The sequence below is a fragment of the Pseudomonas sp. P106(2024) genome (assembly GCF_057480815.1).
On the sequence record NZ_JBLIYU010000007.1, the window covers coordinates 227,953 to 283,907 of the forward strand.

A 55,955-nucleotide genomic window follows, 5' to 3' on the forward strand; every position below is an offset into this window, starting at 1 on the left:
GTGGAGGGCGAAGAGTTCCTGGGCCATGGCCAGCGCATCGAGGCGGCCTTCGGCGGAGAGCTTTTTCAGTTGCACGCTGGGGGCGTGCAGGAGCTTGTTGGTCAGGCCCCGGGCCAGCTGCATCAGCACGTCCTCGGGATTGCCGCCATTGGCCAACAGGCGCTGGGCTTTTTGCAGTTCTTCGTCGCGCAGGCGCTCGCTCTGCTGGCGGTAGGCCTTGAGCACATCCACCGCCGCCAGCTCGCGCAGGCGCACCATGAAGTCGTCGGCACCGGCCGAGACCAGCTCTTCGGCGGCCTGGGCCGCGCCCTGGCGGCTCTTGAGGTTTTCCGCGACCACTTCGTGCAGGTCGTCGACGGTATAGAGGTAGACGTCGTCCAACTCGCCCACCTGCGGCTCGATGTCACGCGGCACGGCGATGTCGACCATGAAGATCGGCTTGTGCCGGCGCTGCTTCAGCGCGCTTTCCACCGCACCCTTGCCGAGAATCGGCAACTGGCTGGCGGTGGAACTGATGACGATGTCGCTGTTGGCCAGTTCCTGCGGGATGTCCGATAGCAGCACGGCATGGGCGCCGAACTGCTCGGCGAGAATGCTGGCGCGCTCGAGGGTGCGGTTGGCCACGACGATGCGACGCACGCCCTGCTCGTGCAGGTGACGGGCGACCAGGGTGATGGTCTCACCGGCGCCGATCAGCAGCGCCTGGCTGCGGCCCAGGTCGGAGAAGATCTGCCTGGCCAGACTGACCGCGGCGAACGCCACCGAGACCGGGTTTTCGCCGATGGCGGTGTCGGTGCGCACCTGCTTGGCGGCGCTGAAGGTGGCCTGGAACAGGCGCCCCAGCAGCGGCCCGACGGTGCCGGCCTCGCGGGCCACGGCGTAGGCTGACTTCATCTGGCCGAGGATCTGCGGTTCGCCGAGTACCAGCGAATCGAGGCCGGAGGCCACGCGCATCATGTGCCGGACCGCATCGTGCTCTTCATGGACGTAGGCGCTGGCACGCAGTTCGTCGAGGCTCAGCTGGTGGTAGTCGGCCAGCCATTGCAGCACGGCGTCGGCGGCGAGGTGGTCCTGCTCTATATAGAGTTCGCTGCGGTTGCAGGTGGACAGGATCGCCGCCTCGCGGCTAGCGGTCAGTCGGCAGAGCTGCTGCAGGGCGTCGACCAGCTGCTCGGGCGTAAACGCCACGCGCTCGCGTACGTCTACCGAGGCAGTCTTATGGTTGATACCAAGTGCAAGAAAGGCCATGCAAGGTCGCTGGTTGGGACGTGAAGCCGATAATTGTCCTACTTCGCAGGTTTTAGAACAACCACCGTTCGCTATTGTGGCGATGCGGCGTGCCTATCGCTCCACACCGCCACCCATCCCTGCCGTTGCCGTTGCCGTTGCCGATCTGGAGTCTAGCGCCATACCCAGCTAGCGACAGCTGCGCCAGTCCAGGCGCCGCCCGTACTTTCGCGACTTCAGGAGGCCGAACGCAGGCCTTGCGAAGGGAGGTGACGGGCATGGATGCCCATCAAGCGCTGCGCAAGAACTCCGCTCGGCCTACTGAAGTCGCAATTGGCGTTGCCTGAACTACCGCGCGCTCAGAAGCAAAAACAAGGGCAAGGGCAAGGGCAAGGGCAGGATGCCTTGGGCTGGTTGCGAACCACCGCCCCGGCGCATTGTCCCTATACTCCGAAGCACCGCTTCACACCACGACCTTCGCAGGTGGGTTTGCCATCGCGCTTGTGTCATCATGCTCCGACCGCCGGTTTAGCCTCTTTAATAAGCCTCTATGAACAAATCCTACGCATTGCTGCTTGCCCTCGCCCTGCTTCAAGGCTGCCAGAGCCTGGCCCCGAAGACGGACGCCCAGTCGCCCGCCACCGATGCCGGCAAGAGCGCGGAAAAGCCCGTGGTGTATGGATCGTTCAAGCAAGACACCCTGTACAGCCTGCTGGTGGCTGAGCTGGCCGGCCAGCGCAACCGCTTCGACATCGCCCTGGCCAACTACGTCGACCAGGCCGAAAAGACCCAGGACCCGGCCGTCTCCGAGCGTGCCTATCGCATCGCCGAATACCTCGGCGCCGACGAACCGGCCCTGGACTCCGCGCTAATCTGGGCCCGCAACGATCCGCAGAATCTCGACGCCCAGCGCGCCGCGGCCATCCAGCTGGCCCGCGCCGGACGCTACGACGAATCCATGACCTACATGGAAAAGGTACTGCAGGGCCAGGGCGACACCCATTTCGACTTCCTCGCCCTGGCGGCGGCCGAGACCGACCAGAACACCCGTGATGGCCTGATGCAGAGCTTCGACCGCCTGCTGGTGAAATACCCCGACAACGGCCAGCTGGTGTTCGGCAAGGCCCTGCTGCTCAATCAGGACGACAAGCCGCAACAAGCCCTCGACCTGCTCGAAGCCCACCCGCCGCAGAACGGCGAGATCGCCCCGGTGCTGCTGCGCGCCCGCCTGCTGCAGGCCCTGGACCGTGGCCCAGAGGCCCTGCCGCTGCTGCGTGGGGCGATCCGCGACAACCCCGAGGACAAGCGCCTGCGCCTGACCTACGCCCGCACCCTGGTCGAGCAGGACCGCATCGACGACGCCAAGGCCGAGTTCGAGAGCCTGCTGCAGCAGTACCCCGAAGACGACGAGATCCGCTACTCGCTGGCCCTGGTATGCCTGGAGACCAAGCACTGGGACGAAGCCGAGGGTTACCTGCAGGAACTGGTCGAACGTGACGCCAACGTCGACGCCGCCCACCTCAACCTGGGCCGCATCCGCGAAGAACGCAGCCAGCCGGCAGCCGCCCTGCGCGAATACGCCCTGGTCGGCCCCGGCCCGGACTACCTGCCAGCGCAACTGCGCCAGGCCGATATCCTCATCGCCAACGGTCGCAGCGCCGAAGCCTCGCGGATACTCGCCGAAGCCCGCGAAGCCCAGCCGGACTACGCCATCCAGCTGTACCTGATCGAAGCCGAAAGCTTGGGCAACAACGGCAAGGAGGCCCAGGCCGGACAAGTGCTGGAGCAAGCGATCAAGCGCTACCCGGACGACCTCAACCTGCTCTACACCCGCGCCATGCTCGCCGAGAAGCGCAACGACCTGGCGCAGATGGAGAAAGACCTGCGCGCCATCCTGGCCCGCGAGCCGGAAAACGCCATGGCCCTCAACGCCCTGGGCTACACCCTGGCCGACCGCACCACCCGCTACAGCGAGGCCAAGGCGCTGATCGACAAGGCGCACCAGCTCACCCCAGACGACCCCGCGGTGCTCGACAGCCTGGGCTGGGTGGCCTATCGCATGGGCAACCTCGAGGAAGCCGAACGCCAGCTGCGCCTGGCCTTCGAGCGCTTCCCCGACCACGAAGTCGCCGCCCACCTGGGCGAAGTCCTCTGGGCCAACGGCAAGCGCCGCGAAGCCCGCCAAGTCTGGGCCAAGGGCTTCGAAGCCCAGGCCGACAGCCCCATCCTGCGCAAGACCTTGCTGCGCCTGACCGGATCCGAGAGCCTTTAAACCATGTTCCTGCGTCATTGCATCACCTTCACCCTTATCGCCCTGCTCGCCGGCTGCGCCGGCTTCGGCAGCAAGGAAGCCGTACAGGGCCAGGGCAACCCGCAGCTGTGGCGCGAGCACAAACAGCAGCTCGGCAGCCTCGACGGCTGGCAGATCAATGGCAAGGTCGGCATCCGCGCCCCGCGCGACTCCGGCAGCGGCACGCTGTTCTGGCTGCAACGCCAGGACTACTACGACATCCGCCTGGCCGGCCCCCTGGGCCGCGGCGCGGCGCGCCTGACCGGGCGCCCCGGAGGCGTGGTGCTGGAAGTGGCCAACCAGGGCCGCTACGAGGCCGCCAACCCCGAGGCGCTGCTGGAGGAACAACTGGGCTGGCGCCTGCCGGTATCGCACCTGGTCTGGTGGGTACGCGGCCTGCCCGCCCCGGACAGCAAGAGCCAGCTGACTCTCGACGGCGACAGCCGCCTGGCCAGCCTTCACCAGGATGGCTGGCAGGTCGAGTACCTGAGCTATGTGGAGCAGAACGGCTACTGGCTGCCCGAACGGCTGAAGCTGCACGGCGAGAACATCGACGTGACCCTGGTGGTCAAGGACTGGCAGCCACGCCAGCTGGGGCATTGAACCTATGAACAAGCTGACCCTGCCCGCCCCGGCCAAGCTCAACCTCTGGCTGCACATCACCGGCCGCCGCGCCGACGGCTACCACGAGCTGGAAACCGTGTTCCAGTTCCTCGAGCACGGCGACGAGCTGAGCTTCGCCCTGCGCGAGGACAGCCAGATCCGCCTGCAGACTGAAATTGAAGGCGTGCCCCACGACAGCAACCTGATCGTCCGCGCCGCGCGCCTGCTGCAGGCACAGTCCGGCACGCCGCTCGGCGCTGACATCTGGCTACACAAGGTGTTGCCCATGGGCGGCGGCATCGGTGGCGGCAGCTCGGACGCTGCTACCACCCTGCTGGCGCTCGCGCACCTGTGGCAGCTGGACTGGGACGAAGACCGCCTGGCCAGCCTGGGCCTGTCGCTCGGCGCCGATGTGCCGGTGTTTGTCCGGGGCCATGCGGCCTTCGCCCAGGGTGTTGGCGAGCAACTGACCCCGGTCGACCCCGAGGAACCTTGGTATGTCGTGCTGGTGCCGCAAGTGTCTGTCAGCACAGCGGAAATTTTTTCGCATCCGGAGTTGACACGTGATTCCCTCCCCCTTAAGATGCGCCCCGTTCCCGAGGGAAACAGTCGAAATGACTGCCAACCGGTAGTAGAGCAACGGTATCCTGAAGTTCGCAATGCGCTGATTTCACTGGGTAAATTCACCGAAGCACGAATGACCGGCACTGGAAGTTGTGTGTTTGGGGCCTTCCCAAGCAAAGCCGAAGCTGATAAAGTTCTGGCCCTTCTTTCAGAGACCCAAACAGGGTTTGTGGCGAAAGGAAGCAATGTTTCGATGTTGCATCGCAAGCTGCAAGTTCTGATCAAGAAGTCGAGTTCATAAGAATTCGCAGCAACAGATACAGGGGCGTCGCCAAGCGGTAAGGCAGCAGGTTTTGATCCTGCCATGCGTTGGTTCGAATCCAGCCGCCCCTGCCATTTCTTATACTCATCCAGGTTACCCTCAGCCTTCAGGTACTGCGCGTGTCCAAGATGATGGTCTTCACGGGGAATGCCAACCCCGATCTGGCTCGGCGTGTTGTACGTCAGCTGCATATTCCACTGGGTGATGTTTCTGTCGGTAAATTCTCCGATGGCGAAATCAGTGCTGAAATCAATGAAAATGTCCGCGGTAAAGACGTCTTCATCATTCAGCCCACCTGTGCTCCAACCAACGACAATCTGATGGAACTGGTCGTGATGGCAGATGCCTTCCGCCGCTCCTCAGCGTCGCGAATCACCGCCGTGATTCCCTACTTCGGATACGCCCGCCAGGACCGCCGTCCGCGTTCGGCACGTGTAGCCATCAGCGCCAAAGTCGTCGCTGACATGCTCACTGTCGTGGGTATCGACCGTGTACTCACCGTCGACCTGCACGCTGACCAGATCCAGGGTTTCTTCGATATCCCCGTCGACAACATCTACGGCTCGCCCGTACTGGTCGACGACATCGAAGACCAGCGTTTCGAGAACCTGATGATCGTTTCCCCGGACATCGGTGGTGTGGTGCGTGCTCGCGCCGTCGCCAAGTCCCTGGGTGTCGATCTCGGGATCATCGACAAGCGCCGCGAAAAGGCTAACCACTCCGAGGTGATGCACATCATCGGCGACGTCGAAGGACGCACCTGCATCCTGGTAGACGACATGGTCGACACCGCCGGTACCCTGTGCCATGCGGCCAAGGCCCTGAAAGAACACGGTGCCGCCAAGGTCTACGCCTACTGCACGCACCCTGTCCTGTCGGGCCGCGCGATCGAGAACATCGAGAAGTCGGTACTGGACGAGCTGGTGGTGACCAACACCGTGCCGCTGTCCGCCGCTGCTCAAGCCTGTGACCGTATCCGCCAGCTGGATATCGCACCGGTTGTTGCTGAAGCGGTACGCCGCATCAGCAACGAAGAATCGATCAGCGCGATGTTCCGCTAAACGGATCACTCGCTGACGAAAAGCGCCCCGCCCCAACACTGGTTGTTGGGGCGGGGCTTTTTTGCCATCCCCGTCTGGCGCTGGTCGCAAACGCCTTTCGGGAGGCTAATTTGGAGAAACAAAATGACTGACTTCATCCTGAACGCCCAAGCGCGTACTGACCTGGGGAAAGGTGCGAGCCGCCGCCTGCGTCACTCCGCCAGCATCCCTGCCGTTGTCTACGGTGGCAATAAAGAAGCCCAATCCCTGACCATCGTGGCCAAGGAAATTGCCAAGCTGTTCGAAAACGAAGCTGCCTTCAGCCACGTGATCGAACTGAACGTCGACGGCGCCAAGCAGAACGTCGTGGTCAAGGCCATGCAGCGTCACCCGGCCAAAGGCTTCATCATGCACGCCGACTTCGTTCGCGTCGTTGCTGGCCAGAAGCTGACCGCCAAGGTTCCAGTTCACTTCGTCGGTGAAGAAGCCCCGATCAAGAAAGGCGGCGAGATCTCGCACGTCGTTTCCGAGATCGAAGTGTCCTGCGAAGCCAAGGATCTGCCTGAGTTCATCGAAGTCGACCTGTCCAAGGCCGAAGTCGGCACCATCATCCACCTGTCGGACCTGAAAGCTCCGAAAGGCGTAGAGTTCGTTGCTCTGGCCCACGGTGATGACAAAGCTGTTGCCAACGTCCACGCCCCGCGCGTTGCCGCTGAAGCTGCTGAAGGCGCTGCCGAGTAATCCACTCGCACGCCGGCGTTGATCGGGTTACAGTGCCGCGCGCACCGTAACCCACCAACTCCAAGGAAGAGCCCCTGACGTGACCGCCATCCAGTTGATCGTCGGCCTGGGTAACCCCGGCCCCGAATACGAACAGACCCGGCATAACGCAGGGGCTCTTTTCGTTGAACGCCTCGCCAGCGCCCAGCGCGTTTCGCTGTCCGCTGACAAAAAGTATTTCGGCCTGACGGCTAAGTTCAGCCATCAGGGCAACGATGTTCGCCTGTTGATCCCCACCACCTACATGAACCGTAGCGGCCAGTCCGTGGCGGCTCTGGCCAATTTCTTCCGCATCAAGCCGGAAGCGATCCTGGTGGCCCACGACGAACTCGACCTGCCTCCCGGCGTCGCCAAGCTCAAGAGAGGCGGCGGCCACGGTGGGCACAACGGCCTGCGCGACATCATCGCGCAGCTCGGCAACCAGAACGACTTCCACCGCCTGCGGCTCGGCATCGGCCACCCGGGCGACGCCAAACTGGTCTCCAACTTCGTCCTGGGCCGGGCGCCACGCGCCGAGCAGGAGAAGCTCGACGCCAGCATCGATTTTGCCCTCGGCGTGATGCCCGACGTGCTGGCCGGCGACTTCGCCAAGGCCATGCGCGAACTGCACAGCCAGAAGGCCTGACACTTTACGAAAGGGGAATTCCCATGGGTTTCAATTGCGGCATCGTCGGCCTGCCCAACGTCGGCAAGTCCACCCTGTTCAACGCCCTGACCAAGTCCGGCATCGCGGCGGAGAACTTCCCCTTCTGCACCATCGAGCCGAACAGCGGCATCGTGCCGATGCCCGACGCGCGCCTCAACGCGCTGGCCGAGATCGTCAAGCCGAACCGCATCCTGCCGACCACCATGGAGTTCGTCGACATCGCCGGCCTGGTCGCCGGTGCCTCCAAGGGTGAAGGCCTGGGCAACAAGTTCCTCGCCAACATCCGCGAGACCGACGCTATCGCCCACGTGGTGCGCTGCTTCGAAGACGAGAACGTGATCCACGTCTCCAACAGCGTCGACCCCAAGCGCGACATCGAGATCATCGACCTCGAGCTGATCTTCGCCGATCTCGACAGCTGCGAGAAGCAATTGCAGAAGGTCGCCCGCAACGCCAAGGGCGGCGACAAGGAAGCTCTGGCTCAGAAGGCCATCCTCGAGCAGCTCATCCCCCACTTCACCGAAGGCAAGCCTGCGCGCAGCCTGATGAAGAACATGAGCGCCGAAGACAAGGCGGTGATCCGCGGCTTCCACCTGCTGACCAGCAAGCCGGTCATGTACATCGCCAACGTCGCCGAAGACGGCTTCGACAACAACCCGCACCTGGATGTGGTCAAGGCCATTGCCGAGGAAGAAGGCGCGGTGGTGGTGCCGGTGTGCAACAAGATCGAAGCCGAGATCGCCGAGCTGGACGACGGTGAAGAGAAAGACATGTTCCTCGAGGCCCTGGGCCTGGAAGAGCCTGGCCTGAACCGCGTGATCCGCGCCGGTTACGAGTTGCTCAACCTGCAGACCTACTTCACCGCAGGCGTGCAGGAAGTGCGTGCCTGGACCGTACGCGTGGGCGCTACCGCCCCACAGGCGGCCGGCGTGATCCACACCGACTTCGAGAAAGGCTTCATCCGCGCCGAAGTGGTGGCCTACGACGACTTCATCCAGTTCAAGGGTGAGGGCGGCGCCAAGGAAGCCGGCAAATGGCGCCTTGAAGGCAAGGACTACATCGTCAAGGACGGTGACGTGATGCATTTCCGCTTCAACGTCTGATACCCCGCTCCTGAAAAAACCCGCTGCGGCGGGTTTTTTTTCGCCTACAGAAAAGCCCTACAACCCGCGCCCGTAAAGACCGACATGCATATCGGCAAATTTGCATGCCTAAATATTTCCCAAAATGCATTGACTGCATATGCATTGATGCATAGCCTATCCCTCGAGCCGGACAGCAACCGGTTGTGACACAGGCAGCGATGAACAGGCCTCGACTGTTCAGAGGGTTGGCAACTGGCCCGGGTGTGCAGCGTAAAGCACCACGATCAGTTTTCCGGCGGGCAGACGGCCGCGGTCGGAGTCATCAATTTGAAGCGCAGCCGCATGGCGTCACCAGTCGTGGCCAGCGGTTCGACAACGCATTACTGAAAAGCCTGCACGGCGGGCTTTTTGGAATGCCGAGCATCACTTCGGCGGTTCACCGAACTCTGTGGGAGCGGGCAATCCCCCCACGTACTCAACGATGAATTTCCCAGCCACCTCTCCCTGTACGGAGGCCTCCCCATGAACCAGTTGAAAGCACTCACCACCTACCTGCTCGAACGCAAGCTGGTGCCTGCCGGGCAACTGCACGCCTGGTCCCAGCAGCTGGACCTGCAACTGGCCTGGACGCAAACCGAACTGGGCCTGCACATGGGCAACCTGCGCTACCGCGCCCTGTTCGACTTCGACGACTTCAGCGGTCATCCCGGGCGCCTGATGGCACTCGCCGGCAGCTGGCTGGAAACCAACGACCCCGGGCGTCACCTGTTCGCCCTGCCGGCGCCGACCCTCGCAGTCAAGCAGAAGGTCCCGGGCAGCGACCTGCTCGATGTGTCGCTGGTCCTGGAGTTCGTCGAGCCCCTTTACCTGACCGAGGACGCGGCCGGCGAGATCGAGGTCTTCGGCAAGACCTGGTCATTCCAACCCTATGACCTGTGGGTCGCCGAGCAAGGCGGAGTCGCCCTGCAGGCCAGTCCCCTCCCCTGACCCATTACCCGGGCTGCGATGCCCGCCCCGCCCGCGACCTGATCGACAGGTCCTGGCACAACCCTTCAATCACCCCGCTAACGAGGCAACCTATGGCACTCGGTAAAATCAGCGTGAACAATCTCAACCTCGGCCAGGGTGCCGTGACCGAGATCGAGCGCTACTTCCTCTTCATCGGCCCCGCCGCCAAGAACGTCGGCAAGCTGTTGACCCTGAACACGGACAGCGACCTGGACAATGAGCTGGGCGTGGCCGCCAGCGACCTGAAGACCCAACTGATCGCTGCCCGGGCCAACGGCGGCGACCGCTGGGCCTGCCTGGCCGCGCCAATCGGCGCTGAGGGCGACTGGGCGAGCGCCCTGGAGTATGCCCAGCAACACGGCTACTCGGTCGAGGGCATCGTCATCACCAAGCCGGCGACCGCCGGCGCGGAACTGCTGGCCATGCACACCGCCGCCGAACAGCTGAACGCCCGCTACGGCCGGCGCTCGTTCGTCCTGGCCGCGTCCGCCGGCATCCTGCCGACCGTGACCTGGTCGGACTACCTGCTCGAGCAGAAGGCGCTCACCGGCGATGTCGCCGCGCCACGCGTCGTGGTAGTGCCGCAGCTGCACGGCAACGACCTGGGCGTGCTCGCCGGGCGCCTGGCAAACGCTGCCTGGAGCATCGCCGATACCCCGATGCGCGTCGCCAGTGGCCCTGTCCTGGGCCTGGGCGCGGTGCCCGCGGACAAGGACGGCGTGCCACTGCCATCGGCGGTGCGCAGCGAGCTGGACAAGGCACGCTTCTCCGTCTCGCAGACCTACCCGGACTACGAGGGCGTGTACTGGGGCGATGCCAACATGCTCGACACCGCCGCCAGCGACTTCCAGGTCCTGGAATACCTGCGCCTGGCCGACAAGGCAGCCCGCCAGGTCCGCCCGCTGCTGATCCGCCGCATCGGCGACCGCCGCCTGAACAACAGCCCCGCCAGCATGGCCGCCAACACCAGCGCGCTGATGGCGCCGCTGCGACGGATGGCCAAGGCGGTGAAATTCGCCGGCGAAGTGTTCCCCGGCGAAATCCAGCCGCCGCGCGACGGCGACCTGGTCATCGTCTGGAAAAGCCACACCCAGGTGGAAGTGTTCATCCGCATCCGCCCGCACAACTGCCCCAAGGACATCACCGCGAACATCGCGCTGGACCTTTCCCAGGACAACCAGGAGTAACCCATGGCCAAGATCAGTGGCTTGAACTTCGACATCAACGTGGGCGACCTGAAGATCCACGTTGAGAGCGCAACCCTCGACATCACCGACAACAGCGCCGTGGCGCACACCAAGGGCGTGCCGGACGGCTGGGTCGCCGGCGACGTGGCCGCCAGCGGCGAGCTGGAGGTGGATACCAGCAACTTCAACCTGATCATCGAAGCCGCCGCCAAGGCCGGCAGCTTCCGTCAGCTGGGAACCTTCGACCAGCTGTTCTATGCCAAGACCCCCACCGACGAGATCCGCGTCGAGGCCTTCGGCTGCCGCTTCAAGATCTCCAGCCTGCTCAACATCGACGCCAAGGGCGGCGAGAAGACCAAGCACAAGCTGCCGTTCGACGTCACCAGCCCGGACTTCATCCACGTCAACGGCGTGCCGTACCTGTCCTTCGCCGAGGTCGAGGGGCTGAGCTGACGGTGTGCCCATTCGACCGCGCCCAGGCCCTGGAACAGCTCAGGCGTGATCTGGCGATCGCCGCCGTCCGTGGCCGACGCGTGGCGACTGGGCCCAGCCTTACCCACTGCACGGACTGCGGCGACGAGATCGCCGAGGCGCGCCGCGCCCTGGGCGGCATGCGCCGCTGCATTCCCTGCCAACAGCTTCACGAGCGCGACCGCTGAACACAGCGCCCGCCACGTTCTTTTCCATTCCCGTATTCCAATGGAGTAGTACCCCCATGACCCAACGCACCGAAATCACCCTGGAAGTCGGCGACCTGTCCCTGGACTTCGCCATCGATCCGGCGCTGATGACCAAGTACATCAACGCCCTGACCCCCTCCAACAAGGTCGCCCCGGCCAACAACCTGCTGGTCACCGCCGTGAAGCCCGAGCATAAGGACCAGCTCAAGCCGCTGCTGGCCAACCCGATGACCGTGATCCAGCTGGCCGGTGCCCTGGTCGAGGAGTACGCCCCGACCGTGGAAGTCACCGTAAAAAAGCGCTCGGCCACGCAGAGCGACTGACCGAGGACGGCCTGGGCCAGCTGCTGGCCCTGGCCGAACGCTGGCTGCCCGGTGCCCCGTCCACGCCCGAGAACCTGGGCACGGCCAAGTGGCTGGAGGACGAGCACTGGCGGCGAATGGAAATCGCCATCGCCAACGGCATCGCCCGTGCATTCAATGGAGGCTGACATCCCATGAGCGCGAACAACGCAATCAGCCGGCTGGATTTCATCCTGTCGCTGACCGACAAAGTCACCGCGCCGCTGGCGAGGATGACCCAAGGGTTCAACAATCTGACCGAAAAAAGCCAGGCCGCCATCAAGCAGATCAGCGAGGGCACGCAGAAGCTGCAAAGCTCCGCCAGCGGCTTCGGCACCTTCCTTGAACCCGCCCTGGAAATGAACCGTGCCCTTGGGGATGTACGCTCGCTCGGCGTGGCCGAGGACGCCTTGGAGGCCCTGAACAAGAAAGCCCTGATGTTCTCCATCGCCTATGGTGAGAACGCCCGCGACTTCGTCGCCTCGGCGTACAAGATCGAGGGCGCGATCAAAGGTCTGTCCGGCTCCCAACTGGCCACGTTCACCTACGCCAGCAGCGTGCTGGCCAAGGCCACCAAGTCCGACCAGGGCGTGATGGCCGAGTATGTCGGCACGATGTACAACCTGCAGAAGCAGCAGGCCGACGCCATGGGCAAGGGCCAGTGGGTCAAGATCCTGGGCGGGCAGACCGCCCTGGCGGTCCAGCTGTTCCGCACCAGCGGCGAACAGATGAAGGATGGCTTCAAGGAGGCCGGCGCCCAGGCCTCCGCCGCCGGCATCGGTCTGGCCGAGCAGATGGCCGTGATCGGCAGCCTGTCCGGCAGCATGGACGGCAGCGCGGCCGGCGGGCTTTACAAGGCCTTCTTCGAGAACATCGAGGACGCCTCGGACAAGCTCGGCATGAAGTTCACCGACACCAATGGCAAGGTCCTGCCGATGCTGGACATCCTGGCCAAGCTGCAGGGCAAGTTCGGCGACCTGCGCGGTGCGGCGGCCAACGCCAAGATCACCGAGGCCTTCGGCGGTGAGGCGGCCCAGCTCATCGGCGCCCTGGCCCAGGACACCGACCGCCTGAAGAACGGCATCGACAAACTCGGCCAGGTACGCGGCCTGGAACAGGCCGAACAGATGGCCAAGGCCATGGTCGACCCCTGGCAGCAGTTCGGGGCCGCGGTAAAAGGACTGCGCATCGCCTTCGGCCAGGCGCTGATTCCCATTCTGCAACCGCTGATGACACGCCTGGTCGAGATCGCCCAGACCCTGGTCCGCTGGATCAAGCTGTTTCCCAACATCACCCAGGTGATCGCCATCGCCACCCTGGCGATCCTTGGCACCAGCGCCGCGCTGACCGCGCTTGCAGTCCTGAGCGGACTGGCCCGGATCGCCATGCTGGGGGCACAGGCCGCCTGGGCCCTGCTCAACATGACCGGTTTGAAGAGCATCTTCATGTTCCTCCGGCACGCCTTGGTGCTGTCGATCTTCCTGACAAGCCTGATCGCCATGTACGCCTGGATGGGGATCGTGAGGCTCGCCACCCTTGCCTGGCAAGGCGCACTCTGGCTGGTGAACGCCGCACTCCTGGCCAACCCGATCATCCTCATCATCGCGGGCATCATCGCGTTGGTCGCTGCCGTGGTCCTGGTCATTGCCTACTGGGACGAGCTCAAGGCCGCGTTCCTGGACAGTGCCGCCTTCCAGTGGGTCAGCGCACAGCTGGACGCACTGAGCAAGTGGTTCACCGACATGGGGGGCTGGACCGGCATGGCCAAGGCGGCCTGGGACGGCATCGTCAAGGTCTTCCGCAACTCGCTCGGATTGGTGATCGAGTGGTTGAACAAGATCCCGGGCGTCAACATCGAGACCTCCTTCGCCGATCTGCCGGAAGCACCCAAGGTGCCAGGACTTGCCAGTCAGGTCGCGCCGATCGGCGTGCTGCCCATGAGCAACACGCAACCACTGCTCAAGACCCTGATGCAGGTGCCACCTGCGGCCCCGCACACGGCGTCGATGGCACCCGCTGCCCTCGCCCCCAGCATGGCCAGCGCGCCGGTCGAGCAACTCGAGCAGCAGCGCCAGCGCATGACCCAGACCGCACTCAACCTCTCGCCGGCCAGCCCGACGAGCGTTCCCCAGGGAGGCCTGATGACCCAGATCCAGAACACCACCCAGGCGCAGGACCGGCGCATGCATGTCGAGAAGGTGGAGATCAACACCAGCAAGGCCATGAACCCGCTGGAGCTGGAACAGATGATGGCAATGGCGGTGGGCTGATGAGTGACTACATCGACCTGCTGATCCACGACAACGACCTGGTCCTGGACCCTTCCCACCAACCGAGGCTGATCGAGGACCGGGCCAGCATCGCCCAGGATATCGCCCACATGATCCGCGACAGCGGCCTGCTGGTGACCCTGGTGGCCGAGCGCAGCCGCCAGCGCCAGGCCGACTGCATCCTGCAACTGGAGCTGCTGGTGGAGGACGACGAGCGCCTGCTGCCGGGTACGGCCCGCGTCCTGGAAGAGCATCCGGGCCGCTACCTGGTCACGGCGAAAACCCTGAAATTCGGTGATATCGAGGTATACCTGTGAGCGACTTGGACTTTCGCAAGGTGCTGGCCGACGCCGGCATTCCCACCACTGAGGCGGCCCTGCACCAGGCCTGGGAGGCCGAAGTGGCCGCCCAGGGCAGCAAGCTCAGCAACACCAGCGCCTACTCGCCGTTCTGGCGCGTGGTGACGGCGCTGGTGACCAAGCCGGTGCTGTGGCTGGTCGGTTTCATCAGCGACACCGTGCTGCCCAACTTCTTCGTCAAGACGGCCAGCGGTGCCTGGCTGGACAGCCTGGCCTGGGCGGTGAACGTCGAGCGCAAGGGCGCGACCAAGGCCCAGGGCCAACTGTTGTTCACCCGTGAAAACAGCGCCGGCGAGCTGCTGATGCGCGCCGGCGTCGTGGTGCAATCCGCCGCGATCAACGGCCACGTCTACCAGCTGGTGACGGTCGAGGATGCGCTGTTCCCCGACGGCCGCCTGCAACAGTCGGTCAAGGTCCAGGCGCAGCAGGTCGGCAGCGGCTACAACCTGGCGCCCGGCTACTACGCCATCCTGCCCGAGCCGGTGCCGGGGATCGTCCAGGTGGTCAACGACGACGGCTGGATGACCTCGCCCGGGGCCGACCCCGAGCCCGACGACCAACTGCGCCTGCGCACCCGCAACCAGTTCAGCGCGGTCAACCAGTGGCACACCGACGCGGTCTACCGCGCCATGATCGCCGCCTTCCCGGGGGTGCGCCCCGATGGCGTGTACTTCCTCCACGATGCGCCACGTGGTCCGGGCAGCGCCAACGCCTACGTGCTGTTCGACGCCGACGTGCCGGCACAGGCGTACCTGGAGCAGATCAACGCCCACGTGCGCGACCAAGGCAACCACGGCCACGGCGACGACCTGCTGGTGATGGTCATGCCCGAGACCCGGCACGACATCGCGTTGACGGTCTGGCCGCGGGCGAACCTGACGGCGAAGCGGCGCGAAGAGTTGCAGCAGGGCATCACCCAGTTCATTCGCGCGGCGTTTCGCGAAAGCACGGCCAGCGACTATCACCCGACACTGACCTACCCACAGTCGCGGTTCTCCTTCAGCCGCCTGGCTGAGGAACTGCACCAGGCCTTCGCCGATATCGAGTCGCTGCATTTCGCCAACGAGGACATCGTCTCGCAACTGAGCATCGCACGCATCGCCAACCTGCGGGTGGACCTGGTATGAGCCCGTTGAAACTGCCGTTCTGGCTCGCCGGCACCGAACTGACCAAGCTCAAGGACGCTGCCCAGGCCTGGTGGGCCAGGGTGACCGAGTGGCTGCGCTGGCCGCTGCTGCAGATGGACGCCGAGACCTGCCACCTCACCGTGCTGGACCTGCTCGCCTGGCAGCGGGACATCACCCGCTTCAAGGACGAACCGGAACGCCTGTACCGGCTGCGGGTGAAGTTCGCCTTCATCAACGCGGTCGATGCCGGCAGCACCGCAGGGCTCAAGCGCATCCTGCGCCGGCTCGGCGTGGGCTATGTCGAGATTGACGAACGCCTGGCCAGCCGCGACTGGGACGTGGTCCTGCTGCGCCTTTCCGACTCGCAGTTGTCGGAGAACCCCGAGCTGCTGCGGGTACTGATCCAGCAGTACGGCCGGACCTGTCGCCGCTACGACTTCGTCAGCATCACCCCCGTCACCCTGCGCATTGCCGCAGCCCAATTCAACGACGACCAGCAGACGCTGGTCGCCACGCTTTAGGAGTCCGCCGTGGCCAGAATCACTTTCGCGGGCGAAAGCCTGATCGCCCAGAAGCAGGGGGCCAAAGAAGTCCTGCAGATCACCCGCTTCATCTACGCCCATGTGCCCGGGCTCGACCCGAACACGCCAATCGACCGCGCCGCGACCAAACCGCCGGCCAGCCAGATCGTGCACAGCTACGACATCCCGGCGGGCAACAGCGGCTACGTGAACCCCAACCAGGTCGTCTACAGCTCGATGCTGGGCAGCGACATCGGCGACTTCGACTGGAACTGGATGGGCCTGGAAAGCGCCGAGGGCGTGCTGTTCGCCGTGGCCTACCTGCCGTTGCAGCAGAAACGGCGCAATATCCCGCCGCTGCAGATCGGCAACAACGTCACCCGCAACATCCTGGTGGAGTACAGCGGAGCCCGGGAGCTGACCGGCATCACCATCGATGCCAGCACCTGGCAGCATGACTTTACCGTGCGCCTGAAAGGCATCGACGAGCGCGAGCGCCTGAGCAACCGCGACGTGTATGGGCGAGCGTGCTTCTTTGGTGATGGTTTGCAAGTAGAAAAGGTTGGCACCGACTATAAAGTCAAACCTGGACTGGCTTATATCGAAGGGATTCGGATTCACAGCCCTTCACCCGTAACTGTACCCGGCAGCACCGTACCGACCTCTATCTGGATAGACGTGGTGCTGGAACGGAAATTGAACGACGTTGTGGCGCGTTGTAGTTTCAGTAGTGGGGTTACAAAAGCTGACTACACCGACAACCTAGGCGCCCAGCATTACTGCATCGCTTTGGCGGAAGTGACAGCACAAGGCATTCATGACCGTCGTCCAGTTGAAGCGATCACCAGCTCATTGGTGGAACACTTCGCCAGCCGAACCTGGGTGAATAGCGGACTGGCCAAGAAAGCCAACACTGGTACCACGCTAAGTAGCTACGGCATTACCGATGCGCTCCCCAACCTGAACCCACTCCCTTTGGGAAGCTATGACCTACACGGAGCCGACTATGCGTTCGTCTCGGCCAAGGTCGAACCACACCTGTGTCAGAACTGCTATTGGAATGGCATCAACTGGTTGCGGCACGACATCAACAAGCCTGCCGTCGTACTGCTTGCAAGCGCTGGGAAAGTCTTGGTCAAACGGGTCGAAGCCGGGGCTAACCCCATTCTCTGGACAGCCACCTACGAGGTGAGAGATAGCAGTAACACCTACAGCTCAGCCGACATCGATCAATTGCTTGCAGCAGTCAATCAGGCCACGAGCAAAAAGGCTGACAAAGCAACGTCCCTGAGTGGATATGGCATCACTGACGCACTGCCCAATCTAAACCCGCTACCAGGCGGCAGCTATGACCTTCACGGTACCAATTATGCATTCGTGTCTGCCCAGCTCGAATCGCACTTGTGCCAAAACTGCTACTGGAATGGTACCCAGTGGATGCGGCACGACACCACACGCCCTGCGGTTGCACTTGTAGCGGGTAACGGTGGTTTGCGTGTACAGCATGTTCCACCTGGCCCAAATCCCATTGTCTTTACTTCCGCTGCGCAAGTGGTCGACACCGAAAGGCGAGCGACCACACAAAGCGCGGGGATCGCACCAATAGCCACGCTGGAACAGCTAGACGCTGGGGTAGACGACAGCTTGATCGTTCCCCCTCAAAAGCTACGGTGGGGCTTTTCCATCAGCCTATCGGCAAATGGCTACATAGCCTTTCCGCGGTGGTTGGGCGGGCTGGTCGTTCAATGGGGCAATGCCTACATCTCGGAGAACAACACGCAGTTCCTTTTCCCGATCGCCTTCCCCAACAACTGCTTCGTCCTGAATGTTGGGACAGGCGAGAACACGACTGGGGTGGCAGAGGTGATGAACATCAAGCCCGGTTCGCTCAGCAAAACCGGCTTCATCGGACTGGCCACCGCCACTTCGACCTACCCCTATATCGCGATCGGTCACTGAGGCCCCCTAATGAGCAACTTCTACTACTGCCCGTCGCTTCATACTTTCCTGGTGCAAGGTCTGCATCCCAGGATCCCAGCCGATTCAGTAAAGGTCAGCCATACCGACTATCTCAATCTCCTGGAAAAACAGTCGCAAGGCTTGCACATCATTTTCGACCCAAGCCTAAACAGACCGGTAGCACGTCCTGCATCAGGGGCACCAGAGCCAGAGCTACTGGATAACCTGTATCGACAAAAAGTAGCCGAGATCAACTCTGCCTGCGAAGCCACAATCACCGCAGGCTTTTGGTCCAGCGCCCTTGGAGAGCCTCATCAGTACCCCAGCAAGTTGGACGACCAACTGAACCTTACTGGGGTGATTCTTCAGGGCTTCGACAGTCGCTTCGGCTGCCGAGACAAGCAAGGCGTCAAGGAGCTGCGACTACACACCGCCAAACAGCTGCGTCAGGTCAGCGATGACTTCACCACGTACAAGCTCGAGCTATTGCAGCGATCCAACGTGCTTAAGCAGCAACTGGCACAGGCCCTGAGCAACGGTGATATTAACGCTATACAAGTTGTTACATGGGAGAGTCTGCAGCCATGAACTGGCCCCTCCTGACCCTGCGCTGGCCCACCGAGGCAACCCGCTGGATGGGCCAGCTGGACGCCGCCAAGGCCCTGGCCGGCAGCGAGCTGGCCAGTACCGCCCAGCGCCTGAACGGCCTGCAGGGCCTGGCGAGCACCAACCCCGGCCCGGTCGGCGCTGCGGCCAAGGGCGCGATCGAGGCCGGGCGCCAGGCCCTGGCCGAACAGCTGGGCGAAGTGCCCAGGTGCCTGGTGGTGACGCCGTTCCAGAGCGGTATCGGCCAGGGGCGTGGCTACCAGCGCTTCCTGTCCGCGCCGAACCTGCTGCAGCAGTTGGCCAACAAGCTGACCGACGCCACCGACAACGGCAGCCCCCAGGGTGAGCAGCACGCACTGTGCCTGCTGTTCCTGGGTACCCGCCACGATCAGCTGGCCGCCGGCCTGGCCCGCTTCAACGCCCTGATGCCGATCCCCGAACTGGTGCGCGCGCAACGCCGCGCCGAGCACCTGGCCCGGCTCGAAACCGAGAAATGGCAGATTCCCCAGGCCACCGCCCTGCCGCGCTGGGAGGCCTTGCCGCTGGAGCGCTGCACGGTGCTGAAGGCGGCCCAGCAATCGCTGGCCGGGCAGATCGCGGTGCTGGAAAGCTACGCCGCCGACAGCTCGCCCATGAGCGACCTGTCCGGGCTGGCGGCGCGCAAGGCCAACCAGCAGCAGGTCCGCGACCAGCGCCTGGCCGACCTGCGCGACCTGCTGGAAGGCGGCCAGGCCGACAGCTCGGTGCGCACCCGCCTGCTGGGCCCGGGCAACAACACGCAACTGCGCCGCATGCTGCTCGAAGGCGATGCCCCGGGGCATGAATGGGTGATGAGCGCCGGCGTGATCCTGGTCGGCTCGGCCAAGGGCCTGAGCTTCGTTCGTGAAATGGTGGGTTTATGACACTGCTACTGTTGGACGGCCAGCCCGTCGAAGGCAAGACCCTGAAAGTCACCGGCAACCTGCGCATCGAAGCCGAGGACCTGTCCGGCCAGACCAGCAACACCGACACCGCGCACAAGGGCTTCAAGCCCAAGACCCTCACGGTCACCCTGACCATCCCCTACGTCAACGGCGCCTGGCTGCGCAGCCTGATGCGCCTGGCCGAAGCCACCGAGAGCGGTGGCCAACTCAAGACCTACCGCATCGTCAACGACACGGCCGAAGCCTTCGGCATCCGCCAGGTCCGCTTCGCCGACAGCGTCAACGCCCGGGAAGACGACTCGCTGGCCTGCTGGCGGGTGCAGTTCGGCCTGGCCGAAAAGACCTCCAACCCGGAAAAGGTCGAAAAGCGTCGCGCCAAAAAACGCGTCAAGGCCCAGGCCGCTCCGGGGGCGGCGGTGGGCGCGAAAGAGGAGGAAGAGGAGAAGGACCCGGAGCTGACCAGCTTCGAGCGCCTGCTGAAAAAAGTGGATGACTGGCTGGGAGAGAAGTCATGAAGCTGCATCAGGTACTCAATGTCGGCGGCGAGCGATACGAGCTGGTCAGGGCGGACGTGCGCCTGGAACTGCGCAACCCGGGGCGGGCAACCTTCATCGTCCAGGCCGAGGCGCCCCTCAAGGGCCTGGTCACCCTCGACATCGGCTACAACGACAGCCCGCTGCAGCGGCACTTCATCGGCTACGTCGAGCGCTGCACCAGCGCCAACGCCAGGCAGCAATTGCTGTTCTGCCGGGAACTGGCGGCGATCCTGGCCAAGCCACTGCCGATGAACCTGCGCCACGTCGACCTGCGCGGCGTGCTCGACCAGATCGGCCAGCACACTGGCCTGCGCTTTCGCGTGCCCGAGCGGCCCTACGCCTCGGTGCGCGCGCCGTTCTTCTACAGCCTGGCCGCCGGCTTCCAGGCCATGGAAAGCCTGGCCCAGGTCTTCGACATCCCCGACTTCATCTGGCAGCAGCAGGGCAACGGCGAGGTGTACGTGGGCAGCTGGGCCGACAGCTACTTCGGCGCGCGCCCCGCGCTGCAACTGCCCATGGAGCTGTTCGACAACTACCAGGGCAACCAGAGCGCCAGCATTGCGGCCCTGCCAGGGCTGCGTCCGGGCGCACCAATCAACCACGGCGAGCGCGTGACCCATGTCGCGCTGGCCGACAGCCAGATGGCCATACGATGGAAGACGCAATCCGCCGCGCCGTAGCGCGCCAGTTCCCCGAAATCACCGGCGGCTATCACCTGCCGCGCTTCGGCCGCGTGGTCGCGGTGCCCGATGCGCCGGAGGCGCCCGGGCTGTGCGACGATTTCCGCCCGCGCTTCGGCGTCGATGTCCAGGTGCTGCTGCCGGACGGCGAGCCCGACCCGGCGCTGCCGGTGTTCACCAGCCTGCCGCTGCCGGCGCCCATGGGCGGCCAGGAACGCGGCATGTTCGGCTTCCCCGAGGAGGGCACCACCGTGGTGCTGTCGTTCGCCTACGGGCTGCCGCACAAGCCGTTCATCCAGCAGATCCTGCCCCACGGACTGAGCCTGCCCAAGGTGCCGAAGGGCGACCTGGTGTGGCAGCACAGCGAAGCCTGCCAGCAACGCGCCGACGCCGACGGCAACTGGCTGCGCCAGACCGATGGCCGGATCCGCGACAAGGCGATCGAGCGCGAGGTCGAGGCACTGGCCAACACCGAACAGTTCCAGAGCCATGCCCGGACGGTGGACGACCACTCCACCGAGACCGTCGGCGGGATCAAGAAGATCGAGGCCCTCGGCGCGCTCAAGCTGCTGTCCGGCGGCTCTGCCAGCCTGGCCGCTCTCGACGATCTGCACCAGGCCACCGGGCGCGACCTGAACCTGGCGGTGGGGCAGAAGCTCAACGCGGCGATCGGCGGCGACGTCCAGGAGCGGGTCGAGGGCCTGCGCGACAGCGTGGTGAAGATCAGCCAGCGCCTGCAGGCGCCGAAGACCTGGCTGGGCTCCGAGGCGGTGAACGTGCTGCAGGTGCTCTGCGACCTGCTCGACCTGGTTCAGGAAATGAACATCGAGCTGGCCGGGCATGTGCACGGGCCCACGCCACCACCTGGCAATGCAGCGGCCTTCAGCGGCGCGGCGGTGCGGGCCCAGGCCATGGGGCTCAAGTTGAAGCCGATCACGCTGTGATCTTCAGGGCATTTCGTACTCGCGGGGCCAGCCCGCTCCCACAGGTTCAGCCTTGAGCCTGTGGGAGCGGGCTGGCCCCGCGTTGCGTTTGGGCGGAAAAAGTTGAGTGTTCGCACGACTGACTGCCAGCAGACTTGGATTTAACCCACCGCGCAAGCAGCCCAGGCTGGACGCTTTTCCGTGAACAGGCCTACTCCATGACGCAGCAGACCCAACGCCCCAAGGCAGTCCCCACCGTACAGGTGAATACCGACGAAGTGATCGTCACCGAATGGCGCTTCGCCCCCGGCGCCGAGACCGGCCAGCATCGCCACGGCCTCGATTACGTGGTGGTGCCGATGACCGACGGCACCTTGTTGCTGGAAACCCCGGAGGGTGACAAACACGCCCCCCTGGTGGCAGGCCAGAGCTACTTCCGCAAAGCCGGCGTGGAACACAACGTGGTCAATGCCAGCGATCACGAGATCGTGTTCATCGAGACCGAGTTGAAATAACATGGCCTCACGCAGGCCGCTCCTACACCTGCGTGAACCGGGATAACCGAAGCACTGCCTCGAAACCCGATGGACCTGACCACTGCCGGTCAACCGTCGGGACAAATGGGTCCGGACCTTGGCCGGCCCGTTTATCGGAGGCAACACATGAGCCCGCGTATCTGGCTGCTGGCCCTGGCGACATTCGCCACGGGCATGGCGGAAAACATCACGGTCGGCATCCTGCCGGCCCTGGCCGATGGCCTGGACGTTCCGCTCGGCGTGGCCGGGCAACTGACCACCGTCTTCTCCCTGAGCTTCGCCCTCGTCGCGCCCTTCTCTCCCCTGCTCACCACACGCTTGCCGTTGCGTGGCCTGCTGTGCGCCACGTTGGCTTTGTTCGCCCTGTGCAACCTGCTCGCGGCCTGGGCGCCCGGTTACACCGCGCTGTTGATCGCCCGTATCGGCATGGCCACAACCAGCGCGATGACCTGCCTGACGTGCACACTGATGGCCACGCGCATGGCGCCCGAAGCCCTGCGCGGGCGCGCCATCGGGGTAATCTTCATGGGTATCTGCAGCTCGCTGATACTGGGTGTGCCGGCCGGCATGCTGCTGTGCGACGCCCTGGGCTGGCGCGGCGTGTTCCTCGGCCTTAGTGCCTTGACGGTAGCGGTGCTGCTGATGGCCTGGCGCGGGCTGCCGACGCTGCAGAGCACCGAACGCATCGCCCTTGCCAGCTACGTGCGCCACCTGCGCGATAGCCGCCTCACGGCCGCGCAGGGGGTATCGCTGTTGATGATCGCCGGGCACTTCACTGTATTCGCCTACCTCGCGCCTTACGCCCAGCAGGTCGCCCATGTACCGCCGCAATGGCTGGCAGCGGTGTTCGCGGCATTCGGCATTGCCGGTGTCTCGGGCGGCTATGTCGGTGGCTGGATGGCCGATCGGTTGGGTGTGGCCAAGGCCATCCTGCTGGCGCCTCTGTTGTACCTCGCCAGCCTGCTGATGCTACCGCTTAGCGCGGGCACGCCGTGGCTGTTCCTGCCGGCGATGATGCTCTGGGGCGGGCTGAGCTGGACCACCTCGCCAGTGGTGCAGAGCTACCTGGCCAGGCGCGGCGAGGATACCTTCCCGGCGGGCATGAGCCTGAACATGTCGGCCATGCACCTAGGCGTCGGATTGGGCTCGGCCATCGGTGGCGTGGTGATCACAGGCTCGGCACTGGAAGCCACGCCTTGGGCCGGGGCATTATTGACCGCTCTGGCAGCGGGGTTGGCGATCTGGTCCGCGACACCTGCGAATGGCATATTGAAACTGGCGCGGTAATCGCTCACCGCACCAGTGAAAGCGCTACTTGGCCAACTTGCTGTAGCTGGTCATCAGGTTGCGATAATCGGGGATGTGGTTGGAGAACAGCGTGCCCAGCCCCTCGATGTCATTGCGCCAGTCGCGGTGCAGCTCGCATGCCACGCCGAACCAGGTCATCAGTTGCGCGCCCGCGGCCTCCATGCGCCGCCAGGCCGAGTCGCGGGTCAACTCGTTGAAGGTGCCGGAGGCGTCGGTGACGACGAATACATCGAAACCCTCCTCCAGCGCCGACAGCGCCGGGAAGGCCACGCAAACCTCGGTGACCACCCCGGCGATGATCAGTTGCTTCTTGCCGGTGGCCTTCACCGCCTTGACGAAGTCTTCGTTGTCCCAGGCATTGATGTTGCCGGGGCGGGCAATGTAGGGCGCGTCGGGGAATTGCTCCTTGAGCTCGGGCACCAGAGGGCCGTTGGGGCCGGTTTCGAAGCTGGTGGTGAGGATGGTGGGCAGCTTGAAATACCTGGCGAGGTCGGAAAGCGCCAGCACGTTGTTCTTGAAGCGGTCGGGGTCGATATCTCGCACCAGCGACAGCAGGCCGGTCTGGTGGTCGACCAGCAGTACTGCGGCGTTGTTCTTGTCCAGGCGGTTGTAGTGGAAAGCCATGGCTGAACTCCTTGCTTCAAAGGTAGGGAGTTTCAGCGTAGGCAAACATGGCGTGCAGGGCCGACCGTCAGTCGCTTGAACTTCATTAAACCAAACGTGTCCCGTGGAGCCGCTCCTACGGAGGGTTCTCGCCAGCCATTGGTTCACGATTTCCTGAACTGATTATTTGCCCACAGCGATTTTTCCCACCGCCCACCGCCACCAGAATCGCTTCACCAACAATCACAATAAACCGTGAGGCCACTCCCGTGGACCAGACACTCCAGGTACGGCAGGCCGCCGCCGACCTCGTCGCCGCCTTCGCCAGCAACGATACCGCCCGCTACTTCGCCTGCTTCAGCGAAGATGCCACCTTTCTCTTCCACACCGTGCCGCAACCGCTGCTGTCACGCCGAGCCTACGAAGAACTCTGGGCCAGCTGGCAGGCGGACGGATTCGTCGTGCTCGGTTGCGAGTCGAGCAACGCGCAGGTGAGCCTGCAGGGCGACGTGGCGGTCTTCATGCACGATGTGGCCACGCGCCTGCGCGTCGCCGGCGAAACCTTAGACCTGAACGAGCGCGAGACCATCGTCTTTCGCCTGCACGGCGAACGCTGGCTGGCCTGTCACGAACACTTGTCGGTCATCTCGCCGGCCTGATTCCCTTTCAAGCGGCCCTGCCGCACTGCCATCGCACCCACAACAAGGCCGCCCGACGGCCGACAACATTCGCGCTGGAGCATCACCATGAGCCACTCGACCGGTATCGAGACCAATGGCGTCGAACAGATCCCCGACGATCAACGCGACGCCACCCCGCTGGACCTGTTCCGCCTGATCTTCGGCGGCGCCAACACCTTCGCCACCGCCGTGCTGGGCAGCTTCCCCGTGCTGTTCGGGCTGTCGTTCCAGGCCGGCGTCTGGGCGATTTTGCTCGGCGTCGGCGTGGGCGCGTTGATCCTTGCGCCGATGGGCCTGTTCGGCGCGCTCAACGGCACCAACAACGCGGTATCGTCCGGCGCCCACTTCGGCGTGCACGGGCGTATCGTCGGCTCGTTCCTGTCGCTGCTGACCGCCGTGGCGTTCTTCTCGCTGTCGGTGTGGAGCTCGGGCGATGCCCTGGTCGGCGGCGCCAAGCGCCTGGTCGGCCTGCCGGAAACCGACCTGACCCTGGGCCTGGCCTACGGCCTGTTCGCGGTGCTGGTGCTGGTGGTGTGCATCTTTGGTTTTCGTTTCATGCTTTGGGTCAACAAGATCGCGGTGTGGGCCTCGAGCCTGCTGTTCCTGCTGGGCATCTTCGCCTTCGCCGGGCCCTTCGACGCGGGCTACGCCGGCAGCGTCAACCTCGGCCAGGCCGGTTTCTGGGCGGCGTTCGTCGGCGCGGCGATCCTGGCCATGAGCAACCCGGTGTCGTTCGGCGCCTTCCTTGGCGACTGGTCGCGCTATATCCCGCGCGAGACCGCCAAGTCGCGCATCATGCTGGCAGTGATCCTCGCCCAGGCCGCCACGCTGATTCCGTTCCTGTTCGGCCTGTGCACCGCCACCCTGGTGGCCAGCCAGGCACCGGACTACATCGCCGCCAACAACTACGTCGGCGGCCTGCTGGCGATCTCGCCGGGCTGGTTCTTCCTGCCGGTGTGCCTGATCGCGGTGATCGGCGGCATGTCCACCGGCACCACGGCGCTGTACGGCACCGGCCTGGACATGTCCAGCGTGTTCCCGCGCCTGCTCAGCCGCGCCGCCGCCACCCTGCTGATCGGCGTGCTGGCCATCGGTTTCATCTTCGTCGGCCGCTTCACCTTCAACCTGGTGCAGAGCGTGTCGACCTTCGCCGTGCTGATCATCACCTGCACAAGCCCCTGGATGGTGATCATGATCCTCGGCCTGATCACCCGCCGCGGCTTCTACCACGCCGATGACCTGCAGGTGTTCACCCGCGGCCAGCAGGGCGGCCACTACTGGTTCGACCATGGCTGGAACTGGCGCGGCATGGGCGCGTGGATCCCCAGCGCTGTGGTCGGCCTGTGCTTCGTCAACCTGCCGGGGCAGTTCGTCGGCCCGCTGGGCGAGCTGGCCGGCGGCATCGACCTGAGCCTGCCGGTGACCCTCGGCATCGCCGCCGTGCTGTACCTGATCCTGCTCAACCTGTTCCCTGAACCCGCTGGCGTGTATGGCCCACAAGGCCCGCGCTGGGTGCGCTGCAAAAGCACACCCGTAAAGCCTGTGACCACCGCCGAAATGGCCTGACCGGAATCCGACCATGACCACACCTCACTACATCGACGGCCGCTGGGTCGAAGGCCTGGGCAGCGACTGCATCGTTGTCCACAACCCGTCCGACGGCCAGCCGTTCAGCGAACTGATGGCCGCCAGCAGCGCCCAGGTCGACCAGGCCGTGGCCGCCGCGCGTCGTGCCCTGGCGTCCTGGAAAACGGTCAGCGCCGCCGAGCGCGCCACCTACCTGCGCGGCTTCGCCGAACAGTTGGGCCAGCGCCGCGACGAGCTGATTGCCCTGCAGATGCGCAACAACGGCAAGCCGCGCCACGAGGCCGAGATCGACCTGGACGACGCCATCGCCACCTTCGCCTACTACGCAGACCTCGCCGAGCAACTGCCGGCGAAGAACCGTGACGTGCCCCTGGCCGCGCCCGGCTTCAGCGCCCGCACCCGCCTGGAGCCGGTGGGCGTGGTCGGCCTGATCGTGCCGTGGAACTTCCCGCTGGTGACCAGCGCCTGGAAGCTCGCCCCGGCCCTGGCGGCCGGCTGCACCGTGGTGCTCAAGCCTTCCGAAGTCACCCCGCTGATCGAGCAGGCCTACGGCCAGATCGCCGAGGTGCTGGGCCTGCCGGCCGGCGTGCTGAACATCGTGGGCGGCAAGGCCGAGACCGGCGCCGCCCTGAGCGGCCACAACGGCCTGGACAAGCTGTCGTTCACCGGCAGCAACGGCGTCGGCAGCCAAGTGATGCGCGCCGCCGCGGCCCAGTGTCGGCCGGTGACGCTGGAGCTGGGCGGCAAGTCGGCCATCGTGGTGTTCGACGATTGCGATGTCGACCAGGCGGTGGAGTGGATCGTCGCCGGCATCACCTGGAACGCCGGGCAGATGTGCTCGGCCACCTCGCGCCTGCTGGTGCAGGACGGCATCGCCGATGCCCTGTTGCCGCGCTTGCAGGCGGCGCTGGAGGCATTGCGCGTGGGCAACCCGCTGGCGGAAGAAGTGGACATGGGGCCGCTGACCAGCCAGGCGCAGTGGCTCAAGGTCGCCGGCTATTTCGCCACCGCCCGCGAAGAGGGCCTGACGTGCCTGGCCGGCGGCAAGGCGCTGGACCATGACGGCTGGTTCGTCAGCCCGACGCTGTACGTGGACGTACCAGTGAGCAGCCGCCTGTGGAGCGAGGAGATCTTCGGCCCGGTGCTCTGCGCACGACGCTTCGGCACCGAGGCCGAGGCCATCGCCCAGGCCAACGACAGCCGCTTCGGGCTAGTGGCCACTGTCTGCTCCGCCGACCTGGAACGCGCCGAGCGCGTGGCCGATGCGCTGGAGGTCGGGCATGTGTGGATCAACTCGGTGCAGGCGGTGTTCGTCGAGACCTCGTGGGGCGGGACCAAGGGCAGTGGGATTGGGCGAGAGCTTGGGCCTTGGGGGCTTTCGGGGTATCAGTCGGTGAAGCATGTGACGCGGTGTTTGGGGTGAGTAGCTGAGCCCTTTCACAGGGCGCGTGAGGCTGGCAGGTGTTCGACGGCAGCCTTGCAGCGCCTGCGAGATCGAGCGCCGCCCGCGCGACGCAAGGCCGCTCCCACATTTGTTGCAACGTACCGAACCTGTCAGGCCATGGTTGCCCGCCTTGGTGCCTGTCTTGAGACAGGTGAGGCGCCAGTGGTACCTACACTGAAACCGCGTCGTACCAGCAAGGCGGATCCGGTAATGGCACAGGTTTGACTGGCCCGAAACAGATGCAGGAGCGGCCTTGTGTCGCGAAAGGGCTGCGAAGCGGCCCCAGGGTCTGCGCCACAAGACAGATCGCCGGGGCCGCTTTGTGGCCCTTTCGCGGCACAAGGCCGATCCTACAAGAGCCGAGATAGCCTCACGCCGGCTCGTCGGCCGGTCGCCCATTCTCCTGCACCAACACCATGCTCTGCGGCGACGACAGGGCGATGCCCTCGTCACGCAAGCGCCCGAGGATGGTGAACAGCAGGTCGCTGCGCGTGCTCGACACCTGCCGCGGCGAGGCAACGTAACCGCTCACACCGATCACCATGCCACTGCTGGTCAGGTCCTTGAAGGTCACCGACGTGGCCGGCGCATCGAGGATCGACTCATGCTCCTTGTACGCCGCCAGCAACACCTCGCGCACCTTCGCCGGGTCAGTCTCCAGCGGCAGCGTCAAGGTAATGCCAACCACGCCCAAGGCATTGGCCATGGTCACGTTACGCACGTTCTGCGAGATGAACTGCGAGTTGGGCACGATCACCGTCGAGCGGTCGGACATCTGGATCTCGGTGGCGCGCACGTTGATCCGGCGAATGTCACCCTCGACACCGGCCAGGCTCACCCAGTCACCCACCTTCACCGGGCGCTCGGTAAGCAAAATCAGGCCGGAGATGAAGTTCTGCACGATCTGCTGCAGGCCGAAACCGATACCCACCGACAGCGCACTGACCACCCAGGTCAGGCTGGTCAGGTTGATGTGCAGGGTGGACATCACCAGCATGGCCAGGAACAGGAAGCCCAGGTAGCCGACCAGGGTCACCAGCGAGGCGCGCATGCCGGCGTCCATGTCGGTCTCCGGCAGCAGGCGCTCGCTCAGCCAGCGCTTGACCACGCGGATGGCGAACCAGCCACCGATGAAGATCGCCACGGCCAGGAAGATGTCCTGGGGCACGATGTTCAGGTTGCCCAGCACCTTGCCGCCGGTGCCGTCCCAGTCCGCCAGGCTCAGCAGTAGCTCGCCTGGGCTGGTGCCCGAAGGCATGAACACCAGCAGCGCGGCGGCGAACAGCAACAGCGTGCGGCCGATGCCCGCCAGCACCGTGCTGGCCTGGGCCTGGTGGCGTTGCTGCAGGCCAAGCGCCGAGGCCAGCGCCAGGCCACCGGGCTGACGGGGCGACAGCAGGGTTTCGCACAAGTCGCCGAACACCGTCACCAGCAGGTAGGCACAGACCACCACCACGCTGATCCACAGCAGCTTGGCGGTAAGGAAGTAGGCCAGCGTCAGGTAGCCGGCCAGCAAGGTCAGCAGGATCGCCAGCACCCACACCACGATCACGAACGGGATCAGCCCGGCCAGGCCCTTGGGCCGCTCCAGGTCATGCTGGCGACGGGCGCGGCGGTAGCGCAGCAGGGCCACGACAAACAGCAGTGACACCACCAGCGCGGTCAGGCCGTTGGTGGCCAGGGTCAGCGCCAGGCTGGTGCCGATCACGCTGTTGATGCGTTCCTGGGTGAGCAGCACCATCAGCGCCAGGGCCAGGACCTTGGGGAACCAGCCCAGTGCGCTGGCCACCTCGTCGGGGATCGGCGGCAGGCGCCAGGACGGACGCTGCAACATCAGCATGGCGCGGCCCAGGCCCGAGATGAAGGCGCTGAAGATCACCAGGGCGAGGATATGGTTGGTCAGGCTGGCGAGGTCCGTGCCCAGATCCGCGCTGCTCTCCAGGCCCCAGCGCAGCAACGACACCGAGCCGGAAATGGTGCCCAGGGTCGCCAGGCTGACACTCAGCGCCAGGGCGCTGCGGCGCAGGCGGCCTTCGGGCAGCCAGCGGATCATGGCGTCGGCCAGCAGGCGCTCCAATATCCGGCGCACCAGGGTCCAGACCAGTACCGCCGCGACCAGCGCGGTAATGAACAGCCAGCGGTGCTCGGCGCTGAAAGCGCTGGCCATGGCGTCCGACACCTCGCCCCGCAGGTCGCGCAGGCGCGCCACGTCGTCGTCGGTGGGGCGGATCAGGCTCGACCAGAACGCCGGGCTCAACGGGCTGGCGGCGCGGCTGGTGATCTGCGAGTTGAACAGGCTGCGGCGCAGGTTGACGATCTGTGTCGACAGGTCACGGGCCGACTGGGTCAGCGTGGTGGCGTCCTTCTGCTCGGCGACCAGCTTGTTCTTTTCGTCGTTAAGCTGCTTGCGCTGGCGGGTCAGGCTCTCGGCCTCCTCCTCCAGCGGCGGGCCAAGCACGTTGAGCTGGTCGTCCAGGCGCTGCACGTCGGCGGTGCGCTGGGTGGCCAGCACATCGGCCTGGCGCTGCACCTGCAGGGCCGACTGGCGCAACTGCGCGAGCAGGTCGTCGTTGGCGTTGCTGGTGACGCCCTGGCGGATCTGGTCGAGCCGTTCGCTCAACGCCTCCAGGCTGGCGTTCTCGTCCAGCACCTGCTGTTCGGCCACGGCCAGGCGCGATACCGGCGTGGCCGGCTGGGCCCATGCCGGCATGGCCAGGCACAACAGCAGGGCGAAAATCCCCGCATAGAATCGGTCAAGGCTGACACGCCTCATCGAAGGTTCCTCTACACAACTCGACAGGGCGTGGATTCTACGCGGTCTGGAGGCTCAGGAGAGTGCCGTCTCTCGGTCCAGCAGCTGGCGCTTGCGTTCGATGCCCCAACGGTAGCCGCTGAGGTCGCCGTCGCGGCGTACCACCCGGTGGCAGGGAATGGCCACGGCGATCGCGTTGGCCGCGCAGGCCTGGGCGACGGCCCGCACGGCCTTGGGCGCGCCGATGCGCTCGGCGATGTCGGTGTAGCTGACCGTGGTCCCCGCCGGCACCTCGCGCAGCGCCTGCCAGACCCGCTCCTGGAACGCCGTGCCCTGCACATCCAGAGGCAGCGCCAGACCCAGGGCCGGCGCCTCGACGAAGCCGATCACCTCGGCCACCAGCCGCTCGAAAGCGTCATCGCCGCCGATCAGCTGGGCCTTGGGAAATTTGTCCTGCAGGTCCTTGAGCAAGGGTTCGGGCTCGTCACCGAGCAGGATCGCGCAGATGCCCCGTTCGCTCTGGGCCACCAGGATCGCCCCAAGTGAGCATTGGGCCAGGGCGAAACGGATGGTCGCGCCCTGGCCGCCGGCACGGTATTCCCTGGGGCGCATGCCCAGGCGCTCGCCGGCGCTTTCGTAGAAGCGGCTGTTGGAGTTGTAGCCGGCGTCGAAGATGGCTTCGGTGACACTGCCGGCGGCGTCCAAGCGCTCGCGCAGGCGCTGGGCGCGGAAGGCCGAGGCGTAGGCCTTGGGGGTCAGGCCGGTCTCGGCCTTGAACAGGCGGTGCAGGTGGAACGGGCTGACGTTGAGCTTGCTGCCGAGCTGGTCGAGGTTGGGGGCGGTCTGGCTGGCCTCGATCAGGCGACAGGCGCGGGCCACCAGCTCGGTACGGCGGCTGCCCTGCCCGCCCTTGCAGCGCTTGCACGGGCGATAACCGGCGGCCTCGGCCTGGGCAGCGGCGCTGAAAAATTCGACGTTCTCGCGCTTGGCCAGGCGCGACTTGCAGGCGGGCTGGCAATACACGCCGGTGGTGCGCACGGCGTAGACAAAGTGGCCTGTGGCGGCCGTGTCGCGAGCCTGCACGGCGTGCCAGCGTTCGGCGTCGGTGGTGTAGGTGGTCGGGGCGGGCTTCATCAGGGGCCTCTCCTGGGAATCGATAACGTCAGCCTGGCAGGGTAATTGATGCGTGGAACTCCGATTCTTGCGGTGTTTTCACGGGGCCCACGACACTTCAAGCCCGCCACAGGTACCAGGCCGCCACGGTGCGATGAGGGCTCCACGCCCCGCCCAATGCCCGCATCTGCGCAGGCGTCGGCGCCTTGTCCAAGCCTTTCATGCGCCGATACCCCTCGCGCACGCCAAAATCATCCACCGGCAGGATATCCGATCGCTCCAGGCTGTAGATCAGCAGCATCTCCACGGTCCAGCGCCCGACCCCACGCAGCGCCACCAGACGCTCGACCAGCGCGGCGTCCGGCAGGCTCAGCGCCTCTTCCCGGCTGGGCACCACACCCTCCAATCGCGCCTGGGCGATCCCATGAACCGTGGCAATCTTGCTCGCGGAGAACCCACAGGCGCGCATCGCCTCAGGCGTCACCGCCAGCAGCTGTTCGGGCGCGGGAAACGCCCCATCCGGGAACAGCGCCAGCAACCGCCCGAGGATCGCCTCGGCCGCCCGTGCATGCAATTGCTGATAGGCGATGGCCCGCACCAGCGCCTCGTACGGCTCGCGCCCGGGCGTGGCACGGTGCAGGCAAGGCCCCACGGCGGCAATATGCCGCGCCCAGTCCGGGTCCTGCCCGGCCAGCCAGGCAGCGGCATCGTCAAAGGCCTGCGGGGATAGGTCTGCAAGGATCATCAAAGGCGTTCGCACAAGTCACGATCCCCTAGCCTAGCCCAACCGTTCATCGGTGAAACGCTCAATCTTGCTCATCGAGTCAGAGGCCTACCATTGATCCGCCCGCATTGCCCCGCATAGAATTGAGAATTATTAACAATCACATTATCCAGGCAGGCTCTCCAGACGATGCAGATCGAAGACACGCTGAAACCGGCCGAGGTCGATCTGCTCTATCAGGCACACCACCGCTGGCTACGCGGCTGGCTCGGCGCCCGGGTCGGCTGCCGGGAGCACGCCGCGGACCTGGCCCAGGACACCTTCGTGCGCCTGCTCAAGGCGCGCCAGGTTTCACCGCTCAAGGAGCCACGGGCCTACCTGAGCAGCATCGCCCGCGGCCTGATGATCGACCAGTTCCGTCGCCGCGCCCTGGAAAAAGCCTACCTCGAGAGCCTGGCCAACCTGCCCGAGCAAGAAGCCCCCAGCGAGGAACAGCGCCTGCTGATCCTCGACACCCTCGAACGCCTCGACCGCGCCCTGCAACGCCTCAAGCCACGGGTGCGCCAGGCGTTCCTGCTGGCACAGCTTGACGGCCTCACCCTCACCCAGGTCGCGCAGCGCCTGGACGTTTCCCGGGCCACCGTCGAGCGCGACCTGGCCAAGGCCTTGGGTGTCTGCTACCGGATCCGCTACGCCGATGCCTGACCAGAACCCGAGCCAGGCCCAGGTCGACCAAGCCATCGAATGGCTGGTGAAACTGCGCTACGACAGCCCCGGCCCACACACCGAACAGCAGTTCCAGCGCTGGCTGGCCAGCCACCCGCAGCATGCCCAGGCCTGGCAGCGGGTCAGTAGCCTCGGCGACGAACTGGCCAGCCTGCCCGCCGAGCTGAGCCGCCAGACCCTGGCCGGCAGCGAACGCCGCCGCATGAGCCGGCGCGACCACCTCAAGCTACTGTCGCTGCTCGCGCTCGGCGCCAGTGTCGGCTGGGCCGCGCGCGAGCCCCTGAGCCTGCCGGCGCTGATGGCCGACAGCCGCACCGCCACCGGCGAGCGTCGTGAGCTGCTGGGCAGCGACGGCAGCCTTATCCGCCTGAACACCGCCAGCGCCATCGACCTGCGCTACAGCGACGAGCAGCGCCAACTGACCCTGTTGCGCGGCGAGGTCAGCCTGGACGGCAACACCAACGACAACCGCCCGTTCACCATCGACACCCGCGTCGGCGCCCTGAGCACCCAGGGCGGTCAACTGCTGCTGCGGGAGAATGCCCAGGGCCTGCTGCTGGCCGTGCGCCGCGGCGAGGTGACGCTGTTCCCCGCTTCTGCCGCCGCCCATCGGGTCAAGCCCGGCGAAGTGCTGCAGGTGTTCGCCCAGGGCGACTTCCAGCCCGCCACCCTGCACGGTGACCCCTGGGGCTGGACCGATGGCGTACTCAGCGTGCAGCAGATGCCCCTGGGCGAGTTCACCGACGAACTGTCGCGCTACCGCCCCGGCCTGCTGCGCTGCGCGCCGGAAGTTGCCGGGCTCAAGGTTTCCGGCACCTTCCAGCTGGCCGACACCGACCAGATCCTGCTGCTGGTCGCCCGCAGCCTGCCGGTGCGCGTCGACTACCGCACGCGCTTCTGGGTGAGCATCGGCGCCGCCTGAAAACATCAAAAAAATAAATGAGGTGGAATCTCATTCTCGTCCGGCCTGAAGGAAACAAGCCCGAACAGTGGTCTGCCAACCTTCAGGAGCGCTTCATGATCCGCCCGTGTTCCCCCCGCAACGCCCCCCTGCGCCATGCCATCCGCGCCGCCGCCCTGGGCCTGGGCGTGGCCTGCGCCGGCCTGCCGCCGACCCTCGCCCTTGCCGCGCCCGCCAGCCAGAGCCAGCCGCGCGACTGGAACATCGCGGCCGGCCCGCTGGCCGCCGCGCTGGACCAGCTGGCGCGCCAGGGCGGGCTGAACCTGTCGTTCGACGCCGGCAGCCTGCGGGGCAAGGCCACCCAGGGCGTCCAAGGCCGGCATGACAGCGCCCAGGCCCTGCAGATCCTGCTGCGGGGCAGCGATGTGCAGGTCCAGCAGGAAAGCGACAAGAGCTTCCTGCTGCTCCCTGCCCTGGACGTCGGCGACGCCCTGCAACTGGGCGCCACCAGCATCTCCAGCAACCGCCTGGGCGAGACCACCGAGCACAGCGGCTCCTACACCACCGGTGCGGTGACCATCGGCAAGACCCCGCAAAGCATCCGCCACACCCCGCAGTCGGTGACCGTGGTCACCCGCCAGCGGATCGACGACCAGAACATCACCAACCTCACCAACCTGCTCGAGCAGACCCCCGGCGTGGTGGTCAACCTCACCGACAGCGAGCGGGTGCAGTACTTCTCGCGCGGCTACCAGATCGATGCCATCCAGTACGACGGCGCCAGCGTGGTGCAGAGCAGCGGCGGCGGCTCGTTCATCCAGAGCGACTCGGCGATCCTCGACCGCGCCGAGGTCCTGCGCGGCGCCACCGGCATGCTGCGCGGCGCCGGCAACCCCTCGGGCACCGTCAATCTGGTGCGCAAGCGGCCCACCTATGAGTTCCAGGGCGAAGGCAGCGTCACCCTCGGCACCTGGGACGCCCAGCGCTACGTCGCCGACCTCTCCGGGCCGTTGACCGAGACAGGCAACGTGCGTGGCCGGGTGATCGCGGTACACGACGAGAAGGACCACTTCCAGCAATCGCGCCAGGAGCGCAAGGACGTGCTGTACGGGGTGATGGCCTTCGACCTCGACGACAGCACCACCCTCACCACCGGCCTGGAATGGACCCAGCTCGACGCCACCGGTGCCTGGGGCAACCTGCCGGCCGACTACGACGGCTCGCCGCTGCCGTTCGGCCGCAGCACCTACCTGGGCGCCGACTGGAACCGCTGGAACCGCAGCAACCTGCAGACTTTCGCCGAGCTCGAACACCGTTTCGACAACGACTGGACGCTCAAGCTGATGGCCCAGCGCACCCACTTCGAGCTGGACGACAACGGCTTCAAGCAGACCTACTTCACCCGCGCCACCGGCACCGCCAACCCGACCCGCAACCCTTACCTGATGAGCTATCAGGTGACCGAAGGCGATGGCGGCGAGAGCCTGCAGAACAACCTCAGCGCCACCCTCAATGGCCCGTTCGATTTGCTCGGCCGCACCCACGAGCTGATGCTGGGCGTCGAGCGCATCCGCAACGACTCCTACGCCTCGGCCACCAACAACGTGCAATCGGGCGTGTTCGACATCCGCACCTGGGACCCGAAGACCAGCCTGTCCAACCCGCACATCGACATCACCGCCCACCCGGTGCGCACCCGCACCACCCAGGAAGGCGCCTACGCCACCTGGCGCATCTCCCTGGCCGACCCGCTGACCGCGATCATCGGCGCACGCGCCAACGGGTACGACTACGAGCAGGAGAACAACACCAAGGCCAGCGGCAAGTTCAGCGTCGACAACGAGATCGTGCCGTACGCCGCGCTGATCTACGACCTCAACGAGAACTTCAGCACCTACGCCAGCTACACCGAGATCTTCAACCCGCAGACCAACACCGATGCCGCCGGCTCCGTGCTCGAACCGGTCACCGGCGAAGCCTACGAGACGGGGATCAAGGGCGAGTTCTACGAGGGCCGGCTGAACACCTCGCTGGCGTTCTTCCGCATCTATCAGGTCGGCAACGCGCTGGACGACCTCAGTGGGCCGAACCCGTGCCTGCCCAACTACACCAGCGGGTATTGCAAGGTCGCCGCGGGCAAGAACCGCAGCCAGGGCTTCGAGCTGGAGATTTCCGGCGAAGTGCTGCCGGGCTGGAACGTGACCGGCGGCTACACCTACAACACCACCGAATACCTCAAGGACACCACCGGCAACAACGGCAACCCGATCCGCACCACCGACCCCAAGCGCATGCTGCGCCTGTTCACCAGCTATCGCCTGCCGGGCGAGCTGCAGGCCTGGACCGTGGGCGGCGGCGTGCAGGCGCAGAGCGACATCTACAACCGCAGCGGCAGCGCCGAGGCCTCGCAGTCGGGGTATGCGGTGTACAACGCGATGGTGAACTACCGCTTCAACGACAACTACTCGCTGCAGCTGAACGCCAACAACCTGTTCGACAAGCAGTACTACCGCCAGGTGGCGCCGACGCCGACCGGCTACTACTGGGGCGACCCGCGCAATGTGTCTGTCACCTTGCGCGGAACGTTCTGACCTGCCGCGTGATGGCTGGGGGTCAGTCCGCCACCGCCTGAAGCTTGCCCGCCCGGCGATAGGCCTGGCGGGCGAAGCACACGAACAGTCCCGCCATCAGCGCCAGCGCCATGGGCAGGCCATGGGGCGCCACATCCATCGCCGCGCCGCTGACCAGCGGCCCGACCAGGCTGCCGACACCCCACAGCAGGCCAACACTGGCGTTGGCCGTCACCAGGTCCTGCCCCCTGAAGCGCTGCCCGATCAGCACCAGCGCCAGTGTGTAGATGCCGCCCGCCACCGCCCCGAGCACCACCAGCAACGGCCACAGCAGCCAGGTCATCTGCAGCAGCCAGGGCAAGGCGATGCCGATGCTCATCGCCACCAGCCCGCACACCAGGTGCAGCCCGGTGCGCTCGACCCGGTCGGCAAGCCAGCCCAGCGGCAGCTGGAAGATCATGTCGCCGGCGAACACCACGGTCACCATCAGCGCCGCCACGCCCACGGCAAAGCCGTGACTGCTGGCATACACCGGCAGCAGCGACAGCACCACGGCATCGAAGAACGAGAAGAACAGCACCGCCACGCACAGCGCCGGGGCGACGCGGAAGAAGCCGGCCAGGCCGAAGCTCTTCTCGCCTTCGTCGCCATGCTCGACATGGTCATTGGGCACGGTGAACAGGATGCACAGCAGCGCCAGGCCGTAACAGACCGTGACCACGCCGGTCAGCCACGGACTGTCGGCGCCGAGCAGCGCCAGCAACGCCGGGCCGAGCACCTGGAAGCCGGTGAAGCTGGTGGCGTACAGGGCCATGATCTTGCCGCGGTTATGCTCCGGGCACAGTTCGTTGACCCACGACTCGCCGAGGATGATCGCGATGCCCATGCCGATGCCGAGCCCCAGGCGCAGCAGCGCCAGCCACAGCATCGAGTCGAAGGCCCATTCCAGCAGGGCGATGCTCAGGGTGCACAGGCTGAAGCTGAGCAGGTAGATGACCCGGCGGGTCAGGTGCCGGCAGCAGGCGTCGACCATGAACGCCGAAAGCATCATGCCCGCCGCCGGGATCGCCGAAATGATGCCGATCTCCAGCGTCCCCGCCCCCGCTTCGTGCAGGCGCAACGACACCAGCGGCAGGCTCGCCCCGAGGCTGAAACCGACCACCGACACGGCGAACAACAGGCCCGCCAGCAAACGCATGTTCATGTACCACTCCTTGCAAGCCGGCGCGCAGGGGCTCTGGCCCTGGCCGACTGGAAAATCCGCTGAAAGATGTTCGAACGCAGGCGCCCGCGATCACGCCGCAAAGGCGCGGGATGCAGGGGCGCGGATCAGTTCAGGGCAAGGTGTGGCGAGAAAGTGAAGGCGAACAGCACGCTGCGCCGACGCTTGAGCACCGTGTCGCTTGGCCACGCGCGGCGCGCTGTCGGGGCGACAGGCTGGCGGTGTGGGCGGAGACTACGGGTACGGCGCATTGCATCGACTACGCAGAGATTGAGGAGGCGGCACTCTAGGCCAGGGGAGACGAGGTCGTCAATTAGATCGTTTACACACCGGTCGACTTAAGTCCGACCATCACAAAGACGCTATGGCGGAACTGGCATTTCTACCAGTTGCTCCTGTCCCGCCCTGAAAGCATAGTTATGTGCATGCAATTCCTCCGAGGAAAAGCCTGTGACACAGATACTCAAAGCACGTTCTGCGACTAAGCTGCTAGTCACTGACAGGCTCGGATCAATCCTTCGGCAACACTCCGAACAAGGAGCACTAAATTTCATCTACACCCCGTTCGGATACGACCAACTCAAAAAACCCTTGACATCAGTACTTGGGTTCAACGCTCAGCCTCGAGATTGCTCACGTTGGTATCTACTCGGTAATGGATATCGCGCCTATAATCCGGCACTAATGGTATTCATGGGTGCCGACCAACATTCGCCGTTTGGCAAAGGTGGGCTCAATGGCTACGCATATTGCAATGGGGATCCAGTAAACCAGCAGGATCCAACTGGAGAGGCTGGGGCCCCAATAATGAAGTTTCAAATCACACCCGAAACTATTCGTTATATTCCTGAGCTTGAGCAACCGTTACAAATAGGGCCGGTAGCTCTGCAACCTGCCCACCTGCAGATAAATCCTCCCGAGCAATTACCAGCAAATCGACCTTTGGCTCAAAATCGTTCCTCTATCAATCATCGTCAACAAGAACTGGCCGTTGCTCCCGCAAACATAGAGGAAAGCAATAATTCAACTTTAGCGACGCAGAGGATGGTCCGAAGCCCTTCTCGAAGAGAGCGATTTATAGAAGTATTTCGCTCCGGGTTCAGGAGAGTGACTCAGCGTGTTATTCCGAGGTTGCGTCCGTCCGCACAGATACCGACCGCTCCCCCCCATTTAGCATCACACTCGGCAGCACGTATGCACGCCCTTTTGCGACAGGCTCGGTCAGGCAATAACCGCAACATTTCGTGGTCAACACAAGGCGTGAACGGAGGGGTACGTACAGAAAACTGACGGCACTGCAGTGTTCATCGTTCAAAATACTACCACCTCAATCGCTCCTGAAACGTGCCCCCACTGTACACAGTGGGGGAATACTGCTTCAGCGCTTGCCAGTAGATGGCAAAAACACCGCCAGCAGCCCAAACAACGGCAGGAACGAGCAAACCCCATACACATACTCGATCCCACGTAGATCAGCCACATACCCCAACAGCGCCGCGCCGATGCCGCCGAAGCCGAACATCAGCCCGAAGAAGATCCCGGCGATCATCCCGACATTGCCCGGCACCAGTTCCTGGGCATACACCACGATGGCCGAGAACGCCGACGCCAGGACGAAACCGATCACCACGCTGAGCACGGTGGTCCAGAACAGGTCGGCATACGGCAGCGCCAGGGTGAACGGCGCCACCCCGAGGATCGAGAACCAGATCACCGCCTTGCGCCCGATGCGATCACCGATCGGTCCGCCGAAGAAGGTGCCCGCCGCCACCGCGCCGAGGAACAGGAACAGGTGCAACTGCGAACTGGCTACCGACAGCTGGAACTTCTCGATCAGGTAGAAGGTGAAGTAGCTGGTGAAGCTGGACATATAGAAGTACTTGGAGAACACCAGCAGGCCCAGCACCACCAGCGCCAGGATCACCCGCTGGCGCGAGATGCCGTGGGTGGCCGGCACCGCCTTGCGCGCCTTGGCCTGGTTGAGGTGCTCCTTGTACCAGCGGCGCAGCATCAGGGTCACGGCGAAGAAGAACAGCCCGGCCAGGCCGAACCAGGCGACATGGGTCTGGCCGAAGGGAATCACGATCGCCGCCGCGAGCAGCGGGCCGAGGGCGGAGCCGGCATTGCCGCCGACCTGGAAGCTCGACTGGGCCAGGCCGAAGCGCCCGCCGGAGGCCAGCCGGGCGATGCGCGAGGTCTCGGGGTGAAAGGTCGACGAACCGATGCCGACCAGCGCCGAGGCCAGCAGGATCATCGGGAAGCTGCCGACGAAGGCCAGCATCACGATACCCACCAGGGTGCACAGGGTGCCTAGCGGCAACAGGTTCGGTGTAGGCCGCTTGTCGGTGAAAAAGCCCACCCACGGCTGCAATAACGAGGCAGTGATCTGGAAGGTCAGGGTGATCAGGCCGATCTGGGCGAAGCTCAGGTCGTAGTTGGCCTTGAGCATCGGGTAGATCGCCGGCAGCACCGACTGGATCAGGTCGTTGATCAGGTGCGCCAGGGCGCAGAAACCGATGATGCGCATCACCAGCGGCGAGGCCTGGTTGGCCGGGTTGCCGGCGCTGGAGGTCGTGGTACTGCTGATGGCCATGGGCTGGATGTCCGTCCGCGGATTGGGATCCGATTATCGTGAAACAAATAGATACGAAGCTACCTTTTTATTTCGGCGAGCCTTCCATCCGACACGTACTTGTAAATAATTCTCAATATATTTAGCATCCTTTCTCCTCTTCCCTGTAAATGCGGGGCGAAACCGCCCTCCCCCTGCGAGCAGACCGATCCCATGAGCCCGATGCCCGCCTTGCAGCCAACGCCCGACCCCGAGCGGGAAGCCCTGGACTGGTTCTCGCGCCTGCGCCAGCCCGGCTGCGACGAGCCCCTGCGCCAGGCATTCGCCAGTTGGTGCCAGGACCCGCTCAACGCAAGGGCTTATGCCCAGCTCGAAGCCTACTGGCAGCAATTGCAGGTGCCGGCGGCGCGCCCGCGCCCACGCATCGCCAAAGTCCGCCGCAGCCGGGCCGGGTTGTGCCTGGCGCTGCTGTTTCTGCTGCTGGTGGGCGCATTGGCCTGGCTCTACTGGCCCGTGATGCAGCGCCTGGGCAGCGAACTGCACACCGACAGCGGCGAGCGCCGCAGCGTGCGCCTGGCCGATGGCTCGACCCTGCACCTGGACAGCGCCAGCGCGATGAATGTCGACCTGCGTGGCCGCACCCGCCAGCTGCACCTGGTGCAGGGGCAGGTCTACCTGGAGGTGATGCTCGATGGCCGTGCCCTGGAGGTGCAGGTCGATGACACCCGGATCCAGGTGTTCGGCACCCGCCTGCAGATCGCCCGCCATGCCGACTACGACGAGCTGGTGGTGTTCGCCGGCAAGGCTGCGGTGTTGCAGGGTGGCGACCAGCGCCTGGTCAATGCCGGCGAGCGGGTGACGTTCAGCGCACGCCGCATCAATCCGGTCGAGAAGATCGACGCCAAATTGGCCGATGCCTGGCGCAACGGCCAGTTGAAGGCCAGGAACCTGCCGTTGAGCGAAGTGCTCGAACGCCTGGCCGATTACCGAGGCCAGCGTGTCTTGATGCTGAACGAGCAGGCCACCTACCAGCGGGTCAGCGGCGATTTCGACCTCGACCACCCGGCGCAGAGCCTCGAGCGCCTGGCTGCCGATCAGCAACTGCGCCTGCACAACCTGCTCGGCCACTGGCTGGTCGTGCGCTGAAGCGCCCTGCCCGGCTAAGTTTTTGAAAGGTTGGAAATTTTTTTTGAAAACGTTGTTGACAGGATCGCGATTCGAGCTAATAATGCGCGCCAAGTTGGCTACATAGCTCAGTTGGTTAGAGCATAGCATTCATAATGCTGGGGTCCGGGGTTCAAGTCCCTGTGTAGCCACCACCTTTTAAAAGGGCTTATCGAAAGATAAGCCCTTTTTCTTTGCCTGCGAAAAATCTACTTCACACCCGCCACCACCACGGCCAGCCCCAGCCCGATAAACGCCACGCCGATGACCCGATCGACCACCACCTGTCGCTCGATCATCGCCCGACGCAACAGGTGATTGGAGAAAAACACCGCCACCAGGCTGAACCACACCCAATGGGCGAACGACATGAACGCGCCATAGGCGAAGTCCAGTGCCAGTGGGCTGCCGGGCTGCACCACCTGGGTGTAGGCACTGATCACGAAGAGCATGGTCTTGGGGTTCAGCGCATTGGTCAGAAAGCCCGTGCGTAATGCACTGGCCACACTGGCCTCGCTGTGCGCCAGGCCTTCGAGGCTTATGCGCGTGGTGTTGGTCAGCGACTTGTAGCCCAGATACACCAGGTAGCCCGCCCCCACCACCTTCATGGCCAGGAACAGTGCCGGGCTCTGGCTGATGATCACGGCGATGCCGAACACGGTGTACAGCACATGCACCTGCACGCCCAGGGCAATGCCAACCGCCGCGGCGAGGCCGGCCTTGCGGCCCTGTGCATAACTGCTGCGGGTGACCATGGCGAAGTCGGCGCCGGGGCTGATGACGGCCAGGAGGGTGAAGAGGGCGACGGCGATGAGTTCGTTCACGAACAGGTATCCTCGATGAAAATTCACGGAAGATGGGATTATCCTGTTGCTTTGAACGAGTAAAAATCGATTTATAGTGAGGCTAATCTGCTAGTTTTCCTGACATATCCTCATCACATCCAACGGTGCCCGCGATAGCGCCGGAACAGGCCAGCACATGAAACTGCCTCCCCTCACCGCCTTTCGCTACTTCGACATCGCTGCCCGAACCGAAAGCTTCGTACGCGCCGCCGAGCACCTGCATGTGACCCACGGCGCCGTCAGCCGCCAGGTGCGCCTGCTCGAGGAAAACCTCGGCGTGGAGCTGTTCGAACGGCGCAACCGGGCGATCTTCCTCACCCGCGCCGGGCGCGACCTGCAGGCCACCACCCAGGCGATCTTCGAGCAGTTGGAAGGCGCCGTGCAGCGCCTGCACCAGCAAGCCCACGATAACGTACTGGTGGTGTCCTGCGAGCCGACCATCGCCATGCGCTGGCTGATCCCTCGCCTGCCGCGCTTCCATGCCCGGCACCCGGACCTGCAACTGCATTTGGTGGCCGCCGGCGGCCCGGTGGACTTCGCCCGCAGCGGCATCGACCTGGCCCTGCGCCGCGATGACTTCCACTGGGACCGCCAACTGCACAGCCTGAAGATCTGCGATGAATGGATCGGCCCGGTCGCCACGCCGGATCCCAAGGGCCAACGCCTGCTGCACAGCGCCACCCGCCCCGATGCCTGGGCCACTTGGCTGCGCCTGAGCGGCCAGGCTATCCGGCACACGGCGCGCAGCGACTTCGAGCACTTCTACCTGTCGATCCAGGCCGCCAGCGCGGGCATGGGGCTGGCCATCGCCTCGGCGCTGATGGTCCGCGACGAACTGGACAATGGCCAGCTACAGGCGCCGTACGGCTTCCTGCGCGACGGCTCCGGCTACTACCTGCTCAGCCCGCAGCCACTGGATGACGGCAGCAAGCGCCAGCGCTTCGCGCAGTGGGTCGGCGACGAGTGCCGGGCCTGCCTGGCTCACCTGGGCTTGCTGCAGAACGACGAGCCGGCCCCACCGTCACCGCCCCAGGTGCGATAGCCGGCCGTATCGATATGGATGCGCCCCGATGGGTAACGTCCAAGGCCCATGCTCCAGGCCTGGCCGTGCTGCTGCCAGAAGCGGCACAGCGGGCTCGGGTCGACCCCGCGCGGTAGCAGCAAGTCGACGGCGAAGGCGCGCATGTGCGCACTGCTCGGCGCGCCGCCGGCACAGGCATTGAGCCGGGGATCGCGGTAGGCCGACACCACTTCGAACTGACGCAGGATGCCCTGGCGGTCCAGGGTCTGGATCAAGGCCAGCGTCGAGCGCACCGCCGGCCAGTGGCTCGCCGGTGGCACCGCGAAGGGCGAGGCCTGGCACAGGCGCCAGTCCGAGGCCGAGCGCAGCAACTGATGGATCGGCACCACGCCATATAGCCGGGCCTCCACCAGCATTTCACGAAACTTGCGGTTCTCGTGATCCCCGGCCCATTGGGCGAACATCCACACATCGCGCTCATCGGCCTGGACCGCACCCAGCCCGATCAGCGCGCTAGCCAATAGCCATGTCCTGGCGCTTTTCATTGCCCCACCTCTTCATCCACCATGGGCGCGCCCGCCATCCCGGCGGCCACTGACAAGGAGTTAAGCATGCACAAGATTGCTGTATCGGGCCTGGCCGCCCTCACCTTCAGCGGCCTGGCCATGGCCGACGCGCAGATCGACCTGGGCGATGCCCAACGGGTCACCCGCTTGTTCGCCTACCCCAACAACTGCAACGTGATCTGCTACCGCGACTGGACACTCGAACAGACGGTCGAGCACTACCTCACCCAGAGCGTGCAACGCGATGGCTACGCCAACGCCAAGGTCACGGTGAACCGCGACAACGACAAGCTGCACGCCAGCATCACCGGCGTGCCGGCCAGCTACACCGCCCCCTTGCGCAAGCTGCTCGACAGCGGCGAACTGGCCTACCAGGGCGCCACCCGCCTCAACCAGAAAGGCGGCTGGGACTACAGCTGGTACCTGTTCCTGCCCCTGGGCATGGCCCTGGAAAACCGCCGCAGCGTCGAGTTGCTGCACTTCCCGCCGGACTACTCGCTGACCCGCTACCAGGACTACCTGAAGTCCAACACCACCGACCGCTGGGCGCAGCTGCTGACCTTCAACGGCGTCGAGGCCACCCAGACCCCGGCCTACCAGACCATCGTCGACATCGCCCCGATCGCCGCGCCGGCCAGCGCGGGCAAGGATCTGGAAGGGGTCTACAGCTACTTCAACGACTACCAGGTGCGGATGGTCAAGGAAGTGGCCCTCACCCACGACGGCAAGGCCGCCTTGCCGATGGTCGCCTTCGGCGCGCCGGTGCGTGCGTGGATCCAGCAGCAGTACGGGCCAAAGGTCAACGTGCTGGGGCTGGTCAGCATCGCACCGGAGCCGGACAGCGCCAAGGTACCGGTGCTCGGCGCCAACCATCCGAGCGCGATCTGGTACGCGGCCGATCCGAAAAGCTACGACGGCGATCAGGACAAGGCCGACGCCGCCGGCTTGAAGATGATGGGCCAGGACCTCTCCGCCGCCTGCTGGCAGGCCGGCATGGGGCGCAACCCGCAGGCCGACGCCCAGCTCACCCTGCAGGCCTGCACCAGCAAGTGGCAGGTGACCCAGAAGAAGCAGACCTGCGAGCTGTTCTACCGCACCATCCGCGACATGACGCCGGAACAGGCGGCGGCCAAGTGCAATACCGGGACGGTGACGCGCAGCTTGCGAGATCTGCGCAAGCCGATCGAAGTGGAACCCCCGCAGATCTGAGCCGACTGCTCACGCGATCCCTGCAGGAGCGGCCCTTTCACGGCACAAGGCTGCTCCCACAGGGGATAGTTCCCTGCGCGACAGCGCATCCTGAAGGGCTGGTTTATCCCCTACAGGGCATAGCGCTCAGTCTTCGAGCAACGTACAGGCCATCACCAGTGCGTCTTCCCGCCCACCCGCCACCGGGTAGTAGTCACGGCGCCGGCCAATCTCGTTGAACCCATAGCGCTCATACAGGCGATAGGCCGACTGGTTGCTGGCGCGCACTTCGAGGAAACACTCGCGGCCATTGAGCTGGTAGGCCCGCGCCATCAGGTGCTCGAGCAGGCGCAAGCCCAGCCCGCAGCCCTGGTTTTCCGGCTTGACGGTGATGTTGAGCAGGTGCGCCTCATCGATGATCACGTTGATCACGCCATGGCCGACCTGCTGCTGGCCAACGAACATCAGCCACACTTCGTAGGACTTCAGCGCATCCTGGAAGATGCCGCGGGTCCAGGGGTGGCTGAAGGCGGCATATTCGATCTTAAGCAGGGCATCCAGATCCGCCTCGGTTGCCGGGCGGAAACTGATCGAGTCACTCATTCAACGCTCTTCCAGCGCGCCATCAGCTGGCGCATGGCTTTCCAGACGTCCGCCTTGCGTTGCGGTTCGTCCATCAACAGTTCAAGGCCGGGCAAGGCCCAGGCGCTGCCGAGCAGGTCGACCTCGAGTTCTTGGTAGTAGGCTTGGGCATCGGCCTGGCCGGCGAAGCGGATGGCCGGCAGGCCGAGCAGCCACAGGCAGGTGCAGGGTGCCTCTTCCAGGCGCGCGGCGATGAAACCCTGGACGAAGTCGCGAGCGGCGTCCGGGCCCTGGTCCATGTTGCCGCGCATCAGCAACGGCCAGCGCACCGGCTCGCCGATGATCTGGGGCGCATCCGGCAGGCCGGCGGCGCGCAGCATGTCCTTGAGCAGCAGGTACGACGGATCGCGGCTCTGGAACGGCTGGCCGGTGGCCAGCTCCACCAGCAGCAGGCAACTGCCGGCGCGCAGCAATTGCAGGGCAAAGCGTGGTGGCGGTACCGGCGCCGGGCGTGGCGCGGGGGCCTCCTGCTCGGCCTCGACCGGCTTGGCGGCCGGTTTCGGCACGCTGCCCGGGCGCGGGATTTCGATCTTCGGCCGCTCGGCGCGCGCCTGGGGAGCCGCCGGGGTGGCGCTCGGCGCAGGCGTGGGGGCGGCTGGACGCACCTCGAAGTCGACGTCCTCAACCGGCGCCACCGGCAACAGCAGCTCCGGCCGCGACGGGGCGGCGAACGGCAGTTCGGCGCGCGGCAGCCAGTGCACCACTTGCATGGCGGACAGGTAGGCGCGGCGGCGGGACTCGATCAGCAAGGCGCGGGTATCCGGTGGACGAAATCAGGCGGGCATTCTAACGCCGTTGCCCAGGATGCGCCGCAACAGATTGTCAGCCAGCGCGGGCCAAGCCCGCTCCGACGGGGTGAATCCCCCTTTGAGCATCAGGGTTATCCCCATAACAGACCAAGGGGTGAAATCCTCCCCCTTGGATGCAGTACAATCGCACCTTTTATTTGGCAACGAGTCGACCCGCCAATGATCGAACCCAAGCGCGTCCTGCGCGCCCTAGCCGAACACTGGGCCCTGATCGAGCCGCTGTGCGAGCGCTTCGACCAGGGCACCCTGAGCCTGGTCGAGCTGCGCCAGCAGCTGGCCCGCCAGCAGGTGGAAAGCACCCCGCAGGACATCACCCAGCTGCTCGACGTGTGGATCCGCCTGGACATCCTGGTCCCGGTGGCCAAGAGCCCGAACCGATTCGAGCTCAACGCGCAGATCCACGACTTCCTCGCCTACCTGCGCCGCGAACACCGGCTGGGCCTGTGCCTGGAGATCGAGGCCTACCTGCGCCACCTGGAACGCCTGGCCGGGCATATCCAGGACGCCTTCGACAACCGCGACAGCGACGACCTGGCGCGCCAGTTGCGCCTGCTCGACATGCGCGTGCGCGACGTGCTGAAGAAGCTCGACAACGACGAGCAGGCGCTGGTGGCCGTGGCCGAGCGGGCCAAGACCAGCAACCGGCAGATCCCCCTGCGCCAGCGCTACGCCGAAGTACTGGCGACCTGGGACGAGTACGTCGAGCCGATGATCCAGCTGGTCAATGCCGACGGCGCCTTCGAGCAGGGCGTGCGCAAGGTCGAGACCGTGCTGCTGCGCCTTCTGGGCGAGCAGGCGCGCCTCGGCCACCTGGTCGACGACGACATGCTGCTGCGCACCCATGCGCGCATTCTCGAAATGCAGACCAGCGCCCAGCTGACCCTGCGTCACGCCCGCGAACTGCTGCTGCCGCTGCGTGAAGAAGCGCGCCGGCACAATGCCGTGACCCGTGGCGCTGCCCTGGCCTTGTCGGTGATCCGCAAGAAGGGTATCGACGCCGTGCCGCAGGCCGCCATGCCGCTGTTCACCCGTCCGCAGAGCACCTTCCTCGGCAGCGCCAGCCAGGTCGAGGCGTACGTCTACGCCCTGGCCCGCTTCGAGCCCAAGCCTGCGCGCTTCCCCAAGGCGCACAAGACGCAAAAGGGCCCGCTGCCCCGTGCCCCGCGCACGGTCAAAGAGATGCTCGAACGCTGCGAGGACGCCCTGCCGCTGCCGGACCTGATGGTCTGGCTGCTGGAGCAGGAGCCCGAGGGCGCCACCGACGAGTTGCTGTACTGGTTCTCGCGCCTGTCGCGCGAGAAGCGCTTCAGCCGCGAGCGCCTCGATCGCCAGCAATACCTTACCCGCGAACACCTGGTCAGCCTGCGCTCCTTCGCCCTGACCTCCAACCGCGACAACAAGCCGGCGACCCCGACCGAATCCACCGCGAGCCCCGTCCATGCATCTTGATCTTTCCGAACTGTCCCAGCTCGCGCCGATCTTCCGCGAGCTGTTCAAGGGCTTCCACATCAGCCGACGCGATCCGGAGCTGTACGCCCAGCTGTCGAACTTCCAGGACCAGTACCGCACCCTGTTCAAGGCCCTGGGCTTCGAACTGGTCTGCGACACCCGCGGCTTCTACTACTTCGTCCCCGAGCAGGCCGCCGCGCAGGTCAACAAGACCGCCCAGCGCCTGTCGCTGTTCACCTTCATCCTGGTCGAGCACCTGGCCGACCAGGGCCGCGACCCGATGGCCGTGCTCGACGGTGGCAGCATCGGCCGCGACGAACTGCCGTCGCTGCTCGACAAATACCGCGACCTGTTCCTGCAAGCCGAAGTGCAGACCGTCGACGAGCTCGAAGAAAAGATCATGCGCCGCATGACCCAATTGGGCTTCGCCTTCGAAGAGGGCGGCATCTACCGCTTCATGCCGCCGATGCACCGTTTCCTCGACGTGTGCCTGTCGGTCCAGCAGGACCGCGACCTGGCCGCCACCCTGCACAGCGACCTGCCGCTGCCGGTGCCCGTGCTGGTGGTGGAAGAAACCCCCGAGGAACTCAACCGCACCGACGACCCGCTCGACCTCACCCCGTTCGATGGCGAGGAAAGCGAAGAGGACGCCCTGGCCCGGGCGATCCGCGAAGAGCAACAGGAGATTGACGCATGAGCCAGGAACGCTACGGCATCCGCCGCTTCGCACTGCTCAACACCGCCGGCTACAGTCTCGGCCTGTTCCCCCTGGAACACCCGCTGTCGGTCTATGGCGCCAACAACCTGGGTAAATCGGCGTCGATCAACGCCCTGCAGTTCCCGATCCTGGCGCGCATGTCCGACATGAGCTTCGGCAAGTACAGCCTGGAACAGTCGCGCCGCTTCTACTTCGCCAGCGACACCAGCTACATCCTCACCGAGCTGAACCTGCCCCACGGCCCGCATGTGATCGGCGTGGTTGGCCGCGGCCCGGGCGGCGGCTTCGGCCACCAGTTCTTCGCCTACCAGGGCGAGCTGGACCTGGCCCACTACCAGAAAGACGACACCTGCCTGCGCCAGAAGGAGCTGTTCACCAACCTCGAGCGCCATGGCCTGAAAGCCTACGAGCTCAAGCCGGATGAACTGCGCCGGCTGCTGGTCGGCGGCCACACCTCGGTGCCGCTGGACCTGACCCTGATCCCGCTGCGCTCGACCAGCGAGCAGAGCCTTAAGACCTTCCGCGCACTGTTCATCAACCTGCTGCACATGCGCGAGATCACCGCCGCCAAGCTCAAGCAACTGTTCCTCGATGCCTTCGAGCACAGCTTGCGCTCGGGCAGCGTCGACTACATCGCCGCCTGCGAAGAGGCCTTCCGCGACGTGCGCCGCATGGAGGGCGACTACAACGCCCTGGTGGCCGCAGGCCCCCTGGTCGAGGCCCTGGCCGGCGGCGTGGCCCAGCGCGACATCCTGCGCGGCAAGCTGCACCGCATCTCGCCCTTGCTCGACAACCTGCTGGGCACCTGGCAGGAATACGCCATGGCGCGCAAGGAAGAGCTGACCATCCAGGCCGAGCACTACCGTGGCGAACAGGACCGCCTGCAGAACGACCAGCGCGGCGGCACCCAGGAACTGATGCGCCTGGAACGGGAGATCACCGGTATCCAGCGCTGGCTGGGTGAGCTGTCGGTGCTCAAGCACCGCTTCGCCCTGGTCACCGACGTCAAGGTGCTGGAACAGCAGCTGCTGGCCGCCAAGGACGCCCACGACGAACTGGCCGGTGCCCTGGCCCAGTCGCGTCAGTTCTCCGCCGAAGACCTCGACGAGCGCGTGCGCGACCTGGAAAAACGCGTCAAGGCGGTCAAGCAGCAACTCGACCACGCCGACAACAACAGCTATGCCCGCCTGCGCGAAGAGTTCTCGCAGCAGGACGTCGACCGCCTGATGCGCCTGTTCAACGGCGCGCTGTTCAGCCTGCCGCTGGGCGACCGTGGCATCGAGCTGGACGACAGCGATGTGTGGGTGAAGACCCTCGAAGGCGTGCTCGACCGCTTCAAGGGCGAACGCTTCGAAGTGCCGGGCCTGTCCATCGACATCTCGCACATCGACCCACCCGCGCTGCAGGCCCTGGCCGACCGCGCCGCCCTGCGCGACCAGAAGGAGCGCCTGGAAAAAGAACTCAAGCAGCTCAAGACCCAGCAGGCCGTGGCCCTCGACCGCGCCGCCAGCAAGGCGCAGACCGAGGCCCTGTACCAGCAGGTGCTGGATGCGCAGAAGGCCCTGGAAGACTTCCGCCGTACCGAGACCCTGGCCGCCGAAGAGCCGGAGAAGATGGAGCAACTGGGCCAGCTGGAAGCCGCCCAGGATGAGCTCAAGCGCTCCAGCGACGCCTTCACCGAGCGCGTCCAGCAGCTGTCGGCCAAGCTGCAGCTGGTGGGTCGGCAGATCGCCGACCTCGAAGCCAAGCAGCGCACCCTCGAAGACGCCCTGCGCCGCCGCCAACTGCTGCCGGCCGACCTGCCGTTCGGCACGCCGTTCATGGAAGCCATCGACGACTCCATGGACAACCTGCTGCCGCTGCTCAACGACTACCAGGACAGCTGGCAGGCGCTGCAGCGCGTGGACAACCAGATCGAGGCGCTGTACGCCCAGGTGCGCCTCAAAGGCGTGGCCAAGTTCGACAGCGAGGACGACATGGAGCGCCGCCTGCAGCTGTTGATCAACGCCTACTCGCACCGCACCGAGGAAGCGCTGACCCTGGCCAAGGCCCGCCGCGCCGCGGTCACCGACATCGCCCGGACCCTGCGCAACATCCGCAGCGACTACGACAGCCTCGAGCACCAGCTGGCGCTGTTCAACCGCGAGATCAACAAGCGCCAGGTGTCCAACCTGGAGAGCTTCCGCGTGGTGCTGGCACCGAACAAGGAAGCGCTCCGGCACATCGACCAGATCATCCACAGCGCCGGCCAGTACGAAGAAGGCGAAACGCTGTCGGTGTTCGACCTGACGCAAAGCGCCGAACAGGATCACAAGAACGAAGAGGCCAAGGAGTACCTGGCGCGGCTGGTGGCGGCCAACCACAACCAGCTGGGTCTGAAGGACCTGTTCGAACTGGCCTTCGAGATCACCAAGATCAACAGCCAGCCGGTGATCCACGCCGACATCGACGGCGCCGCGTCCAACGGCACCACCATGACCATCAAGGCGCTGACCAACATGTACCTGTTGCTGCACCTGATGGACCGCGACCTGGCCGGGCGCATTCGCCTGCCGTACTACCTCGACGAGGCGGCGGACATCGACGAACGCAACCAGGCAGCATTGCTGGAGACCAGCCAGCAGCTGGGCTTCGTGCCGATCCTGGCGAGCGTGAAGCCGCAGGTGTCGGCACGGGTGGCGATCGACCTGGAAGGCGGCAGCGGGCCGAATGGCATCTACATCGACGAAGCGGACTGGAAGTACATCAGCCGTCGCGACGAGGTGAAGGCGATCGTGCGTGAGGATGAGGCCGAGGAATTGGCCTGACATCTGTGCACTGGGGCCGCGTTGCGGCCCTTGTGTCGCGAAAGGAGGCCGAAGGCCTCCCTGCTATCTATCGGGTTATTGCTGTGCCCAAGGCACGATCGGAATCGCCGTCACCGCATTTTGCGGGCTGCCTTCGATCAGGCGATCGCTATACACCAGGTACACCAGCGTATTGCGCTTCTTGTCGAGAAAACGCACCACCTGCATGGTCTTGAACACCAGCGAGGTGCGCTCCTTGAACACTTCCTCGCCATCCTTCAAGTCACCCTTGAAGTGGATCGGCCCGACCTGACGGCAGGCGATCGATGCCTCGGCACGGTCCTCGGCCAACCCCAAGCCCCCCTTGATACCCCCAGTCTTGGCCCGCGACAGGTAGCAGGTCACGCCGTCGACCTTCGGATCATCGAACGCCTCGACCACGATACGGTCGTTGGGCCCGACGAACTTGAACACGGTGGACACCTGGCCGATCTCCTCGGCCCCGGCCAGCATCGGCAGCAGCAGCGCCGCCACGGCAAACATCCTTTTCAGCACGGTGATCTCCTTCAGACCAGGACCAGGTTGTCGCGGTGCACCAGCTCAGGCTCGGCGCTGTAGCCCAGCAGGCTCTCGATGGCGTCGGACGGCTGGCCGATGATCTTCTGCGCCTCCAGGGCGCTGTAGTTGGCCAGGCCACGGGCCACTTCCAGGCCGTCGGGACCGACGCAGACCACCATCTCGCCGCGACGGAAGCTGCCCTGCACGGTCTTCACGCCCACCGGCAGCAGGCTCTTGTTCGATTCGCGCAAGGCCTTCACGGCGCCGTCGTCGAGCACCAGTGTGCCACGGGTCTGCAGGTGGCCGGCCAGCCACTGCTTGCGCGCGGCGAGCATGCCGCGCTCGGGCGACAGCAGGGTGCCCAGGCGCTCGCCGGCCTTGAGGCGATCCAGCACGCGCTCGATACGGCCACCGATGATGATCGTATGGGCACCGGAACGGGCGGCCAGGCGCGCGGCGCGCAGCTTGGTCTGCATGCCGCCGCGGCCCAGGGCGCCGCCGGTGCCGCCGGCCACGGCATCCAGCGAGGGGTCGTCGGCACGGGCTTCGTAGATCAGCTGGGCTTCGGGGTTGTTGCGCGGGTCGGCGTCGAACATGCCGTCGCGGTCGGTGAGGATCACCAGCAGGTCGGCTTCCACCAGGTTGGCCACCAGCGCGGCCAGGGTGTCGTTGTCGCCGAAGCGGATCTCGTCGGTGACCACGGTGTCGTTCTCGTTGATCACCGGCACCACGCCCAAGTCGACCAGGGTGCGCAGGGTGCTGCGGGCGTTGAGGTAACGCTTGCGGTCGGAAAGGTCGTCGTGGGTCAGCAAGATCTGCGCGGTGTGCTTGCCGTGCTCGCCGAAGCTAGACTCCCAGGCCTGCACCAGGCGCATCTGGCCGATCGAGGCGGCGGCCTGCAGCTCGTTCATCGCGCTCGGTCGCGAGGTCCAGCCCAGCTGGCTCATGCCGGCGGCCACGGCTCCGGAGGAGACCAGCACCAGTTCCACGCCCGCTTCGCGCAGGGCCACCATCTGCTCGACCCATACCGCCATGGCGCCGCGGTCGAGGCCCTTGCCATCGGCGGTCAGCAGCGCGCTACCGATCTTCACGACCCAGCGCCTGGCGCCAGTCACCTTGCTTCGCATCTTCTCTTCCAACCTATGTCGAATCTGTAGATACCGTGGATACAAAAACGCCGCTCCAGAGAGCGGCGTTTAGTGTACTGCAACCGATCAGTCGCGCACGTAAATGATTTCCGGGCCGTCTTCGTCGTCCTCGAAATCATCCCAGTCGTCATCGTCGCCGATGTCGTGCACGCTCTTGACACCGGTGCGGCGCAGGGTGCGGGCATCGTCCAGGGCCTGCAGCTGGGCGCGGGCCTCGTCCTCAATGCGCTGGTCGAGCTCGGCCAGTTCCTCGGCGTAGGCCGGGTCGTTGGCCAGGCGGTCGGCGCGGTCCTCGAGGTAGCGCATCAGGTCGTGGCTGAGCTTCTCGGTGCCCTGCTTGGCGATGGCCGAGATCACATAGACCGGCCCCTCCCAGTTCAGGCGCTCGACCACTTCCTTGACGCGCTCGTCACGCTCGTCGTCCATGATCATGTCGGCCTTGTTCAGCACCAGCCAGCGCTCACGGTCAACCAGTGCCGGGCTGAACTGCGCCAGCTCGTTGATGATGATTTCGGCGGCATCGGCCGGGCTGCTGCCGTCCAGCGGCGCCAGGTCGACCAGGTGCAGCAGCACGCGGGTACGCGCCAGGTGCTTGAGGAAGCGGATACCCAGGCCGGCGCCTTCGGAGGCGCCTTCGATCAGGCCGGGGATGTCGGCGATGACGAAGCTCTTCCAGCGGTCGACGCTGACCACGCCCAGGTTCGGCACCAGGGTGGTGAACGGGTAGTCGGCGACTTTCGGCTTGGCGGCCGAGACCGAACGGATGAAGGTGCTCTTGCCGGCGTTCGGCAGGCCCAGCAGGCCGACGTCGGCCAGGACCTTCATTTCCATCTTCAGGTCGCGCTGATCGCCGGGCTTGCCCGGGGTGGTCTGGCGCGGCGCACGGTTGGTGCTGGACTTGAAGCGGGTGTTGCCCAGGCCGTGCCAGCCGCCCTGGGCGACCATCAGCTTCTGGCCCGGGGTGACCAGGTCACCGATGACTTCCTGGGTGGCTGCGTCGATCACGGTGGTGCCCACCGGCACGCGCAGGAACAGGTCGTCACCCTTCTTGCCGGTGCAGTCTGTGCTGCCGCCGTTGGAGCCGCGCTGGGCTTCGTGGTGACGGGTGTAGCGGTAGTCGACGAGGGTATTGAGGTTCTCGTCGGCCACCATGTACACCGAGCCGCCATCGCCACCGTCACCGCCGTTGGGACCGCCGTTCTCGATGAATTTCTCGCGGCGGAAGCTCATGCAACCGTTGCCGCCGTCACCGGCCTTAACCCGGATCGATACTTCGTCTACAAACTTCATTCAAAACCGCCTCTCGTCGGATGACGAGTCGAAAACCAGAAAACCATGAGGCTCTTGCGAAGATGAGCGCGGCGGCCCCGTACGAACCAGAAACCAACGCCGGCAGCCCATTCAAACAGCTTTGCAAGAGGCTCACCACAAACGAAAAAGCCCCGTCGCATGACGGGGCTTCTGGAGCGACGTCGCGATTAAGCGGCGACGATGCTCACGTAACGGCGCATGAACTCGCCTTTCTTCTCGAACTTGATCACGCCTTCGATCTTGGCGAACAGGGTGTGATCCTTGCCCATGCCAACGCCGTAGCCAGCGTGGAATTCGGTGCCGCGCTGACGGACGATGATGTTGCCCGGCTTGATCACCTGGCCGCCATACATCTTCACGCCAAGGCGTTTAGATTCTGAGTCGCGACCGTTACGAGTACTACCACCAGCCTTCTTGTGAGCCATGGTTCAATTCTCCAATAAATTCAGGGGATCGGGGCGATTAAGCCTGGATACCGGTGATTTTGATTTCGGTGAACCACTGGCGGTGGCCCATGCGCTTCATGTGGTGCTTACGACGACGGAACTTGATGATGCGAACCTTGTCGTGGCGGCCTTGCGAAACGACTTCGGCCACTACTTTAGCGCCAGCAACAACTGGAGCGCCGATGGTGACTTCTTCACCGTTGGCGACCAGCAGAACGCGATCGAAGGTCACGGATTCGCCAGTGGCGACTTCCAGTTTTTCGATCTTGAGGAATTCACCTTCAGCGACTTTGTACTGCTTGCCGCCGGTAACGATTACTGCGTAAGACATGGTATTTCTCCGATAATCCTGCTCACCCAGCGCTTTATATGATGAGTATTGGCTGGCATGGCTGCACAGGGCTGGAACGGCCCGGTGCAATTGCGTAAGGCAGGTGCTGCCCAGGAAAGTTAGGGTGCGCGATTGTACGCAACCCTATAAATGCTTGCAAGTGCCGGCCCGGGGCCACGGGCAGCGCGCCTTGACACACCGGTACCTGCGACCTAGCATGCCGCGCAACCTCAATGGAGCAGCCGATGCAACCCCAATCTTTCTACCGCGCGGTAGCTGACGATTTCAGCGCCGTCGACGAGATCATCAAGAAGCAGCTGACCTCGCGCGTCCCGCTGGTATCGAAGATCGGTGACTATATCACGTCCGCCGGCGGCAAGCGCCTGCGTCCCCTGCTGGTGCTGCTGTGCGGCAAGGCCCTGGGCCGCGAGGGCGACGACCTGCGTCTGCTGGCGGCGACCATCGAGTTCCTGCACACCGCCACCCTGCTGCACGACGACGTGGTCGACATGTCCGGCATGCGCCGTGGCCGCTCCACCGCCAACGCCCTGTGGGGCA

The 55,955-nt window shown here is 65.0% G+C and carries 55 protein-coding genes and 2 tRNA genes (2 of these 57 only partly in view); 41 read left to right on the plus strand and 16 right to left on the minus strand.

The features are described 5' to 3' along the window. Positions 1-1,248, minus strand: the 5' portion of a protein-coding gene (hemA, locus tag AC25M7_RS14355; RefSeq protein ID WP_062364645.1) for a glutamyl-tRNA reductase. Its footprint begins 30 nt before the window's first position; the window shows 1,248 of its 1,278 coding nt (coding positions 1-1,248); its start codon is at positions 1,246-1,248; the stop codon falls past the left edge of the window. Positions 1,249-1,777: 529 nt separating this feature from the next. Here hemA and AC25M7_RS14360 point away from each other — a divergent pair. The 26 genes from AC25M7_RS14360 (at position 1,778) to AC25M7_RS14485 (ending at position 23,500) form a co-directional block, all read left to right on the plus strand. Next, entirely contained in the window at positions 1,778-3,499 is a 1,722-nt protein-coding gene (locus AC25M7_RS14360; protein WP_062364647.1) for a tetratricopeptide repeat protein, read from the plus strand. Between the two features lie 3 nt (positions 3,500-3,502). Next, positions 3,503-4,120 carry a lipoprotein insertase outer membrane protein LolB gene (lolB, locus tag AC25M7_RS14365; protein ID WP_028691147.1) on the plus strand — a complete coding sequence of 206 codons (618 nt, stop codon included), beginning with the start codon at positions 3,503-3,505 and terminating at the stop codon, positions 4,118-4,120. 4 nt (positions 4,121-4,124) lie between these two features. Continuing rightward, positions 4,125-4,985 carry a 4-(cytidine 5'-diphospho)-2-C-methyl-D-erythritol kinase gene (ispE, locus tag AC25M7_RS14370; RefSeq protein ID WP_236247745.1) on the plus strand — a complete coding sequence of 287 codons (861 nt, stop codon included), beginning with the start codon at positions 4,125-4,127 and terminating at the stop codon, positions 4,983-4,985. Positions 4,986-5,005: 20 nt separating this feature from the next. Beyond that, a tRNA-Gln gene (locus tag AC25M7_RS14375) sits at positions 5,006-5,080 on the plus strand. A 45-nt stretch (positions 5,081-5,125) separates the two neighbouring features. Next, the gene (locus tag AC25M7_RS14380; protein WP_016391678.1) at positions 5,126-6,067 is read left to right on the plus strand and encodes a ribose-phosphate pyrophosphokinase; all 942 of its coding nucleotides are present in this window, start codon (positions 5,126-5,128) and stop codon (positions 6,065-6,067) included. Positions 6,068-6,190: 123 nt separating this feature from the next. Beyond that, complete coding sequence (locus AC25M7_RS14385) at positions 6,191-6,787, plus strand: 50S ribosomal protein L25/general stress protein Ctc (protein WP_028691149.1); 597 nt, start codon at positions 6,191-6,193, stop codon at positions 6,785-6,787. 79 nt (positions 6,788-6,866) lie between these two features. Continuing rightward, positions 6,867-7,451 carry an aminoacyl-tRNA hydrolase gene (pth, locus tag AC25M7_RS14390; protein WP_023629555.1) on the plus strand — a complete coding sequence of 195 codons (585 nt, stop codon included), beginning with the start codon at positions 6,867-6,869 and terminating at the stop codon, positions 7,449-7,451. A 23-nt stretch (positions 7,452-7,474) separates the two neighbouring features. Further along, positions 7,475-8,575, plus strand: coding sequence for a redox-regulated ATPase YchF (ychF, locus tag AC25M7_RS14395; protein ID WP_028691150.1), 1,101 nt, complete (start codon positions 7,475-7,477; stop codon positions 8,573-8,575). A 504-nt stretch (positions 8,576-9,079) separates the two neighbouring features. After that, positions 9,080-9,544, plus strand: coding sequence for a phage tail protein (locus AC25M7_RS14400; protein WP_288521557.1), 465 nt, complete (start codon positions 9,080-9,082; stop codon positions 9,542-9,544). Positions 9,545-9,636: 92 nt separating this feature from the next. Continuing rightward, positions 9,637-10,752: a DUF2586 domain-containing protein gene (locus AC25M7_RS14405; RefSeq protein ID WP_088852559.1), complete on the plus strand. Its 1,116-nt coding sequence runs from the start codon at positions 9,637-9,639 to the stop codon at positions 10,750-10,752. A 3-nt stretch (positions 10,753-10,755) separates the two neighbouring features. Continuing rightward, a complete protein-coding gene (locus tag AC25M7_RS14410) occupies positions 10,756-11,205 on the plus strand; it encodes a phage protein (protein ID WP_046857144.1) in 450 nt (149 codons plus the stop codon). Between the two features lie 2 nt (positions 11,206-11,207). Next, a complete protein-coding gene (locus AC25M7_RS14415) occupies positions 11,208-11,411 on the plus strand; it encodes a TraR/DksA C4-type zinc finger protein (protein WP_371877771.1) in 204 nt (67 codons plus the stop codon). A 56-nt stretch (positions 11,412-11,467) separates the two neighbouring features. Further along, a complete protein-coding gene (locus AC25M7_RS14420) occupies positions 11,468-11,755 on the plus strand; it encodes a putative phage tail assembly chaperone (protein WP_050703720.1) in 288 nt (95 codons plus the stop codon). Positions 11,756-11,775: 20 nt separating this feature from the next. Continuing rightward, complete coding sequence (locus tag AC25M7_RS14425; RefSeq protein ID WP_371263118.1) at positions 11,776-11,922, plus strand: DUF6890 family protein; 147 nt, start codon at positions 11,776-11,778, stop codon at positions 11,920-11,922. 6 nt (positions 11,923-11,928) lie between these two features. Continuing rightward, the gene (locus AC25M7_RS14430; RefSeq protein ID WP_062364659.1) at positions 11,929-14,043 is read left to right on the plus strand and encodes a phage tail tape measure protein; all 2,115 of its coding nucleotides are present in this window, start codon (positions 11,929-11,931) and stop codon (positions 14,041-14,043) included. After that, positions 14,043-14,360, plus strand: a complete 318-nt coding sequence (locus AC25M7_RS14435) for a DUF2590 family protein (RefSeq protein ID WP_062364661.1) — start codon at positions 14,043-14,045, stop codon at positions 14,358-14,360. The genes AC25M7_RS14430 and AC25M7_RS14435 overlap by 1 nt, the downstream gene beginning before the upstream one ends. Further along, on the plus strand, positions 14,357-15,529 hold the full coding sequence (locus AC25M7_RS14440) for a baseplate J/gp47 family protein (protein WP_486971170.1): 1,173 nt from the start codon (positions 14,357-14,359) through the stop codon (positions 15,527-15,529). The genes AC25M7_RS14435 and AC25M7_RS14440 overlap by 4 nt, the downstream gene beginning before the upstream one ends. After that, the gene (locus AC25M7_RS14445; RefSeq protein WP_486971171.1) at positions 15,526-16,050 is read left to right on the plus strand and encodes a phage tail protein; all 525 of its coding nucleotides are present in this window, start codon (positions 15,526-15,528) and stop codon (positions 16,048-16,050) included. Before AC25M7_RS14440 ends, AC25M7_RS14445 begins: the two co-directional genes overlap by 4 nt. 9 nt (positions 16,051-16,059) lie before the next feature. Beyond that, positions 16,060-18,009, plus strand: coding sequence for a phage tail protein (locus AC25M7_RS14450; protein WP_486971172.1), 1,950 nt, complete (start codon positions 16,060-16,062; stop codon positions 18,007-18,009). 9 nt (positions 18,010-18,018) lie between these two features. Continuing rightward, positions 18,019-18,597 carry a DUF4376 domain-containing protein gene (locus AC25M7_RS14455; protein WP_486971173.1) on the plus strand — a complete coding sequence of 193 codons (579 nt, stop codon included), beginning with the start codon at positions 18,019-18,021 and terminating at the stop codon, positions 18,595-18,597. Continuing rightward, the gene (locus AC25M7_RS14460) at positions 18,594-19,517 is read left to right on the plus strand and encodes a hypothetical protein (RefSeq protein ID WP_486971174.1); all 924 of its coding nucleotides are present in this window, start codon (positions 18,594-18,596) and stop codon (positions 19,515-19,517) included. The genes AC25M7_RS14455 and AC25M7_RS14460 overlap by 4 nt, the downstream gene beginning before the upstream one ends. Then, a complete protein-coding gene (locus AC25M7_RS14465; RefSeq protein WP_062364673.1) occupies positions 19,514-20,053 on the plus strand; it encodes a baseplate complex protein in 540 nt (179 codons plus the stop codon). Before AC25M7_RS14460 ends, AC25M7_RS14465 begins: the two co-directional genes overlap by 4 nt. Next, complete coding sequence (locus AC25M7_RS14470; RefSeq protein WP_062364675.1) at positions 20,050-20,754, plus strand: hypothetical protein; 705 nt, start codon at positions 20,050-20,052, stop codon at positions 20,752-20,754. Before AC25M7_RS14465 ends, AC25M7_RS14470 begins: the two co-directional genes overlap by 4 nt. After that, positions 20,727-21,698, plus strand: coding sequence for a hypothetical protein (locus tag AC25M7_RS14475; RefSeq protein ID WP_182322431.1), 972 nt, complete (start codon positions 20,727-20,729; stop codon positions 21,696-21,698). Before AC25M7_RS14470 ends, AC25M7_RS14475 begins: the two co-directional genes overlap by 28 nt. A 197-nt stretch (positions 21,699-21,895) precedes the next feature. Then, positions 21,896-22,192 carry a cupin domain-containing protein gene (locus AC25M7_RS14480; RefSeq protein WP_028691151.1) on the plus strand — a complete coding sequence of 99 codons (297 nt, stop codon included), beginning with the start codon at positions 21,896-21,898 and terminating at the stop codon, positions 22,190-22,192. Positions 22,193-22,339: 147 nt separating this feature from the next. Further along, positions 22,340-23,500, plus strand: a complete 1,161-nt coding sequence (locus AC25M7_RS14485) for an MFS transporter (protein WP_186596448.1) — start codon at positions 22,340-22,342, stop codon at positions 23,498-23,500. Between the two features lie 24 nt (positions 23,501-23,524). On the opposite strand, the gene ycaC is transcribed toward AC25M7_RS14485, so the two are convergent. Then, positions 23,525-24,145, minus strand: a complete 621-nt coding sequence (gene ycaC / locus AC25M7_RS14490) for an isochorismate family cysteine hydrolase YcaC (RefSeq protein ID WP_028691153.1) — start codon at positions 24,143-24,145, stop codon at positions 23,525-23,527. A 248-nt stretch (positions 24,146-24,393) separates the two neighbouring features. On the opposite strand from ycaC, the gene AC25M7_RS14495 reads away from it, so the two are divergent. From AC25M7_RS14495 to AC25M7_RS14505, 3 genes are all read left to right on the plus strand, one after another. Next, positions 24,394-24,783 carry a YybH family protein gene (locus tag AC25M7_RS14495; RefSeq protein WP_062364680.1) on the plus strand — a complete coding sequence of 130 codons (390 nt, stop codon included), beginning with the start codon at positions 24,394-24,396 and terminating at the stop codon, positions 24,781-24,783. An 87-nt stretch (positions 24,784-24,870) separates the two neighbouring features. Continuing rightward, on the plus strand, positions 24,871-26,370 hold the full coding sequence (locus tag AC25M7_RS14500) for a purine-cytosine permease family protein (RefSeq protein ID WP_062364681.1): 1,500 nt from the start codon (positions 24,871-24,873) through the stop codon (positions 26,368-26,370). Positions 26,371-26,383: 13 nt separating this feature from the next. Beyond that, positions 26,384-27,814 carry an aldehyde dehydrogenase family protein gene (locus tag AC25M7_RS14505; protein ID WP_186596452.1) on the plus strand — a complete coding sequence of 477 codons (1,431 nt, stop codon included), beginning with the start codon at positions 26,384-26,386 and terminating at the stop codon, positions 27,812-27,814. A 391-nt stretch (positions 27,815-28,205) separates the two neighbouring features. Here AC25M7_RS14505 and AC25M7_RS14510 read toward each other — a convergent pair whose 3' ends face one another. The 3 genes from AC25M7_RS14510 to AC25M7_RS14520 form a co-directional block, all read right to left on the minus strand. After that, positions 28,206-30,608 carry a DUF3772 domain-containing protein gene (locus AC25M7_RS14510; protein ID WP_486971175.1) on the minus strand — a complete coding sequence of 801 codons (2,403 nt, stop codon included), beginning with the start codon at positions 30,606-30,608 and terminating at the stop codon, positions 28,206-28,208. 54 nt (positions 30,609-30,662) lie between these two features. Beyond that, complete coding sequence (ada, locus tag AC25M7_RS14515; protein ID WP_186596455.1) at positions 30,663-31,721, minus strand: bifunctional DNA-binding transcriptional regulator/O6-methylguanine-DNA methyltransferase Ada; 1,059 nt, start codon at positions 31,719-31,721, stop codon at positions 30,663-30,665. Positions 31,722-31,818: 97 nt separating this feature from the next. After that, complete coding sequence (locus AC25M7_RS14520; protein ID WP_028691159.1) at positions 31,819-32,445, minus strand: DNA-3-methyladenine glycosylase family protein; 627 nt, start codon at positions 32,443-32,445, stop codon at positions 31,819-31,821. Positions 32,446-32,613: 168 nt separating this feature from the next. Here AC25M7_RS14520 and AC25M7_RS14525 point away from each other — a divergent pair, with 168 nt between their 5' ends. The 3 genes from AC25M7_RS14525 to AC25M7_RS14535 all read left to right on the plus strand — a co-directional run bounded on the left by AC25M7_RS14525 (position 32,614) and on the right by AC25M7_RS14535 (position 36,642). Continuing rightward, positions 32,614-33,129, plus strand: coding sequence for a sigma-70 family RNA polymerase sigma factor (locus AC25M7_RS14525; protein ID WP_028691160.1), 516 nt, complete (start codon positions 32,614-32,616; stop codon positions 33,127-33,129). Continuing rightward, the gene (locus AC25M7_RS14530) at positions 33,122-34,072 is read left to right on the plus strand and encodes a FecR domain-containing protein (RefSeq protein WP_062364688.1); all 951 of its coding nucleotides are present in this window, start codon (positions 33,122-33,124) and stop codon (positions 34,070-34,072) included. Before AC25M7_RS14525 ends, AC25M7_RS14530 begins: the two co-directional genes overlap by 8 nt. Positions 34,073-34,167: 95 nt before the next feature. Continuing rightward, positions 34,168-36,642, plus strand: a complete 2,475-nt coding sequence (locus tag AC25M7_RS14535) for a TonB-dependent siderophore receptor (protein ID WP_486971176.1) — start codon at positions 34,168-34,170, stop codon at positions 36,640-36,642. 22 nt (positions 36,643-36,664) lie between these two features. On the opposite strand, the gene AC25M7_RS14540 is transcribed toward AC25M7_RS14535, so the two are convergent. After that, positions 36,665-37,825 (minus strand): MFS transporter, encoded by a 1,161-nt coding sequence (locus AC25M7_RS14540; RefSeq protein WP_028691163.1) that lies wholly within the window; start codon positions 37,823-37,825, stop codon positions 36,665-36,667. A gap of 468 nt (positions 37,826-38,293) precedes the next feature. On the opposite strand from AC25M7_RS14540, the gene AC25M7_RS14545 reads away from it, so the two are divergent. Continuing rightward, positions 38,294-39,133 carry an RHS repeat-associated core domain-containing protein gene (locus tag AC25M7_RS14545; RefSeq protein ID WP_082750517.1) on the plus strand — a complete coding sequence of 280 codons (840 nt, stop codon included), beginning with the start codon at positions 38,294-38,296 and terminating at the stop codon, positions 39,131-39,133. Positions 39,134-39,221: 88 nt separating this feature from the next. On the opposite strand, the gene AC25M7_RS14550 is transcribed toward AC25M7_RS14545, so the two are convergent. After that, entirely contained in the window at positions 39,222-40,436 is a 1,215-nt protein-coding gene (locus AC25M7_RS14550; protein ID WP_182322410.1) for an MFS transporter, read from the minus strand. A gap of 201 nt (positions 40,437-40,637) precedes the next feature. Here AC25M7_RS14550 and AC25M7_RS14555 point away from each other — a divergent pair, with 201 nt between their 5' ends. Continuing rightward, positions 40,638-41,561 (plus strand): FecR family protein, encoded by a 924-nt coding sequence (locus AC25M7_RS14555; protein WP_182322528.1) that lies wholly within the window; start codon positions 40,638-40,640, stop codon positions 41,559-41,561. A 96-nt stretch (positions 41,562-41,657) separates the two neighbouring features. Beyond that, a tRNA-Met gene (locus AC25M7_RS14560) sits at positions 41,658-41,734 on the plus strand. Positions 41,735-41,788: 54 nt separating this feature from the next. On the opposite strand, the gene AC25M7_RS14565 is transcribed toward AC25M7_RS14560, so the two are convergent. Continuing rightward, complete coding sequence (locus tag AC25M7_RS14565) at positions 41,789-42,403, minus strand: LysE family translocator (RefSeq protein ID WP_486971177.1); 615 nt, start codon at positions 42,401-42,403, stop codon at positions 41,789-41,791. 157 nt (positions 42,404-42,560) lie between these two features. On the opposite strand from AC25M7_RS14565, the gene AC25M7_RS14570 reads away from it, so the two are divergent. Then, the gene (locus tag AC25M7_RS14570) at positions 42,561-43,466 is read left to right on the plus strand and encodes a LysR substrate-binding domain-containing protein (protein WP_207851200.1); all 906 of its coding nucleotides are present in this window, start codon (positions 42,561-42,563) and stop codon (positions 43,464-43,466) included. On the opposite strand, the gene AC25M7_RS14575 is transcribed toward AC25M7_RS14570, so the two are convergent. After that, positions 43,406-43,990, minus strand: coding sequence for a YcbK family protein (locus AC25M7_RS14575; protein ID WP_207851201.1), 585 nt, complete (start codon positions 43,988-43,990; stop codon positions 43,406-43,408). The two genes, AC25M7_RS14570 and AC25M7_RS14575, sit on opposite strands and share 61 nt — an antisense overlap. A gap of 66 nt (positions 43,991-44,056) precedes the next feature. Between AC25M7_RS14575 and AC25M7_RS14580 the strand changes: the two genes are divergently transcribed. Next, positions 44,057-45,220, plus strand: coding sequence for a hypothetical protein (locus tag AC25M7_RS14580; RefSeq protein WP_062364701.1), 1,164 nt, complete (start codon positions 44,057-44,059; stop codon positions 45,218-45,220). 126 nt (positions 45,221-45,346) lie between these two features. Here the strand turns inward: AC25M7_RS14580 and rimI are convergent, their stop codons facing one another. Continuing rightward, complete coding sequence (rimI, locus tag AC25M7_RS14585) at positions 45,347-45,802, minus strand: ribosomal protein S18-alanine N-acetyltransferase (protein ID WP_028691170.1); 456 nt, start codon at positions 45,800-45,802, stop codon at positions 45,347-45,349. Then, positions 45,799-46,590: an energy transducer TonB gene (locus AC25M7_RS14590; protein ID WP_069017847.1), complete on the minus strand. Its 792-nt coding sequence runs from the start codon at positions 46,588-46,590 to the stop codon at positions 45,799-45,801. Before AC25M7_RS14590 ends, rimI begins: the two co-directional genes overlap by 4 nt. A gap of 219 nt (positions 46,591-46,809) precedes the next feature. Here AC25M7_RS14590 and mksB point away from each other — a divergent pair, with 219 nt between their 5' ends. Genes mksB through mksF form a run of 3 tightly spaced genes read left to right on the plus strand, consistent with a single transcriptional unit; the run spans position 46,810 to position 51,624 of the window. Further along, entirely contained in the window at positions 46,810-48,099 is a 1,290-nt protein-coding gene (gene mksB / locus AC25M7_RS14595; RefSeq protein WP_028691172.1) for an Mks condensin complex protein MksB, read from the plus strand. Continuing rightward, a complete protein-coding gene (mksE, locus tag AC25M7_RS14600; protein ID WP_011532174.1) occupies positions 48,089-48,796 on the plus strand; it encodes an Mks condensin complex protein MksE in 708 nt (235 codons plus the stop codon). The genes mksB and mksE overlap by 11 nt, the downstream gene beginning before the upstream one ends. Next, positions 48,793-51,624, plus strand: a complete 2,832-nt coding sequence (gene mksF, locus AC25M7_RS14605; protein ID WP_028691173.1) for an Mks condensin complex protein MksF — start codon at positions 48,793-48,795, stop codon at positions 51,622-51,624. Before mksE ends, mksF begins: the two co-directional genes overlap by 4 nt. Before the next feature lie 75 nt (positions 51,625-51,699). Here mksF and AC25M7_RS14610 read toward each other — a convergent pair whose 3' ends face one another. From AC25M7_RS14610 to rplU, 5 genes are all read right to left on the minus strand, one after another. After that, the gene (locus AC25M7_RS14610; RefSeq protein WP_139121132.1) at positions 51,700-52,146 is read right to left on the minus strand and encodes a CreA family protein; all 447 of its coding nucleotides are present in this window, start codon (positions 52,144-52,146) and stop codon (positions 51,700-51,702) included. 23 nt (positions 52,147-52,169) lie between these two features. Further along, a complete protein-coding gene (gene proB / locus AC25M7_RS14615) occupies positions 52,170-53,288 on the minus strand; it encodes a glutamate 5-kinase (protein WP_028691175.1) in 1,119 nt (372 codons plus the stop codon). An 87-nt stretch (positions 53,289-53,375) separates the two neighbouring features. Beyond that, the gene (cgtA, locus tag AC25M7_RS14620; protein ID WP_028691176.1) at positions 53,376-54,599 is read right to left on the minus strand and encodes an Obg family GTPase CgtA; all 1,224 of its coding nucleotides are present in this window, start codon (positions 54,597-54,599) and stop codon (positions 53,376-53,378) included. Positions 54,600-54,787: 188 nt separating this feature from the next. After that, positions 54,788-55,045 carry a 50S ribosomal protein L27 gene (gene rpmA / locus AC25M7_RS14625; protein ID WP_003247464.1) on the minus strand — a complete coding sequence of 86 codons (258 nt, stop codon included), beginning with the start codon at positions 55,043-55,045 and terminating at the stop codon, positions 54,788-54,790. Positions 55,046-55,082: 37 nt separating this feature from the next. Continuing rightward, on the minus strand, positions 55,083-55,397 hold the full coding sequence (rplU, locus tag AC25M7_RS14630) for a 50S ribosomal protein L21 (protein WP_003247466.1): 315 nt from the start codon (positions 55,395-55,397) through the stop codon (positions 55,083-55,085). A 245-nt stretch (positions 55,398-55,642) separates the two neighbouring features. On the opposite strand from rplU, the gene AC25M7_RS14635 reads away from it, so the two are divergent. Beyond that, positions 55,643-55,955: the 5' portion of a polyprenyl synthetase family protein gene (locus AC25M7_RS14635; protein ID WP_028691177.1), read on the plus strand. 656 nt of this gene lie beyond the right edge of the window; only the first 313 of its 969 coding nucleotides appear in the window; its start codon is at positions 55,643-55,645; its stop codon lies off the right edge, out of view.

Coding starts and splice junctions, on each gene's coding strand:
- AC25M7_RS14360 (WP_062364647.1), top strand. CDS start 1,778: ATGAACAAATCCTACGCATTGCTGCTTGCCCTCGCCCTGCTTCAAGGC.
- lolB (WP_028691147.1), top strand. CDS start 3,503: ATGTTCCTGCGTCATTGCATCACCTTCACCCTTATCGCCCTGCTCGCC.
- ispE (WP_236247745.1), top strand. CDS start 4,125: ATGAACAAGCTGACCCTGCCCGCCCCGGCCAAGCTCAACCTCTGGCTG.
- AC25M7_RS14385 (WP_028691149.1), top strand. CDS start 6,191: ATGACTGACTTCATCCTGAACGCCCAAGCGCGTACTGACCTGGGGAAA.
- ychF (WP_028691150.1), top strand. CDS start 7,475: ATGGGTTTCAATTGCGGCATCGTCGGCCTGCCCAACGTCGGCAAGTCC.
- AC25M7_RS14400 (WP_288521557.1), top strand. CDS start 9,080: ATGAACCAGTTGAAAGCACTCACCACCTACCTGCTCGAACGCAAGCTG.
- AC25M7_RS14405 (WP_088852559.1), top strand. CDS start 9,637: ATGGCACTCGGTAAAATCAGCGTGAACAATCTCAACCTCGGCCAGGGT.
- AC25M7_RS14410 (WP_046857144.1), top strand. CDS start 10,756: ATGGCCAAGATCAGTGGCTTGAACTTCGACATCAACGTGGGCGACCTG.
- AC25M7_RS14420 (WP_050703720.1), top strand. CDS start 11,468: ATGACCCAACGCACCGAAATCACCCTGGAAGTCGGCGACCTGTCCCTG.
- AC25M7_RS14430 (WP_062364659.1), top strand. CDS start 11,929: ATGAGCGCGAACAACGCAATCAGCCGGCTGGATTTCATCCTGTCGCTG.
- AC25M7_RS14435 (WP_062364661.1), top strand. CDS start 14,043: ATGAGTGACTACATCGACCTGCTGATCCACGACAACGACCTGGTCCTG.
- AC25M7_RS14445 (WP_486971171.1), top strand. CDS start 15,526: ATGAGCCCGTTGAAACTGCCGTTCTGGCTCGCCGGCACCGAACTGACC.
- AC25M7_RS14455 (WP_486971173.1), top strand. CDS start 18,019: ATGAGCAACTTCTACTACTGCCCGTCGCTTCATACTTTCCTGGTGCAA.
- AC25M7_RS14460 (WP_486971174.1), top strand. CDS start 18,594: ATGAACTGGCCCCTCCTGACCCTGCGCTGGCCCACCGAGGCAACCCGC.
- AC25M7_RS14465 (WP_062364673.1), top strand. CDS start 19,514: ATGACACTGCTACTGTTGGACGGCCAGCCCGTCGAAGGCAAGACCCTG.
- AC25M7_RS14470 (WP_062364675.1), top strand. CDS start 20,050: ATGAAGCTGCATCAGGTACTCAATGTCGGCGGCGAGCGATACGAGCTG.
- AC25M7_RS14475 (WP_182322431.1), top strand. CDS start 20,727: ATGGAAGACGCAATCCGCCGCGCCGTAGCGCGCCAGTTCCCCGAAATC.
- AC25M7_RS14480 (WP_028691151.1), top strand. CDS start 21,896: ATGACGCAGCAGACCCAACGCCCCAAGGCAGTCCCCACCGTACAGGTG.
- AC25M7_RS14485 (WP_186596448.1), top strand. CDS start 22,340: ATGAGCCCGCGTATCTGGCTGCTGGCCCTGGCGACATTCGCCACGGGC.
- ycaC (WP_028691153.1), bottom strand. CDS start 24,145: ATGGCTTTCCACTACAACCGCCTGGACAAGAACAACGCCGCAGTACTG.
- AC25M7_RS14500 (WP_062364681.1), top strand. CDS start 24,871: ATGAGCCACTCGACCGGTATCGAGACCAATGGCGTCGAACAGATCCCC.
- AC25M7_RS14505 (WP_186596452.1), top strand. CDS start 26,384: ATGACCACACCTCACTACATCGACGGCCGCTGGGTCGAAGGCCTGGGC.
- AC25M7_RS14510 (WP_486971175.1), bottom strand. CDS start 30,608: ATGAGGCGTGTCAGCCTTGACCGATTCTATGCGGGGATTTTCGCCCTG.
- ada (WP_186596455.1), bottom strand. CDS start 31,721: ATGAAGCCCGCCCCGACCACCTACACCACCGACGCCGAACGCTGGCAC.
- AC25M7_RS14520 (WP_028691159.1), bottom strand. CDS start 32,445: ATGATCCTTGCAGACCTATCCCCGCAGGCCTTTGACGATGCCGCTGCC.
- AC25M7_RS14525 (WP_028691160.1), top strand. CDS start 32,614: ATGCAGATCGAAGACACGCTGAAACCGGCCGAGGTCGATCTGCTCTAT.
- AC25M7_RS14530 (WP_062364688.1), top strand. CDS start 33,122: ATGCCTGACCAGAACCCGAGCCAGGCCCAGGTCGACCAAGCCATCGAA.
- AC25M7_RS14535 (WP_486971176.1), top strand. CDS start 34,168: ATGATCCGCCCGTGTTCCCCCCGCAACGCCCCCCTGCGCCATGCCATC.
- AC25M7_RS14540 (WP_028691163.1), bottom strand. CDS start 37,825: ATGAACATGCGTTTGCTGGCGGGCCTGTTGTTCGCCGTGTCGGTGGTC.
- AC25M7_RS14550 (WP_182322410.1), bottom strand. CDS start 40,436: ATGGCCATCAGCAGTACCACGACCTCCAGCGCCGGCAACCCGGCCAAC.
- AC25M7_RS14555 (WP_182322528.1), top strand. CDS start 40,638: ATGCCCGCCTTGCAGCCAACGCCCGACCCCGAGCGGGAAGCCCTGGAC.
- AC25M7_RS14570 (WP_207851200.1), top strand. CDS start 42,561: ATGAAACTGCCTCCCCTCACCGCCTTTCGCTACTTCGACATCGCTGCC.
- AC25M7_RS14575 (WP_207851201.1), bottom strand. CDS start 43,990: ATGAAAAGCGCCAGGACATGGCTATTGGCTAGCGCGCTGATCGGGCTG.
- AC25M7_RS14580 (WP_062364701.1), top strand. CDS start 44,057: ATGCACAAGATTGCTGTATCGGGCCTGGCCGCCCTCACCTTCAGCGGC.
- rimI (WP_028691170.1), bottom strand. CDS start 45,802: ATGAGTGACTCGATCAGTTTCCGCCCGGCAACCGAGGCGGATCTGGAT.
- mksB (WP_028691172.1), top strand. CDS start 46,810: ATGATCGAACCCAAGCGCGTCCTGCGCGCCCTAGCCGAACACTGGGCC.
- mksE (WP_011532174.1), top strand. CDS start 48,089: ATGCATCTTGATCTTTCCGAACTGTCCCAGCTCGCGCCGATCTTCCGC.
- mksF (WP_028691173.1), top strand. CDS start 48,793: ATGAGCCAGGAACGCTACGGCATCCGCCGCTTCGCACTGCTCAACACC.
- AC25M7_RS14610 (WP_139121132.1), bottom strand. CDS start 52,146: ATGTTTGCCGTGGCGGCGCTGCTGCTGCCGATGCTGGCCGGGGCCGAG.
- proB (WP_028691175.1), bottom strand. CDS start 53,288: ATGCGAAGCAAGGTGACTGGCGCCAGGCGCTGGGTCGTGAAGATCGGT.
- cgtA (WP_028691176.1), bottom strand. CDS start 54,599: ATGAAGTTTGTAGACGAAGTATCGATCCGGGTTAAGGCCGGTGACGGC.
- rpmA (WP_003247464.1), bottom strand. CDS start 55,045: ATGGCTCACAAGAAGGCTGGTGGTAGTACTCGTAACGGTCGCGACTCA.
- rplU (WP_003247466.1), bottom strand. CDS start 55,397: ATGTCTTACGCAGTAATCGTTACCGGCGGCAAGCAGTACAAAGTCGCT.